This window comes from Streptomyces sp. NPDC050264 (assembly GCF_040655895.1).
Lineage (GTDB): Bacteria > Actinomycetota > Actinomycetes > Streptomycetales > Streptomycetaceae > Streptomyces.
In genome coordinates, this window is record NZ_JBFAKV010000006.1 from 55688 (window position 1) to 107879 (window position 52192).

Annotated in this window: 64 protein-coding genes, 4 pseudogenes and 1 riboswitch (2 of these 69 cut by a window edge); of the genes and pseudogenes, 27 read left to right on the plus strand and 41 right to left on the minus strand. The window is 71.2% G+C overall.

The genetic code is table 11. The features are described from left to right. Together dhaL and dhaK are read right to left on the minus strand one after the other, a co-directional pair. Positions 1–296, minus strand: partial view of a dihydroxyacetone kinase subunit DhaL gene (gene dhaL, locus AB0J02_RS12055; RefSeq protein WP_363193504.1) — the 5' end (the start) only. 313 nt of this gene lie to the left of the window's left edge; 296 of the gene's 609 nt are visible here — the first part of the coding sequence; it begins with the start codon at positions 294–296; the stop codon falls past the left edge of the window. 44 nt (positions 297–340) lie between these two features. Continuing rightward, on the minus strand, positions 341–1333 hold the full coding sequence (dhaK, locus tag AB0J02_RS12060) for a dihydroxyacetone kinase subunit DhaK (RefSeq protein ID WP_363193505.1): 993 nt from the start codon (positions 1331–1333) through the stop codon (positions 341–343). 566 nt (positions 1334–1899) lie between these two features. On the opposite strand from dhaK, the gene AB0J02_RS12065 reads away from it, so the two are divergent. The 4 genes and pseudogenes from AB0J02_RS12065 to AB0J02_RS12080 all read left to right on the plus strand — a co-directional run. Further along, the gene (locus AB0J02_RS12065; protein ID WP_363193506.1) at positions 1900–3099 is read left to right on the plus strand and encodes a hypothetical protein; all 1200 of its coding nucleotides are present in this window, start codon (positions 1900–1902) and stop codon (positions 3097–3099) included. Further along, positions 3096–3740 carry a zf-HC2 domain-containing protein gene (locus AB0J02_RS12070; RefSeq protein ID WP_363193507.1) on the plus strand — a complete coding sequence of 215 codons (645 nt, stop codon included), beginning with the start codon at positions 3096–3098 and terminating at the stop codon, positions 3738–3740. The genes AB0J02_RS12065 and AB0J02_RS12070 overlap by 4 nt, the downstream gene beginning before the upstream one ends. Beyond that, positions 3737–4450, plus strand: a complete 714-nt coding sequence (locus AB0J02_RS12075) for an ATP-binding cassette domain-containing protein (protein ID WP_363193508.1) — start codon at positions 3737–3739, stop codon at positions 4448–4450. Before AB0J02_RS12070 ends, AB0J02_RS12075 begins: the two co-directional genes overlap by 4 nt. 170 nt (positions 4451–4620) lie before the next feature. After that, a pseudogene (locus AB0J02_RS12080) lies at positions 4621–4740 on the plus strand (hypothetical protein); the annotation flags it as partial. Positions 4741–4869: 129 nt separating this feature from the next. On the opposite strand, the pseudogene AB0J02_RS12085 reads toward AB0J02_RS12080, so the two are convergent. The 4 genes and pseudogenes from AB0J02_RS12085 to AB0J02_RS12100 form a co-directional block, all read right to left on the minus strand. Further along, positions 4870–5349, minus strand: a pseudogene (locus AB0J02_RS12085) (serine/threonine-protein kinase); the annotation flags it as partial. Between the two features lie 429 nt (positions 5350–5778). Then, a pseudogene (locus AB0J02_RS12090) lies at positions 5779–5883 on the minus strand (IS481 family transposase); the annotation flags it as partial. Then, positions 5880–6233 (minus strand): DoxX family protein, encoded by a 354-nt coding sequence (locus AB0J02_RS12095; protein ID WP_363193509.1) that lies wholly within the window; start codon positions 6231–6233, stop codon positions 5880–5882. The pseudogene AB0J02_RS12090 and the gene AB0J02_RS12095, both read right to left, overlap by 4 nt. Further along, the gene (locus AB0J02_RS12100) at positions 6230–6526 is read right to left on the minus strand and encodes a hypothetical protein (protein WP_363193510.1); all 297 of its coding nucleotides are present in this window, start codon (positions 6524–6526) and stop codon (positions 6230–6232) included. The genes AB0J02_RS12095 and AB0J02_RS12100 overlap by 4 nt, the downstream gene beginning before the upstream one ends. An 83-nt stretch (positions 6527–6609) precedes the next feature. On the opposite strand from AB0J02_RS12100, the gene AB0J02_RS12105 reads away from it, so the two are divergent. Both AB0J02_RS12105 and AB0J02_RS12110 read left to right on the plus strand, forming a co-directional pair. Continuing rightward, positions 6610–7476, plus strand: coding sequence for a sigma-70 family RNA polymerase sigma factor (locus tag AB0J02_RS12105; RefSeq protein WP_363193511.1), 867 nt, complete (start codon positions 6610–6612; stop codon positions 7474–7476). Between the two features lie 38 nt (positions 7477–7514). Next, a complete protein-coding gene (locus tag AB0J02_RS12110; RefSeq protein WP_363193512.1) occupies positions 7515–7652 on the plus strand; it encodes a hypothetical protein in 138 nt (45 codons plus the stop codon). A gap of 192 nt (positions 7653–7844) precedes the next feature. Here AB0J02_RS12110 and AB0J02_RS12115 read toward each other — a convergent pair whose 3' ends face one another. Next, positions 7845–8627, minus strand: a complete 783-nt coding sequence (locus tag AB0J02_RS12115; RefSeq protein WP_363193513.1) for a class I SAM-dependent methyltransferase — start codon at positions 8625–8627, stop codon at positions 7845–7847. Positions 8628–8853: 226 nt separating this feature from the next. Next, positions 8854–8982, plus strand: a riboswitch (cobalamin riboswitch). A gap of 52 nt (positions 8983–9034) precedes the next feature. Here AB0J02_RS12115 and AB0J02_RS12120 point away from each other — a divergent pair. The 5 genes and pseudogenes from AB0J02_RS12120 to AB0J02_RS12140 form a co-directional block, all read left to right on the plus strand. After that, positions 9035–10597, plus strand: coding sequence for an ABC transporter substrate-binding protein (locus AB0J02_RS12120; protein ID WP_363193514.1), 1563 nt, complete (start codon positions 9035–9037; stop codon positions 10595–10597). A 1-nt stretch (position 10598) separates the two neighbouring features. Then, a complete protein-coding gene (locus AB0J02_RS12125) occupies positions 10599–11546 on the plus strand; it encodes an ABC transporter permease (RefSeq protein ID WP_363193515.1) in 948 nt (315 codons plus the stop codon). After that, on the plus strand, positions 11543–12376 hold the full coding sequence (locus tag AB0J02_RS12130) for an ABC transporter permease (protein WP_363193516.1): 834 nt from the start codon (positions 11543–11545) through the stop codon (positions 12374–12376). Before AB0J02_RS12125 ends, AB0J02_RS12130 begins: the two co-directional genes overlap by 4 nt. After that, on the plus strand, positions 12373–13974 hold the full coding sequence (locus AB0J02_RS12135) for an ATP-binding cassette domain-containing protein (protein ID WP_363193517.1): 1602 nt from the start codon (positions 12373–12375) through the stop codon (positions 13972–13974). Before AB0J02_RS12130 ends, AB0J02_RS12135 begins: the two co-directional genes overlap by 4 nt. A gap of 497 nt (positions 13975–14471) precedes the next feature. Then, positions 14472–14800, plus strand: a pseudogene (locus AB0J02_RS12140) (alpha/beta hydrolase fold domain-containing protein); the annotation flags it as partial. A 180-nt stretch (positions 14801–14980) separates the two neighbouring features. Here AB0J02_RS12140 and AB0J02_RS12145 read toward each other — a convergent pair. Then, positions 14981–16186: a beta-ketoacyl-[acyl-carrier-protein] synthase family protein gene (locus AB0J02_RS12145; RefSeq protein ID WP_363193518.1), complete on the minus strand. Its 1206-nt coding sequence runs from the start codon at positions 16184–16186 to the stop codon at positions 14981–14983. Further along, positions 16183–16431: a phosphopantetheine-binding protein gene (locus AB0J02_RS12150; protein WP_363193519.1), complete on the minus strand. Its 249-nt coding sequence runs from the start codon at positions 16429–16431 to the stop codon at positions 16183–16185. Before AB0J02_RS12150 ends, AB0J02_RS12145 begins: the two co-directional genes overlap by 4 nt. A 109-nt stretch (positions 16432–16540) precedes the next feature. Here AB0J02_RS12150 and AB0J02_RS12155 point away from each other — a divergent pair, with 109 nt between their 5' ends. Next, positions 16541–17281: a 1-acyl-sn-glycerol-3-phosphate acyltransferase gene (locus AB0J02_RS12155; protein WP_363193520.1), complete on the plus strand. Its 741-nt coding sequence runs from the start codon at positions 16541–16543 to the stop codon at positions 17279–17281. 3 nt (positions 17282–17284) lie between these two features. On the opposite strand, the gene AB0J02_RS12160 is transcribed toward AB0J02_RS12155, so the two are convergent. Together AB0J02_RS12160 and AB0J02_RS12165 are read right to left on the minus strand one after the other, a co-directional pair. Continuing rightward, the gene (locus AB0J02_RS12160; RefSeq protein ID WP_363193521.1) at positions 17285–18730 is read right to left on the minus strand and encodes a hypothetical protein; all 1446 of its coding nucleotides are present in this window, start codon (positions 18728–18730) and stop codon (positions 17285–17287) included. Between the two features lie 36 nt (positions 18731–18766). Then, positions 18767–20188: a hypothetical protein gene (locus AB0J02_RS12165; RefSeq protein WP_363193522.1), complete on the minus strand. Its 1422-nt coding sequence runs from the start codon at positions 20186–20188 to the stop codon at positions 18767–18769. A 190-nt stretch (positions 20189–20378) separates the two neighbouring features. Between AB0J02_RS12165 and AB0J02_RS12170 the strand changes: the two genes are divergently transcribed. From AB0J02_RS12170 to AB0J02_RS12180, 3 genes are read left to right on the plus strand one after another with little or no spacing between them, the layout of a single operon-like run. Continuing rightward, a complete protein-coding gene (locus AB0J02_RS12170; protein WP_363193523.1) occupies positions 20379–21722 on the plus strand; it encodes a hypothetical protein in 1344 nt (447 codons plus the stop codon). A 28-nt stretch (positions 21723–21750) separates the two neighbouring features. Then, complete coding sequence (locus tag AB0J02_RS12175; protein ID WP_363193524.1) at positions 21751–22491, plus strand: hypothetical protein; 741 nt, start codon at positions 21751–21753, stop codon at positions 22489–22491. Between the two features lie 45 nt (positions 22492–22536). Next, positions 22537–22791 carry a DUF6332 family protein gene (locus AB0J02_RS12180; RefSeq protein WP_363193525.1) on the plus strand — a complete coding sequence of 85 codons (255 nt, stop codon included), beginning with the start codon at positions 22537–22539 and terminating at the stop codon, positions 22789–22791. 69 nt (positions 22792–22860) lie between these two features. On the opposite strand, the gene AB0J02_RS12185 is transcribed toward AB0J02_RS12180, so the two are convergent. The 4 genes from AB0J02_RS12185 to AB0J02_RS12200 form a co-directional block, all read right to left on the minus strand. Continuing rightward, positions 22861–23034 carry a CsbD family protein gene (locus AB0J02_RS12185; protein ID WP_363193526.1) on the minus strand — a complete coding sequence of 58 codons (174 nt, stop codon included), beginning with the start codon at positions 23032–23034 and terminating at the stop codon, positions 22861–22863. A 366-nt stretch (positions 23035–23400) separates the two neighbouring features. Next, entirely contained in the window at positions 23401–23751 is a 351-nt protein-coding gene (locus AB0J02_RS12190) for an STAS domain-containing protein (RefSeq protein WP_363193527.1), read from the minus strand. Next, a complete protein-coding gene (locus tag AB0J02_RS12195) occupies positions 23748–25028 on the minus strand; it encodes a SpoIIE family protein phosphatase (protein WP_363193528.1) in 1281 nt (426 codons plus the stop codon). The genes AB0J02_RS12190 and AB0J02_RS12195 overlap by 4 nt, the downstream gene beginning before the upstream one ends. Then, positions 25028–25831, minus strand: coding sequence for an alpha/beta hydrolase (locus AB0J02_RS12200; RefSeq protein WP_363193529.1), 804 nt, complete (start codon positions 25829–25831; stop codon positions 25028–25030). Before AB0J02_RS12200 ends, AB0J02_RS12195 begins: the two co-directional genes overlap by 1 nt. A gap of 231 nt (positions 25832–26062) precedes the next feature. On the opposite strand from AB0J02_RS12200, the gene AB0J02_RS12205 reads away from it, so the two are divergent. After that, entirely contained in the window at positions 26063–26860 is a 798-nt protein-coding gene (locus AB0J02_RS12205; RefSeq protein WP_363193530.1) for a SigB/SigF/SigG family RNA polymerase sigma factor, read from the plus strand. A gap of 82 nt (positions 26861–26942) precedes the next feature. On the opposite strand, the gene AB0J02_RS12210 is transcribed toward AB0J02_RS12205, so the two are convergent. The 11 genes from AB0J02_RS12210 to AB0J02_RS12260 form a co-directional block, all read right to left on the minus strand. Next, positions 26943–27437, minus strand: coding sequence for an Asp23/Gls24 family envelope stress response protein (locus AB0J02_RS12210; protein WP_363193531.1), 495 nt, complete (start codon positions 27435–27437; stop codon positions 26943–26945). Positions 27438–27562: 125 nt separating this feature from the next. Then, positions 27563–27841: a gas vesicle protein K gene (locus AB0J02_RS12215; protein ID WP_363193532.1), complete on the minus strand. Its 279-nt coding sequence runs from the start codon at positions 27839–27841 to the stop codon at positions 27563–27565. Beyond that, positions 27838–28065 (minus strand): gas vesicle protein, encoded by a 228-nt coding sequence (locus AB0J02_RS12220; RefSeq protein ID WP_363193533.1) that lies wholly within the window; start codon positions 28063–28065, stop codon positions 27838–27840. The genes AB0J02_RS12215 and AB0J02_RS12220 overlap by 4 nt, the downstream gene beginning before the upstream one ends. 2 nt (positions 28066–28067) lie before the next feature. After that, a complete protein-coding gene (locus AB0J02_RS12225) occupies positions 28068–28910 on the minus strand; it encodes a GvpL/GvpF family gas vesicle protein (protein WP_363193534.1) in 843 nt (280 codons plus the stop codon). Further along, on the minus strand, positions 28907–29338 hold the full coding sequence (locus AB0J02_RS12230; protein ID WP_363193535.1) for a gas vesicle protein: 432 nt from the start codon (positions 29336–29338) through the stop codon (positions 28907–28909). The genes AB0J02_RS12225 and AB0J02_RS12230 overlap by 4 nt, the downstream gene beginning before the upstream one ends. Further along, entirely contained in the window at positions 29335–30387 is a 1053-nt protein-coding gene (locus tag AB0J02_RS12235; protein ID WP_363193536.1) for an SRPBCC family protein, read from the minus strand. The genes AB0J02_RS12230 and AB0J02_RS12235 overlap by 4 nt, the downstream gene beginning before the upstream one ends. Positions 30388–30393: 6 nt before the next feature. Beyond that, the gene (locus tag AB0J02_RS12240) at positions 30394–31242 is read right to left on the minus strand and encodes a histone protein (RefSeq protein ID WP_363193537.1); all 849 of its coding nucleotides are present in this window, start codon (positions 31240–31242) and stop codon (positions 30394–30396) included. A 5-nt stretch (positions 31243–31247) separates the two neighbouring features. Then, on the minus strand, positions 31248–31502 hold the full coding sequence (locus AB0J02_RS12245) for a gas vesicle protein GvpG (RefSeq protein ID WP_363193538.1): 255 nt from the start codon (positions 31500–31502) through the stop codon (positions 31248–31250). 2 nt (positions 31503–31504) lie between these two features. Further along, positions 31505–32260: a GvpL/GvpF family gas vesicle protein gene (locus AB0J02_RS12250; protein WP_363193539.1), complete on the minus strand. Its 756-nt coding sequence runs from the start codon at positions 32258–32260 to the stop codon at positions 31505–31507. Positions 32261–32262: 2 nt separating this feature from the next. Further along, on the minus strand, positions 32263–32766 hold the full coding sequence (gene gvpJ, locus AB0J02_RS12255; RefSeq protein WP_363193540.1) for a gas vesicle protein GvpJ: 504 nt from the start codon (positions 32764–32766) through the stop codon (positions 32263–32265). A gap of 30 nt (positions 32767–32796) precedes the next feature. Further along, positions 32797–33120 (minus strand): gas vesicle protein, encoded by a 324-nt coding sequence (locus AB0J02_RS12260; RefSeq protein WP_363193541.1) that lies wholly within the window; start codon positions 33118–33120, stop codon positions 32797–32799. Positions 33121–33310: 190 nt separating this feature from the next. Here AB0J02_RS12260 and AB0J02_RS12265 point away from each other — a divergent pair, with 190 nt between their 5' ends. Beyond that, a complete protein-coding gene (locus AB0J02_RS12265; protein WP_363193542.1) occupies positions 33311–34477 on the plus strand; it encodes a PP2C family protein-serine/threonine phosphatase in 1167 nt (388 codons plus the stop codon). A gap of 6 nt (positions 34478–34483) precedes the next feature. Here the strand turns inward: AB0J02_RS12265 and AB0J02_RS12270 are convergent, their stop codons facing one another. The 7 genes from AB0J02_RS12270 to AB0J02_RS12300 form a co-directional block, all read right to left on the minus strand. Beyond that, positions 34484–35203 (minus strand): glycosyltransferase, encoded by a 720-nt coding sequence (locus AB0J02_RS12270; RefSeq protein WP_363193543.1) that lies wholly within the window; start codon positions 35201–35203, stop codon positions 34484–34486. Then, positions 35200–35817: an SAM-dependent methyltransferase gene (locus tag AB0J02_RS12275; protein WP_363193544.1), complete on the minus strand. Its 618-nt coding sequence runs from the start codon at positions 35815–35817 to the stop codon at positions 35200–35202. The genes AB0J02_RS12270 and AB0J02_RS12275 overlap by 4 nt, the downstream gene beginning before the upstream one ends. Then, positions 35814–36590 (minus strand): PIG-L family deacetylase, encoded by a 777-nt coding sequence (locus AB0J02_RS12280; protein ID WP_363193545.1) that lies wholly within the window; start codon positions 36588–36590, stop codon positions 35814–35816. The genes AB0J02_RS12275 and AB0J02_RS12280 overlap by 4 nt, the downstream gene beginning before the upstream one ends. Further along, positions 36587–37633, minus strand: coding sequence for an acyl-CoA dehydrogenase (locus tag AB0J02_RS12285; RefSeq protein ID WP_363193546.1), 1047 nt, complete (start codon positions 37631–37633; stop codon positions 36587–36589). Before AB0J02_RS12285 ends, AB0J02_RS12280 begins: the two co-directional genes overlap by 4 nt. Before the next feature lie 52 nt (positions 37634–37685). Continuing rightward, positions 37686–37949 carry a DUF5133 domain-containing protein gene (locus tag AB0J02_RS12290; protein ID WP_363193547.1) on the minus strand — a complete coding sequence of 88 codons (264 nt, stop codon included), beginning with the start codon at positions 37947–37949 and terminating at the stop codon, positions 37686–37688. A 90-nt stretch (positions 37950–38039) separates the two neighbouring features. Continuing rightward, positions 38040–38231 carry a hypothetical protein gene (locus AB0J02_RS12295; RefSeq protein WP_363193548.1) on the minus strand — a complete coding sequence of 64 codons (192 nt, stop codon included), beginning with the start codon at positions 38229–38231 and terminating at the stop codon, positions 38040–38042. A gap of 44 nt (positions 38232–38275) precedes the next feature. Beyond that, positions 38276–39289: an SDR family NAD(P)-dependent oxidoreductase gene (locus AB0J02_RS12300; RefSeq protein WP_363193549.1), complete on the minus strand. Its 1014-nt coding sequence runs from the start codon at positions 39287–39289 to the stop codon at positions 38276–38278. Between the two features lie 281 nt (positions 39290–39570). On the opposite strand from AB0J02_RS12300, the gene AB0J02_RS12305 reads away from it, so the two are divergent. The 8 genes from AB0J02_RS12305 (at position 39571) to AB0J02_RS12340 (ending at position 45086) form a co-directional block, all read left to right on the plus strand. Next, a complete protein-coding gene (locus AB0J02_RS12305; RefSeq protein WP_363193550.1) occupies positions 39571–40731 on the plus strand; it encodes an aromatic acid exporter family protein in 1161 nt (386 codons plus the stop codon). 103 nt (positions 40732–40834) lie between these two features. Further along, positions 40835–40963 carry an LPFR motif small protein gene (locus tag AB0J02_RS12310; RefSeq protein WP_363193551.1) on the plus strand — a complete coding sequence of 43 codons (129 nt, stop codon included), beginning with the start codon at positions 40835–40837 and terminating at the stop codon, positions 40961–40963. Positions 40964–41144: 181 nt separating this feature from the next. Next, positions 41145–41951, plus strand: coding sequence for a SigB/SigF/SigG family RNA polymerase sigma factor (locus tag AB0J02_RS12315; protein WP_363193855.1), 807 nt, complete (start codon positions 41145–41147; stop codon positions 41949–41951). 267 nt (positions 41952–42218) lie between these two features. Then, the gene (locus tag AB0J02_RS12320; RefSeq protein ID WP_363193552.1) at positions 42219–42776 is read left to right on the plus strand and encodes a DNA starvation/stationary phase protection protein; all 558 of its coding nucleotides are present in this window, start codon (positions 42219–42221) and stop codon (positions 42774–42776) included. Between the two features lie 158 nt (positions 42777–42934). Beyond that, positions 42935–43252 (plus strand): integration host factor, actinobacterial type, encoded by a 318-nt coding sequence (mihF, locus tag AB0J02_RS12325; protein ID WP_363193553.1) that lies wholly within the window; start codon positions 42935–42937, stop codon positions 43250–43252. Positions 43253–43290: 38 nt separating this feature from the next. Further along, positions 43291–44256 carry a Rieske (2Fe-2S) protein gene (locus AB0J02_RS12330; protein ID WP_363193554.1) on the plus strand — a complete coding sequence of 322 codons (966 nt, stop codon included), beginning with the start codon at positions 43291–43293 and terminating at the stop codon, positions 44254–44256. A 6-nt stretch (positions 44257–44262) separates the two neighbouring features. Further along, positions 44263–44544, plus strand: a complete 282-nt coding sequence (locus AB0J02_RS12335; protein WP_363193555.1) for a VOC family protein — start codon at positions 44263–44265, stop codon at positions 44542–44544. Between the two features lie 74 nt (positions 44545–44618). Continuing rightward, positions 44619–45086, plus strand: coding sequence for a DUF6210 family protein (locus AB0J02_RS12340; protein WP_363193556.1), 468 nt, complete (start codon positions 44619–44621; stop codon positions 45084–45086). A gap of 3 nt (positions 45087–45089) precedes the next feature. Here the strand turns inward: AB0J02_RS12340 and AB0J02_RS12345 are convergent, their stop codons facing one another. Both AB0J02_RS12345 and AB0J02_RS12350 read right to left on the minus strand, forming a co-directional pair. Next, on the minus strand, positions 45090–47048 hold the full coding sequence (locus AB0J02_RS12345; RefSeq protein ID WP_363193557.1) for an acyl-CoA dehydrogenase: 1959 nt from the start codon (positions 47046–47048) through the stop codon (positions 45090–45092). 72 nt (positions 47049–47120) lie between these two features. Next, positions 47121–47522 carry an STAS domain-containing protein gene (locus tag AB0J02_RS12350; protein ID WP_363193558.1) on the minus strand — a complete coding sequence of 134 codons (402 nt, stop codon included), beginning with the start codon at positions 47520–47522 and terminating at the stop codon, positions 47121–47123. A gap of 229 nt (positions 47523–47751) precedes the next feature. Here AB0J02_RS12350 and AB0J02_RS12355 point away from each other — a divergent pair, with 229 nt between their 5' ends. Next, positions 47752–48165, plus strand: a complete 414-nt coding sequence (locus tag AB0J02_RS12355; protein WP_363193559.1) for an ATP-binding protein — start codon at positions 47752–47754, stop codon at positions 48163–48165. A gap of 32 nt (positions 48166–48197) precedes the next feature. On the opposite strand, the gene AB0J02_RS12360 is transcribed toward AB0J02_RS12355, so the two are convergent. The 3 genes from AB0J02_RS12360 to AB0J02_RS12370 form a co-directional block, all read right to left on the minus strand. Further along, positions 48198–48431 (minus strand): DUF5133 domain-containing protein, encoded by a 234-nt coding sequence (locus AB0J02_RS12360; protein ID WP_363193560.1) that lies wholly within the window; start codon positions 48429–48431, stop codon positions 48198–48200. A 121-nt stretch (positions 48432–48552) separates the two neighbouring features. After that, positions 48553–48729, minus strand: coding sequence for a hypothetical protein (locus tag AB0J02_RS12365; protein ID WP_363193561.1), 177 nt, complete (start codon positions 48727–48729; stop codon positions 48553–48555). 66 nt (positions 48730–48795) lie between these two features. Continuing rightward, positions 48796–48939 (minus strand): hypothetical protein, encoded by a 144-nt coding sequence (locus tag AB0J02_RS12370; protein WP_363193562.1) that lies wholly within the window; start codon positions 48937–48939, stop codon positions 48796–48798. A 158-nt stretch (positions 48940–49097) separates the two neighbouring features. Here AB0J02_RS12370 and AB0J02_RS12375 point away from each other — a divergent pair, with 158 nt between their 5' ends. Beyond that, positions 49098–49277, plus strand: coding sequence for a hypothetical protein (locus tag AB0J02_RS12375; protein WP_363193563.1), 180 nt, complete (start codon positions 49098–49100; stop codon positions 49275–49277). 76 nt (positions 49278–49353) lie between these two features. Here AB0J02_RS12375 and AB0J02_RS12380 read toward each other — a convergent pair whose 3' ends face one another. The 3 genes from AB0J02_RS12380 to AB0J02_RS12390 all read right to left on the minus strand — a co-directional run. Next, a complete protein-coding gene (locus tag AB0J02_RS12380; protein ID WP_363193564.1) occupies positions 49354–50406 on the minus strand; it encodes a YihY/virulence factor BrkB family protein in 1053 nt (350 codons plus the stop codon). Positions 50407–50458: 52 nt separating this feature from the next. After that, a complete protein-coding gene (locus AB0J02_RS12385; RefSeq protein ID WP_363193856.1) occupies positions 50459–51184 on the minus strand; it encodes a restriction endonuclease in 726 nt (241 codons plus the stop codon). A gap of 178 nt (positions 51185–51362) precedes the next feature. Then, positions 51363–52192, minus strand: partial view of a phospholipase D-like domain-containing protein gene (locus tag AB0J02_RS12390; protein WP_363193565.1) — the 3' portion only. It continues 379 nt past the right edge of the window; the window shows 830 of its 1209 coding nt (coding positions 380–1209); its start codon lies off the right edge, out of view; it ends in the stop codon at positions 51363–51365.

Genomic DNA, 52192 nt, shown 5'->3' on the forward strand with positions numbered 1-52192 from the left:
TGCGCGGCATCACCCAGCGCCTTGCCGGTGCGGCGCAGCAGCGTCCCGTACAACGGCCCCGAAGCACCGCCCACCGTCGAGATCAACTGCCGTCCGGCGAGGGTGAGTACGGCCCCCGGCGTCTCGGGCGCGTCCTTGTCGAGGGTGGCCCGCACCGCGGTGAAGCCGCGCTGCAGATTGCTGCCGTGGTCGGCGTCGCCGATCGGCGAGTCGAGTTCGGTGAGCCGGGCGGCCTCGCGGTCCACCGCAGCCGCGGTCGCCGCCATCCAGCGCCGGAAGAAGTCGGCGTCGAGCACATGATCTCCTTGCGTGGTAGATACGTTGACGAGGGCGTCGGCCGTCACATGCCCCAGCGGAGACCGGCCGTACTGACCGGCGCGTCCCACAGGCGCAACAGCTCCTCGTCCACCTGGCACAGGGTGACAGAGGCACCGGCCATGTCGAGGGACGTCACGTAGTTGCCGACGAGGGTGCGGGCGACGGGCACCCCGCGCTCGCCGAGCACCCGCTGCACCTCGGCGTTGAACCCGTACAGCTCCAGCAGCGGGGTCGCCCCCATGCCGTTGACGAGGGCGAGCACGGGGCTCGTCGGGTTCAGGTCCTCCAGGACGGCGTCGACGGCGAAATCGGCGATCTCCCGGGATGTCATCATCGGACGCCGTTCGCGCCCCGGCTCGCCGTGGATACCGATGCCCAACTCCAGTTCACCGGCGGGGAGATCGAACGTCGGCGACCCCTTCGCGGGCGTGCTGCACGCGCTCAGTGCCACCCCGAAACTCCGCGCGCTCCCATTGACCTGCCGGGCGATCGCCTCGACCCGCTCCAGCGGCTGCCCCTCCTCGGCGGCGGCGCCCGCGATCTTCTCCACGAAGAGTGTCGCGCCGGTTCCGCGCCGCCCGGCCGTGTACAGGCTGTCGACCACCGCGACATCGTCGTTCACGAGCACTTTGGCGACCTGGATGCCCTCGTCCTCGGCGAGTTCGGCCGCCATGTCGAAGTTGAGCACGTCACCGGTGTAGTTCTTCACGATGAACAGGACGCCCGCCCCGCTGTCCACCGCGGCGGCTGCCCGCACCATCTGATCGGGCACCGGTGACGTGAACACCTCACCGGGACAGGCCGCGGTCAGCATTCCCGGCCCCACAAAACCCCCGTGCAGCGGCTCGTGCCCCGATCCGCCGCCCGACACCAGCGCCACCTTGCCGGCGACCGGCGCGTCCCGGCGCAGGATCACCCGGTTGTCGACGTCGACGTTCAACTCGGGGTGGGCGGCGGCCATCCCGCGCAGGGCGTCGGCGACGACGGTCTCGGCCACGTTGATCAACATTCTCATTGGTACCTCCGAGTGACGTTAGCGGTTGTTGCTCTGACCTGTGTCTTACCTGTTCAGATTGGGTGTAACCAGTTTTGGATCTTGGCGGTCCCCGGCGGTCGACGGCGGGGCTGGGCGGTACTGATGCTGACCCAAAGCTGACCTAACGCTGAATGTGGTGACGGATCGTCAGGCGTTGGGATCCGTTGTCGGTGGTCCCAGGTCAGTATCGATGGGCGGGTGGTGTCAAGCACTGGGCGCCACGAGGACCGCGGCTTCCGCGCCTACCTGCGCAAACGCGGCTCACAGGCTTCCGAGGCATCGGGACCGGATACGACAAGACCGCCACTTCCTACGAAAAGGCGGTCAGTCTGGTGCCATTCCTGCTCTGGGCAAGGTCCGTTTGAAGGCGGATCCCAGGTGCGACTCGTGCGCCTGACTTCACCCCGTCACGCCCCTCACCACCCGCAACCGCAGGCACGGCGGCAACGGTCCTCCACGTCATGTATGCAGCACGGTGGGAACCCGGTGCACTGGTACTCCGGGCGAATCTCCGGCGCCAGGCGGGCCCGTTGGTGTCGTTGACCGTGGCGGCTCTGATCGTCGGCTTCGCCGTGACCCAGTCCACGCATCGGTGGATCGAGATCGGCGAGAACCTCCACGAGGCGGCCTGCGGCTACGGCGGGGCGGCCGCCGTGCTCCTGGCGAGCTGGCAGGGCGGCGCCGAGGTGCGCAGCGGAGTCGAGTGGATCCATGCGACAGCCGTTCGCGGAGTTCTGCCCCAGCGCTTGGCATGGCTTGCCTCAGGCGTCCTGTGGCCACTGGCCGGATACCTGCTGGCGGTCCTGGCCGTGCTCGTGTGGCCATACGCGGGACAGCCGTCCCACCGCCCGCCGTTCGACGCCATGACCGTCGACGCGGCGTCGATCGTGGCCGTCTCGTGCCTCGCCCACCTGGCCGGCCGCGCCGTCCCGCTCCCGGTGATTCCGTTCGTACTCGTCACGGCCTTGATCCTGTTCGGGCAGAGCTCTTGGTGGCTGGCCATCACCCATCCTGTAGAGATCAACTACACCGGGGACGCGCTTCCGCCCAGCACGTCCGGCTGGGTCCCGGTCCACCCTCAGCTGTGGCTGCCTTGGTGCAGGGTCCTGATATTCGCCGTCGTCGCGGCGGCCGCCGTCAGCTTCTGCGCCCGCTGCTGGAAGACGGCCGTCGTGCTGGTGGCGGTGGCCGGCACGGCGGCACTGGGGTTGAATCTGACGCAGAAGGGCAGTGCCGCCATCTCAGCCGTCAACGCCTCCGAGATGCGATGCACGGGACGAGCGGCCGCTCTTTGCCTGCCGAAGGAGAACGAAGGCGCGCGGCGTCGTCTCCAACCCCAGGTGGACCGGCTGGCCGGAAAGCTACGAGGCGTGCGCAGTGCCCCCTCCTATTACGTGGTGAGCGACCAGAGCTACCGCTACAGAGACTGGGGGGCCGACGACGACCCGGCCGACACAGGCCCACGGGTCATCGGTATCGAGCTCTCCGCCGATGCCAGATCCCTCACCAGGGACATCGCCTGCCCGGATCTTTGTACAGGGCTTCTGGAGGGAGCGGTGTTCGCCTGGTTGACCGGCGCCTCACCGGACAGCGTGCTCTACAGAGAGGAACAACGGCATCTCGTGCAGGTCCTGGACGGTCTTCCTCCGAAGCAGAGCGCGAACTGGCTCGACCGGTACCTCGAGGCCGTGTGGTCCGGGAAATCGCTGCCCGACATGCCCAACACCCCACGGTGGTCGTCATGAACCCACGTCAGCTTCTTCCGGTGTGGCTGCGAGCCGTCCCCGGCCTGCGGTGGCCCTGGCTGCTCGCCGTATCCGGAGTATGCGCGGCCGGCGTCTGGCTGGGGAGGGTCGCCGGCCGGGAGGACACCCTGGTGCTCCTGCTGCTGCTCGCCCCGCTGCTGCCCCTCGTATGGGTCGCCGTCAGCTACGGCGGCAAGGCCGACCCCTTCGCGCCGGTCGTCCGTACGACCCCGGCCGGAGGCTTGCGACTGCTGCTCCTGCGGACCGGAGTCGTCCTGACCATCTCTCTGCCACTGCTCGCCGCCGCCGGCCTGGCCGGGTTGAGCGGCTCGCTCTGGGCGGCGGCCTGGCTGATGCCGTGCCTGACCCTGACCCTCGCCACGCTCGTTCTCAGCTCCTACATCGGCTGCTTGCTCGGCGCCGGCGCGGTGGCCATCACGTGGTTTCTGGGAGTCTCGGCCCTCACCCGGCTGTCCGTACGGCCGGACCGGCAGGCCACTTCCTGGCGCCCTGTCCTTCTCGAAGTCCTCATGGATCTTCTCAACTTCGGTTCCCAGTTCCTCTGGGCGCTGGCCGCGGGCGTACTGACCCTTCTCCTCACCCTCCGCCGTGAGTCCTTCGACGACTTGAGGTCCCGATGATCAGCGCTCGCAGAGTAACCGTCCGCCACCGGCGCACCACCGCGGTCGACAGCCTCTATCTGGAGTTGCCCCACGGCGTCCACGGTCTGCTGGGTCCAAACGGTTCTGGGAAGAGTTCACTGCTTGCCGTGCTGGCGACGGCGACAGGTCCGGCCGAAGGTGAACTCAGGCTTCTGGGCAGGGATCCCGGCCGCGCCGCCGAACGGCGGGAGATCCGCCGCAGGCTCGGCTATCTGCCGCAGAAGTGTGAGATGTTCCGCGGATTCACGGTCCGCGAGTGTGTCGGCTACGCCGCCTGGCTGAAGGACATGCCCACCCGTACAGGGGCATCGGCGGTGGAGTGCGCGGTGGAGAGGGTCGGCCTGAGCGCCCGTATCGACGTGAAGTACCGCTCCCTCTCCGGCGGTATGCAACGCCGCGTCGGGATCGCTCAGGCCTTGGTGAACCGGCCGGAACTCCTGCTCCTCGACGAGCCGACGAACGGCCTCGACCCAGCACAGCGCGATCAACTGCACCTGCTGCTGAAGGAACTGAGCGCCACAACCGCGGTCGTCATGGCCACCCATCTGATGGAGGACGTGGAGGGTTGCTGCAACAGCGTGGTCGTGCTCAAGGACGGGCGCAAACGGTTCGCCGGCTCGCTGGACGAGCTGCGCTCGGCGGGCGGCTACACACGAGTGATCGCGGACGGCCCGGACGGCCGACCGTGACAGCCGCACGGAAGCCCCCGGAAGCAGTGCGGCGGCCCGGAATATGCCGCTGATCACCCGCACACGGACTCGGTGCGTACACCTCGTCCCCCAGGAGCGACCCCCAGTCCGCTGTGCCCGCTGCCGACCGGTGGAGTGACCAGGGTCGGTATTCAAAGATCATCAAGTTGGTGGATCACGGTGAGGTCATACGTCGCCATGAACTGCCCGATCAGGAACGGGAGTTGCCGGCTCCACTCATACCGCGGGCCGCGACAGGCCGTCCGCGCGTGGAGGATCGGCAGGTCATCGACGGGATGGTCTACAAGATCCGCACCGGGATCTCCTGGCGCGACCTGCCGGAACGACTCGTCAACGACCTGGCGCAGCGGCCCTGCCTGGGTACCGATGGCGGGTGGTTCGAAGGCCACGGCGTGCATGGTGGCGGTCGCGTCGGGGCGGGCGAAGGGCGCGCTGCCGGTGGCGAGGCAGCAGAGTGTGGCGCCGAGGGAGAACCGGTCGCTGGCAGGCCCCGCGGGTTGCCCTCGCAGGCGTTCGGGAGCAATGAAGTCCAGCGAGCCGACCGCGCCGTCCGTGGCTGTGTGGCCCGCGTTGTCGGACAGGGCTGCGATGCCGAAATCAGTGAGTACGGCGCTGCCGTCCGCCCGCATCAGCACATTGGCAGGCTTCACATCTCTGTGCAGAGCCCCCACGGAGTGGACTGCCTCCACAGCAGCAAGCACTTCGACACCCACACGTGCGGTCTCAGCGGGCGGTAATGGGCCGCGCACCTTCAGACGATCGCCCTCGCTTCGGACAAGACACGCCGCATCGACGTCTGTTGTTCCTGCCCGTACCCGACGGCGTGCAGGTCCTTGATGGCTACGGCACGCTGCAGAAGATGGTCCCAGGCGCGCCACACAGTGCCCATACCGCCACGGCCCAGGAGCTCAGCGAGTACGTATCCATCGGCGACAACTCGTCCGCCCACACTCTCGATCACGTGGAGACAACCCACACGTTCCGTGGTAACCCTCCAGCCACACGTTTTCGACTCTGGCAGCGGCTGGGCCAGGACCGCCGCCGGCCGTTATCGAGGCGAGACGAGCAAGCCGGCCTGCCTCACCTGCCTGTTCCAGGAGGCCGCCGACCTCGGCCCGGCTCGTTCGACACGGCGACCGCGGCGACCAGCCGCCGGTACGGGCCGGTGATCGGCAAACGCGCATGGCGTCGGTGACGGCCCTCGCCCGCACGCCGTCCGGGTCCACCCGCGCATGCGCATGCAAGTGAGTGGACCACTGGCGAAAGCACGGCGGCCCCGGGCTGCTTGACCGGTCCTCGATGCCGCACGAGATGCCCATCTCGGCGGCGATGTGCGCAATCGGACGCGCTTTGCAGCGATCGATCAACCGGCGGCGACCTTCCACGGAGAGGGGGCCGTTGGCGTGGGTCATAGTTGGCCCACGAAGAAGCTGGTGCTGGCGACTGCGAGGAGCAAGTAGCCGCCCGGGAAAGCGATGTTGTGGAAGACGCGTGCGCGGACGTGCGCCAGGACCGCGCCGATGAAGAACGCGGTCAAGCCGATTCCTGCCGCCAGGCCCAGCCAACGGACCCCGAGAAGCCCCACAAGAAGGCCGGCAGCGCCCGCGAGTTTGAGGGTCGCCAGGTACGGCACCGCAGCCGGCGGGAGTCGAACCTCTGCGGAGTTCGCCAGCACGAACGGTGCCCGCACGTAGTCCGCGACCGCAATGAACGCGTTCGCGACGACGCACCCAACAGTGGCGATGAACAGTACGTGGCTCACGAGTGGTACGACCCCACGACGACAAACGGTTCCGGTCGAACCGGCGCTCCCACGGCGCGGCTGATCAGGTCTCGCAGCTGAGCGGCTTGCGGCAGTCCCACCAACGGATTCTCCGCTGCCTCCTCCAGCTCGAGGGCCAGGATGAAGTCCGGCCCCGACTCACTGGAGTACGCCGTGTGGACCACGCCCCGGGGTGATGCCGCGTGGAGGGCGGCGAACACCCTCGCACGTTGCGACCGGACCTCGGCAGCCGTGCCGCTGTCGGTGCGGAACCGCACCATCTGTAGGCTCATGACGTTGTCATCTCCTCGGGATGCGAACAGGAACGGGTTGAACCGACCGTCCTGACGTCCGCAAGCCCGGAAAGGTGACACCCATGCCGATCACGGTCGAAGAATTCGAGACCGCACGACCGCATCTGCTGTCGGCTGCCCACCGCATGCTCGGCTCGGCCCATGACGCCCAAGACGCCGTCCAGACGGCATGGTTGCGGGTCATGACCGCCCGATCCTCACCATCGATCGAGAACCCGTCGGCCTGGCTCACGACCGTCACCGCCAGGGTCTGCCTGGACGAGCTGCGTGCCCGACGCCGTCGCAACCAAGCGCCGCTGCTCGCGGACGCCATCCCGGCCGCAGAACTGGCCGCGGACGAAGCACTCCTCCGCACAGAGGACGTCTCCCGGGCGCTCATGGTCTTGTTGAACCAGTTGACCCCGTCCCAACGGGTCGCGTACGTCCTGCATGACCTGTTCTCCATGCCGTTCGACCAAGTTGCCCACGTGCTGGGCGGGACAGTGCCCAGTGCCAAGAAACACGCCAGCAGGGCCCGACAACGCCTCGGCGGCGCCCAGCACGCCTCGGAGCGGAACAGCCGACCGGACCAGCAGATCGTCGAAGCCTTCCTGACAGCGGCCCGAACCGGGGATACGCGCAGAATGATCCAACTGCTCGCGCCCGACAGCGTCCGCGACGCCGACGCTGCGCTCCTGCCTCGCGGAGCCCGCACCGCCGTCATCGGTGCTGTCGACATCGCCACCGAGACCGTGCGCTTCCGCGATCGCATTCAGTCGGCTTGCCGACTCACCGTCAACAACAAACCGGTGTACCTCATCGCGCCGGGAGGACATCCCCTCGCCACGATCGAGATCAGCACAGCCGATCAGAAGGTCACGAGAATCGCGCTGCGATCGGCCCGAGCCGACGACCATTTCGCGGCCGCCCCACCGTCAACAACTCCCTGACCCGGGTCATCGCCGCACTGTATGCGTCGGACCAGCTCATGGACCTTTCCGGCAGGGCGCTCATCGGCGCCGAACTGGGCGCACAGCTGGGCGTGACGGACGTCGACGGCAGCGCACCACGCTCTCTGCGGTACACGCACGGCGGCCCTGCGGAGCTGCATGCCAGCCTGCGGTGACATGGTTCCGCCCAGGTTGTCAGGCTGGTTGATTTCTCCGGCAACCGCACGATCCGTGTGGTGCCTGCGCTCACCGGAGCGGGCTGTGATCCCGTCGCTGGACCAGCCGAGGGCGCACCGGATGGCCGGGGCGGCGACGTCGCCCGGATGGTCGCGGACGCCTGGGCCGCCATGGAGCAGGACCGCGGAAGCTCAGCGGAGCGCGGCCACCAGCGCGTCGCTCGCCGAGCACCACACCTGGCGTGCCTCGGTGAACCCCTGGCGCAGCAGCGTCTCGATGTGCCACCGGGTCGAGGTGGGGCGATCGCGCCGCGGCTGGTCGGTCCGAGGCTGTCGAGGATCGCCGAGCAGCGCGAAACGTTCGGCCGCCGCCTCGGCGAGGAGGGGATCGCGGGCCGCCTCACCCCACCAGTCGGCCCAGTCCAGGGCTCCGTGGCGGCGCTGGTGTGTCCGGCGGTCGGTGTGCAGCGTGTGGAGGGCGGCGTTGATGCGGGGAGCGGACTCGTCCTTCATGTGGTCGGCGTTCAGGAACACCCCGCCTTCGCGCAGCAGGCCGGCCAGGGTGCCGTACAGCCGGTCGAGCGGCTCGGTGTCGAGCCAGTGCAGCGCTGTGGCGGTGACCACAGCGTCGTACGACGGATACGGGAGGCGTGCGGTCCACGCGGCGTCGGTCAGGTCGGCCTCGACGAAGGACACGCGCTCGTCCCCGGCGAAGTGGCCGCGGGCGATGGTCAGCAGGAGCGGATCGATGTCCACGCAGGTGACGTCGGCGTCGGGGAGCCGGCGCAGCAGCCGGTCCGAGATGCTGCCGGTGCCACAGGCCAGGTCGAGGACGCGCGGCGTGCGGCCCGCCACGGCCTCGACCGTGTCGACCATGACCCTGAAGCGCTCTTCCCGGTCGGGCATGTACCACTCCTGCTGGCGGTCCCAACTGGTCTGCCAGGCGTGCCAGTTGGAAAGGTGCGTCGCTGTCATGGGGTGGTGCTTCCTCTCGCGGGCCTCCGGGGCGGGCCGGGCCACCGCCGGTCTCTCGTGTCGTACTGCTCGGTCCTGCGTTCCGGACCGTGCTGATCGACATTGTGTGCCGAGTCGCGAGAGGCGCGCACAGGGGGCCCGGTCCCCGTGCCGAACGGTGCCCGGGGCGACCGGGTTCCCGCGCCCTTCACCTCGTACGCCACAATGAGGGCACAAGGCGACGGGGACCAGGAAGCCGGTGCGATTCCGGCGCGGTCCCGCCACTGTGACCGGGGAGCGAATCTCCCGCACGCCACTGCCCGTTGACGCGGGCGGGAAGGCGGAGGCGAGCGACGATCCGGAAGCCAGGAGACTGACCCGTCGCCGGTCTGACGTCAGGGGCGAGGACACCCCGGAGAGGATCGACTGTGACGACGCATGCCCGGACGGGGCCGGGGCACCGGCCGGAACCCGGCAGGCGAGGCGTGCTGGCCGCCGGAGGAGCCCTGGCGCTCGCCGCGTCCGGACTGCTCACCGGCTGCGGCGGCGACGCGAAGGACGGGGGAGGCGGCGACAGGTTCCGTGCCGCGTTCACCTCGGGCGGCTCGCAGGAGACCCTCGACCCGCACGTCGCCCCGAACTTCGTCGACCAGGCCCGCGCCAAGGCCCTCTACGACACGCTCGGCACGTACGCCGACGACATGTCGGTGCGCAAGCGGCTCGCGGAGTCCTGGGAGAGCGACGCGTCCGGTACCCGGTGGCGGGTACGGCTGCGTGCGGCCCGGTTCCACGACGGGAGGCCGGTCACCGCCAAGGACGTTCTCTACAGTTACCGGCGCGCCGCCGGCCCCGAGGTCGGCTCGCCCTCGCAGGTGCTGCTCTCCGCGATCGACTTCACCGCGAGCAAGGCGGACGGCGACCGGTCCGTCGTCTTCGTCCTGAAGGCGCCGAACTTCGAGTTCCCCACCGTGTTCGCCGGCCCCGGCACCGAGATCATCCCCGCCGGGACGACGGACTTCCGCGAGCCGATCGGCTCCGGTCCCTTCACCTACGTGTCGTTCACCCCCGGCGGCACCGCCCGCTACCGGCGCTGGGCGGACCACTGGGACGGCGCTCCGCACATCGCCGAACTGGAGATCGTCCCCGCGAACGAGGAGTCCGCGCGGCTCAACGCCCTGCTGTCCGGGCAGGTGCACTACGCGGCCGACATGGCCGGCGCCTCGGTGGAACGGCTGAAGAAGGACGGCTCGACCCGCCTGCTGACCGCCGAGCGCGCCACCGCCCAGCAACTCCTGTTGCGCACCGGCCGTGAGCCGTTCACCGATCCACGGCTGATACGCGCCGTACAACTGGGCATCGACCGGCCGGCGCTGGTCCGTATCGCGCTGGCCGGGCACGGCGAGGTCGGCAACGACTTGTTCGGCGTGGGCCTGCGCGGCTACCCCGACGGCCTCGCGCCCCGGGAACGGGACGTCGGCACGGCGAGGAAGCTTGTGAAGGAGGCCGGCGCGGACGGGCTGCACCTCACCGTGGAGACCAGCTCGGTCGACGCGGCATGGGAACCCGCGGCCGACCTGATGACACGGAACCTGCGGGAGATCGGGCTGAGGCTGACCGCCAACACCCGCGCGTCCAGCACGTACTTCAGCGAGATCAGGACCAAGGGCGTCGCCGCCTTCAACACCAGCTCCACCCTTCCCGTCTCCGACTTCCTGCAGCAGCGGGTCCGGGGAGGGGCTGCCCGCAACCAGACCCAGTACGCCTCGGAGAAGTTCGACGCGCTGCTCGACCGGGCCCGTACCACCCGGGACGAGCAGGACCGGCTGAGCCTGCTCGCCCGCGCCCAGAAGATCGCCCGCGCCGAGTCCGGGCTCCTGGTGTGGGCGTTCTCCGACGCCAACGACGCCATCAGCCGGTCGGTCAGTGGTCTGCGGGCCGCGCCGCCCAACTCGCACGACTGGGCCCGCTTCGACCGGGTCCGCCTCACCTGACGTGCGCGCCTACGTGCTGCGGCGCTCCCTGCTGGCGCTCCTGCAGTGCCTGGTGGTGCTGGTCGCCGTGTTCGCCGTCGGCGCGCTCCTGCCCGGAGACACGGCCGACGTGCTGCGCGGCGAACTCGGCACACCCGAACAAGTAGCGGCTCTGCGGCAGCAGTTGGGCCTCGACGAACCGGCCTGGACCCGCTTCGGGCACTGGCTCGGCCACCTGTTCACCGGCGACCTGGGGCACTCGCTGACGACCGGGCTGCCGGTCGGCGACGACATCGGCCGCCGTAGCGGAGTGACGCTGCTGCTCGGCGTGCCCGCGCTGATCCTCGTCACCGTGCTGGCACCGCTGCTGGGAACCGTGTCGGGGCTGCGGGAGGGCAGCCGCCTCGACCGGGCCCTGAACACGGTCACGGTTCTGCTGCACGCCGTGCCCGAGTTCGTGCTCGCGCTGCTCCTGGTCGCGTCGGTCTCACTGGCGGCGGGACTGCTGCCCGCCACCGCCGTCGGCATGGACACCGCCGGGCTGCTCGGGGAGCCGTCCGTGCTGGTGCTTCCCGTGGTCGTACTGACCGCACGGCACCTGTGCGATCTGGCCCGGCAGATACGCGCCGGAGTGGCAGGGGAGCGCCACGGTCCCGTGGCCGAACACCTGCGACTGCTCGGCGTACGCGAGCGCACAGTGGTGCTCCGCCACGTGCTGCCCAATGCCCTCGGCCCCGCCGCCCAGCAGTACGCCCGTTGTGTCGAGGGACTGCTGGGCGGCGCCGTCCTCGTAGAGGCCGTCTTCGGATTCCGCGGACTCGGCAACGGCTTCGTCGAGGCGGTGCAGAACCGCGATCTCCCACAAGTGCAGACGTACGCGCTGCTGTTCACCGGCACCGCGGTCGTGGTGAACCTCGCCGGTGACCTGGTCGCCCACCGCCTGGCACCGCGACGGGAGATGGCCCCATGACGCCCCTGCCCGTGACCACCGGCCTGCGCAGGGATCGGGCCCGCCGCCCTTGGACCGCTCTGGTCCTCCTCGCGGTGCCGGTGGCGACGGCTCTGATCGGTCCGTGGGTGGCCGGGGACACGGCTCCGCGGGAGGACGCGCTGCCCTCGCAAGCGCCCGGCGGAGGGCATGCGCTCGGTACCGACGTCCTGGGGCGGGACGTGCTGTCACTCGTTCTGCACGGTGGCGCCTCGGTGCTGGGAAGCGCCTTTGGTGCCCTCCTGATCGGCATGATCGCGGGAGTACCCCTGGGCCTGCTGGCCGCCGGGCCGCGGCGCACCCTCGACGAGACGGTGATGCGCACCCTGGACCTGCTGCTCGCCTTCCCCGGGCTACTGGTGCTGATGACCCTGGCCGCGACGGGCCACCGCGACTGGTACTGGCTGCTGACGGTCGCCGGACTGCTCCAGGTACCGGCCGTGGCCCGCCTGGTCCGCGGAGCCGCACTTGCCCCCGGCGCCCGTACGGTCGTCGAGGCACTGCGGATGCAGGGCCGCGGCTGGGCGTACATCCATCTGCGGCATCTGGCACGGGAGTTGGCCGCACCACTGGCCACGGACGCGGCCGGCCGGTTCTCCGTCGTGTTGTATCTACTGGCCTCCGCGAACTTCCTCGGCCTGGGCCTGCCCGCCTCCTCACCGGACTGGGCCGTTCTCATCGAGCGCAACAGCGATGCCCTGTTCACGCAGCCCGCCGCCGTCCTGGTACCCGCCGGCCTGCTGACGGCGCTGTGTGTCGGCAGCAACCTGCTCGTCGACCGCACCCTGGCCCGCAGGAGGAGAAGCCGGTGACCGAGCCGCTGTTGAAGATCCTGGACGTCTCCGCCTGCGCGGACGCAGCGCCGCACCCTCTGCTGGACCACGTCACGCTGACCGTTCCCGCGGGGACCGTGGTCGCTGTCGTCGGTCCGTCCGGCAGCGGCAAGACCACGCTGGGGCTGGCCGCCCTCGGTGCTTCGCGCGGCGGCATCAGGCTGGCGGGGCGCGTCCTGCTGTCGGGTACGGACCTCATGCCCCTGACGCCCGACCGACGGCGTACCGCTCGGGCAGGGTACGCCGCTCACCTGCCCCAACACCCGGAGAGCGTCCTGGATCCGGTCCGCCGCACCGGAGGCGCCCTCATGGAACTGGCCGCTCTCGCACACGTCGGACGGGACGCGCGCAAAGCGGCCGCGGGCCGGGCGCTGGACCTGGCCGGCCTGCGGTGGGACGCCGTGCGCCGCCGCTTCCCGCACCAGCTCTCCGGCGGCCAGCAACAACGTGTGGCACTCGCATCCGCCCTGGTGACGGGCGCGCGCCTGCTGGTCCTCGATGAACCGACGAGCGGCCTGGACCCGGCACTCGCGCACGCCCTGGCAGACACGGTGCGAGGCCTCGCGGATGACGGGAGGGGGGTGCTGCTGCTCAGCCACGACCTGCCGACGGTGCGTGAGACGGCCGACCGCGTCGTCGTCCTGGAGCACGGCCGAGCCGTGGACGAGGGGCCCACGGCGGACGTACTGGGCGCCACCGTCCGTGCTCCGGGTTCCGGGCCGCCGTCCGACGCGGCTCCCGTCGCTGTCCGCCATCGGTCCACGCGGGAACTCCTGGCGGCGGAGCACCGAACCGGCCTGGGCCGGGTACCAGGTCCGGCTGCGGGGACCCCGACTCCGCAGGGCAGCGCAGGGGTGGTCGCCGAGGGCATCGCCGTGCGCCGCCGATCCTCCGACCTTCTGGCCGGGCCGGTGTCGCTGGCCTTCCCGCCCGGCAGCCGCACCGCGCTGATCGGTGCCTCCGGCTCGGGCAAGACGACCTTCGCCCGGGTACTGGCCGGGCTGACGACACCGACGCTGGGCGAGGTGCGACACGACGGCAGACCGCTCCCCGCCCGGGTCGACCGCCGCTCGGCGGCACAGCGCCGCGTTGTCCAGTACGTGCATCAGAGCAGCGCCGGTTCCTTCGAGACCCACCGCCCGGTCGTGAACCAACTCGCCGACACGTCAAGGCTGTTGCGTGGCCTGGGCGACGGCGAGGCGACGGCCGAGGCGATCGGGACGGCGACGGCCCTGGGGCTCGACGAGGCCCTGCTGCACCGCAACCCCGACCAGCTCTCCGGTGGGCAGCTGCAACGCTGCGCGCTGGTACGGGCACTGACGGCACATCCGGCTCTGCTGGTGTGCGACGAGGTGACCTCGGCCCTGGACACCGTCTCCCGGGAACGGGTCATCGACGCCCTGCCCCGCCTGCTCGCCCCTGCACGGACGGCGCTGCTGTTCATCAGCCACGACCTGCCCGCGGTACGTGCGCTGACCGAAGAGGCCGCACTCTTCGAGGGCGGTCGCTGTGTGCGCAGCGGGCCCGCCGACGAGGTGCTGCCCGCTGCCCCGTCGGGCTCGCCGCCGGTGTACTGACCTTCGTCACCGTGGCCGCCAAGCTCCACCTGCCGCGCCCGGCGGTCTCGTCTTCACCACCGCGGTCATGCTGTTCACCACCTGGGGCGGCACCGAGCACTCCTGGGCCTCGGGCATCATCCTCGGCCTCACCGCCCTGAGCGCGCTGTGCCTGATCGTCCACGTGCTCGTCGAACGCCGGGCGCCCCAGGCGATCACACCGCTGCGGCTGTTCCGCTCCAGCGTCTTCAACCTGGCCTCCCTGCGGTTCTTCCTCGCCACGCTCGTCCTCTTCGTCTTCGTCGGCATGCTCTACGTTCCGATGTTCCTGCAGAGCGTCCAGCACAAGTCCGCCTTCACCGCAGGCCTCTACGTCATCCCGCTGATCGTCGGCCTGGTCACCGCAGCCATGGTCTCGGGGTCCCGTCGCCGAGGAGCAGGCCTAGGACGTCACCGCAAGGGCCCGCCGGCGTGGCTCCGACTGCGGCTGGGGCAGCCGACGCATCGCCGTCGGCGGCCTGAGCGCCGGAGCCAAACTGGCCATCGACGTCTGCCGGCAAGCCCGGGACACCGCCCAGTTCATGCCGATCGTCCTGATCAGCGCCTATGGCGCCACCGACATGACCCTGGCCCCGTCCCGGCGCACCTCACCGAAGAGTCACCCCGCGGTCGCACCCTGGCTGATCAAGCTGATGTACAGCAGCTACTTCGCCGACCCGGACGCACGCGAACTTCCACTGGCTTCACCGGCCATGACTCCGACATGGCACCGTTCCCGCCCACGCTGATCATGACGGGCGGCCTGGACGCCATCGCCGTGGAGAGCGACCGCTTCGCCGCCCGGCTCACCACGGCAGGCGTCGACGTCACCCACCGGTGCTTCACCGACGCCGAGCACGGATTCACCCACAACAAACCCGCCGCCACGGCTCGACAGGCGCTCGAATGTTTCGCCCATCACCTGCGGCGGGCTACGGGGTGGCCTGTGCCGAGCGACTGTCGCGGTGTGAACGCACATGGACACAGTTCAGTCGCGGGCCAGGACCACCACCGCGTTGTGGCCACCGAAGCCGAAGGAGTTGCTGACAGCCACGGTCGAGGCGAGGGGCCGGGCTGTGCCGGCGACCGCGTCGATGTCGAGCGCCGGGTCCGGGTCGGTCAGGCCGGCCGTGGGCGGGACGAGGTCCGCGCGCAGGGCCAGGACCGTCAGGGCGGCCTCGATCGCGCCGGCCGCGCCGAGCGTGTGGCCCAGGGCGCCCTTGGCGGAGGTGACGGGCGGGCGGTGCGGGAAGACGCGGGCCAGGACCGCCGCCTCCACCGCGTCGCCGCGGGGCGTGGACGTGCCGTGCGCGTTGACGTGGTCGACGTCGCCGGGGGAGACCCCCGCTTCGGCGAGCGCGGCGCGCAGGGCACGCTCGGCGTGGCGCCCCTCGGGGTGCGGGGCCACCAGGTGGTGGGCGTCGCTGCTCGCCCCGTAACCGATGAGGCGGGCCGCCCGGGGAGCCGAGCGGGCGGCCGCGTATTCAGGCCGCTCAAGGATCAACGCGCCCGAGCCCTCGGCGATGACGAAGCCGTCGCGGGCCGCGTCGAAGGGGCGGGAGCACTGGTCGGAGAGTGCGCGCAGCTGGGCGAAGCCGGTCACCAGAAGAGGGGTGACGGCCGCTTCGACGCCGCAGACCACGGCGATGTCGCAATGGCCCGAGGCGAGCAGGTCGCGGGCGGTGCCGAGCGCGGTGGCCCCCGAGGCGCACGCGGTCGCGACGTTCAGGGTCGGGCCGGTCACGCCGAGGTGCTGGGCGATGGCGGCGCACACCATGTTGGGCAGGTAGCCGGTCAGGAAGTACGGGGAGACGCTCTCCGGGCCGTCGGTGGCGAACCGCGCCTCGGCGGCCTGTTGGGTGTGCGCCCCTCCTACAGAGCACCCGGTGACGACAGCGACGCGGGCCGGGTCCCACGCGGTGGGGTCGAGTTTGGCCGTGTCCAGGGCCTGGGCGACGGCGGCCAGGCCCATGCGGGCGCCGGGATCGAGGTGCGCGGCACCGGACAGCCGTGGGCGCAGACCGTCCACGGCGGCGACGCGGCAGCTCAGGGAGACCTGCAGGTCCCGCAGTTCGGGGTCCGGCCGGGCCGTGGCGCGGCCGTCGCGGACCGCGGCCCAGGTGCTGTCGGTGTCGGGGCCGGCCGCGGTGACCAGGCCGAGGCCCGTCACCACGACGCTGGTGTCCCGCGTCATCCGGCGCGGCGCGCGTCTACGCGGGCGGAGAACTCGGCGAAGGTGAGCTCCCGCAGCTCGTCCTCGGTGGCGCTGACGCCCAGCTCGTCCTTGAGCGTGATGGCCATCTCGACGACCATCAGCGAGTCGGCGAGCAGGTCGGTCATACGGGTGTCGGGCCGGACGGCGGCCGGATCGACCTCGAACCTGTCGACGAGCAGGCCGGTGATCAGATCCGCGGTCGCTGGGGACGCAGAGGTACTCATGGCGGGCCTTTCCCTGAACGCTCCCGGAGATCGGGCGCTAGTGAGAGAGACCACCTCAATGGCATCTTTAGGCTTGCGGACGCCCATTTTCAGCTGAAAGTGGGATCTCGTGACGCAAGCGAACGCGAGACCGCTGGACGAAGTCGGTACCGACCTGCTGGACGGCGTACTGGGCTGGCTGGCCGACGAGTACTTCCGCGTGGACGTGACGGGCCTGGAGAACGTGCCCCGGTCCGGGGCCGCGCTCCTGGTCGCCAACCACTCCGGCGCCTGGGGCCTCGACGCCTTCGTCCTGCACAAGCTCCTGCACCGGGAGGTGCGGCGGCCGGTGCACCTCTACGCCTCCGCGGTGGCCTTCCGGCTGCCGCCGCTCGCCTCGTACGCCCGTCGGCACGACGCGTTCACCGATGATCCGACCCTGGGCCGGGAGCGGCTGGAGGCGGGGCATCTCGTCGCCGTGTTCCCCGAGGGGCTCGACGGGGTGGGCAAGCCGTTCTCGCAGCGCTACCGGATGCGGCCCTTCAGCCCCGGCTTCGCCGTCACCGCGGTGCGGACCGGTGTGCCGGTGGTGCCCGTGTCGATCGTCGGCGCGGAGGAGACGTATCCGAAGCTCGGTGAGATCCGGGCGCTGGCCCGCCGCTTCGACCTCCCGTACTTCCCCCTCACCACCCCGCTGCCGCTGCCCGCGAAGTGGCGGATCAGCATCGGCGAACCGATCCCCGCCCCGGCCCGGCCCGAGTCCTTCGCCGCCCGCTCGGCCGCGGCGCGGCGGCTGTGCGACGAGGTCTGGATCACCGTCCAGGGCATGGTCGACCGGGACCGGCGCCGCCGCACGACCCCGTTCTGGTAAGGCTCAGTTGGCCAGCCAGTCGGCGGCCCGGCGGGCGTCCGCGGCCGCGCGGGCACAGCGCTGGGCGTGGGCGAGCAGCGTCATCCGGCACTTCTCGCCGAACGCGTCGTGGTTCCAGCCGGACTGCCGTGCGCAGTCGGCGAGTTTGCGGGCGTGCTCCTCCAGGCTGCGGGCCCCGGCCGCGGCGAACGTGGCGTAGTGGGCGGGGCTCTGCCCGACGGCGGGCGGCAGATACCCGTCGGCCACGGGGCGCGCGGCGGTGTCGCGCGGTACGTGGTCGGCGTCCGCGAGGGCGATGCGCAGGGAGGCGACGGGCAGCTCGGCCGGGAGCGCGTCGGCGGTCAACTGCGGGGCGAGGACGACCGGTTCGGCGAGCCGGGTGAGGGCGCGGACGAGCTCGGTGGCGGCGAGAACACCGAGTTCGGCCGCGGCGCACGGGGCGGGCGCCGCGCACAGCGACGCCGAAGGATCTCCGCTGCCGTGGCCCTGTGTCTCGTCCAGGTCGCGCAGCCAGGCGGTCGCGCACAGGATCTCGGTGCCCGCCTCCACGGCCAGGTCGTGCCAGGCGAAGGGGGCGCGGATCTCGTGCACGGTGGCGGCCAGCGGCGGGTAGCGGCGCAATGCCTCGCCCACGGCACGCTCGGTGCGGTCGGTGGCGGGCAGCAGCGGCTGCACCGTCACCAGCGCCAAGGCCTGGGCCGCCGTGTCGGTGAGGGCCCGGGTGACGGTCTCCAGCGCGTGCTCGACGACGGCGTCCCCGGTGTCGTCGGCGAGGCCGGCGGCGACGAGTCCGCCCGGGGCACCGGTATGGACGTACGGGTCGAGACGGCGGCGCAGCGCGGCGGCGCGGGCGGCGTACTCGGTGCTGTCCTCGGCCCGTGCGGCGGCTTCGAGGATGGCGCTGACAAGGCTGTCGTCGGCGGCGGCGTCCCCGAGGACGATCCGTCGCGCGAGGCGCCCGGTGAGGGCGCACCAGTCGGCGCGGTCGAGGCTGCCGTCCGTGCGGCGCGCGGCGTAGATCCGCGCGGCCTCCTCGTCGGCGGCCGCCCGCACCCCGTCGCGCACCGCGCCGAGGGTGACGGGCGGCGCCGCATGAGGTGTCAGCCGCAGCCGGCGGCCCTCGGCGGTGAGGGCGGTGACGGTGCCCCGGGCGCCGGCTTCGTCGGCGACGCCGACCAGGCTCGTCGCGTCGTCCGCGGTCAGCGGCATCAGGAAGGTGCCGAACGCGGTGCGCAGCCGGGTCGGCCGGCCGGAGGCGGTGCGCCGCAGCTGCGACAGGACCTGCCGGGTCAGGCTCTGCCGGGTGAACGGGGTGAGGCCGAAGGCGCGGGCCGGCGCGTCGATCCAGGAGACGCGCTGCGCCGCCAGCGCGGCGCTGATCAGCGCGTTCTCCAGGGGCCAGGCCGTCGCGGGGCGGCGAGGAGCGGTCGTGGTGTCACTGGCGTTCATCGCCGGTCTCCCTCGGGGGGTCGCTGGCTGGCGGCGTCACTTGTCGCGCAGCAGATAGGGCTGGTTGCCGACGATCTCGCCGTCGTAGCGGGTGATGAGCTCGTTGACGCTCGCGCGGTGCGGGACGTCGCCGTTGCGCAGGGTGTCGGCGTAGGCCTGTGGGGCGTGGGAGAGCGGGTAGTCGTACGTCTCGTCCAGCCAGGAGAACTCGACCCAGCTGTCGGGGATGTCGTTCGCGGAAGCAGGCCCGCGCCCGTCGAGACCCGGGATGACGTCGTGCTGGTTGACGAGGCTGACGACCTGGGTCGTGGGGTCCGCGGGGCGCTTGGTGTCGATGGGGGAGCCGACCGTGACCACGTGGGTCAGCCGGTACGTGGACACGAAGTCGAGGTCGCAGGCGAGGTTCATGGCGGTGATGCCGCCGAGGCTGTGACCGACGATCATCAGCTCCGCGCCCTCGGGTACACCCGCGCGCAGGAGCATCTGCTTGGCGGACCGGCTGTACGTGGTGTCGGTGCGCAGCAGCGCGTCGAACGCGCCGACGAGATCCTGCGGGGTGCTGTTGCTCAGCCGCCCGAAGCTGGTGCCCGGCAGCAGCAGGACGTGCCGCGGTGTGCCGTCCGCGCAGGAGATGCTCCGCAGCAGGGCGAGCCCGTGGTTGCCGAGGGCGGAGATGTCGTCGATGTAGCGGACGATGTCGTTGTCGGAGCGGGCCAGGACACGGGTCAGCATCGCGTCGGCCTCGCAGCGCTCGGCGCGCCCCGCGCCCGGGTTGAGGTGCCGGATCAGGCCCGCGGGCAGGCCGAACAGCGGGTCCGTGGTGGGCACGCCGCCGGACAGGGTGACCCAGGCGAAGCTGTCGTTGGTCGGGTTCTCGTCGAGCAGCCCGGCCAGCGCGAGCAGCTCCATGATCACGGGGCTGATCGTGGTCAGGGTGCGGGTGACGCCGAGCAGGTCCACCAACTCCCGGGCGGCGCGCACCACTTCGATCCTGCGGCCGGCGACCACGGCATCCGTGAGCCGCTTGGCGAGCGGGGCCGCCAGGCTGGGATGCTCGCGGGCCGCGGCCTCGATGCGCAGCGCGAAGGCGTCCACGGCCATCGCCACACAGGCGGGCCGCCGCCGCGTCGCGGCGCCCAGGGACCGGACGGTCTCGCCGACCAGACCGCCGTTGGCGGCGATGCCGAGCCCGGCGGGGTTGGTCATCGCGCGGGCCGCCGACAGCGCGGTGCCGAGCGCCCAGCCGGGGCGTCGCAGCGCCTGCACGCCGACCCGCCAGCTGGCGCCGGCCGCGGTCAGTTCCGCGCCCGTGCGCCGTGCCGTGATCGCCGCGTCCGCGAGCAGCACCGAGGCCGCGATCAGCAGCTCGGCATCGGTCCGGACCGGCTGTTGCCTGGTCTGCCGCACCTGCGTCACGGGCGTCCGCTCGCCGATCGCGTCGGCTGTCCGGGCTGTCATCCCCGCCACCTCGTCCCTGGGTGTCCCGGCCGCACCGCGCGGAGACGCACGACGCCGGACCTCTCACTCCCAGCAGTAGAACCGTCGCGGTGCCGGTCGGCAGGGCCGCTGCCGCTGCTCGGGTGAATCACCGAGCGTGTACGCGCGCCGGGCTCGACCGCGGGCGCCTGCCCGTGCGCAACCTTCCGGTGTGATCATCGGACGAGAAGGCGCGAGGGCGACGCGGCCGGCACGATCGGCGCGGTGGCTCCTGGCCGCCCTTCTCCTGAGCACGGGGTGCTGGTCGGCCGCAGGCCCCTGTGCCGCCGACGGCGCCGGACCGCACGGACTCGTCCTGGAGGTCACGGTGAACACCCGGCCGGGCCTGGGCGCCCTGGACCCCGGCATCCGGACCGGTGCCGCCGTCGTCAAGTCCTACCGCCTCGTCAACCACGGCGGCGCCGACCTGCACGACGTGTGGGTAAGGGACCCCGGAATGCCGGGCGCCGCGATCCGCTGCCCCGGTGGACGGGGCCGGGTGCCGATGCTGACCGGGCTGCACTCGCTGCGCTGCACGGCGACCGGGGTCGCGCGCCCCGGTGCCTGGATCGGTGAGGTCAGGGCCGTCGGCCAGCTGCATCTGGTGCGCGCCTCCGTGCAGGCCAGCGCGCGTTCCGGATACGCCGGGGTCGGCGCCGCCCTGGCCCTGACGGAGACGGCACGCGTCACCGGCCCCGACCGGGCACAGATCCGCTACGTCCTGGTCAACAACGGCAACCGGCCCGTCCACGGCGTCCGGGTCACCGACCCCGCGCTGGCCCCGGCCCGGATCGTCTGCGCGGGCGGGCGGCCGGTCGTCGCCCACCTCGCCGCCGGGGCGCGGGCCGCGTGCACCGCCGAAGTGCGGCGCGCCCCTGGCACGTACGTCAGCCGGGGGCGCGCCGACGGCAGCGACCTGCTCCGCACCCTGAACCCCCGCGGGGCGCCGGTGCCACCCCCGCTGCTCACGGCGCGGGCCTCGGCACGCTTCACACTCCGCGCCCCGGCGCCCGTCGTTCCCGTGGCGCGGCGGCCCGTGCGACCGGTGGCTCAGGTACAGCGGCCCCGCGTCGAACGACCGGCAGCCGCGCCTCCCCTCGCGGCACTGCTCTTCCCCCCGACGCCGCCGCCTCCGGGCATCGCGGCACCGGGTATCGCGGCACGGGGCACCGCAGTGCCGGGCATCGGGGTTCCCGGCGTCCTGCCACCCGCTCCCGCCGTGCCCGAGGGGGTGGCTCCCGGCGTCGCGCCGCCCGAGCCCGCCGTACCCCCGGCCCCGGCGAAGGGACGGTCCCCGGCATCGCCTCCTGCGGCGGCGCTGACCCCGGCGGAGGCACCGGAAACGGCGGTGCCCCCCGCGGCGGTCCCGAAGGAGGCCCGGTCACAGCCCACGCTGCTCAGGCGCCTCATCCGGGAGGACCACACCCCCACGAGCCTGGGCATCCTGGCCGCACTGTTCCTCATCCTGCTGCCCGCAGCCATCGCGGCCGCCGTGTTCGGCTCCCGCAGACTCTGACCGCGCCACCACGAAACGGGACCCGCCGATGATCGAAAGCCTCGCCATCGTCCTGGGCGTCGCCCTGCTCGCCGGAGCGGTCGTCCTGGTCAAACACCGTTTCTGGCCCCTGGGCCCGGACGAGGAGCCCCGCGAGGACGTCGCCGAATACATCTCCATGATGGTCGGTGTCCTGTACGCGCTCGTTCTCGGCCTCGCCCTGGTGTCGGTCTGGGACACCCACTCCGGAGCCGAGGACCACGCCGCCACCGAGGCCAGCGCCGCGCACCAGATCCATCTGCTCGCCGCGGGTCTCCCCGCCGGGCAGGCCGACCGGATGCGCGGCGAGATCGAGGCGTACATCCGGCACGTCACGGACACGGAGTGGCCCGCCATGGCCGAGCGCGCCCCGCTGGGCGCGGAAGGCTGGCGCCTGCTGAACGAGGTGCGCGCGACGAGTCAGGTGCCGGCGGACGCCACCCCCGCCCAACTGGCCACGGGACAGGAGACTTTGGCACAGCTGAGCACCTTGGACGAGGCACGCCGCGGCCGGGAGGCCGACTCCACGGAGCGGCTGTCACCGGTGATCTGGTTCGGCCTGATCGTCGGCGGCGTACTCACCATCGCGTTCATGTTCATGTTCGGCGTCCAGCGCAGCTTCACGCACGTCGTGATGGTGATGGGCCTGTCCGCCCTCATCACCTTCACGGTGCTCCTCATCTACCAACTGGACAGCCCCTTCCACGGATTGTTCGCCGTGGACCCGACTCCGTTCACGCTGTACTTCTGACCGCGGCGACCACGCAGACGCCGCTTTCTTGATACGACTTGCCGCATGGACAAGGGGCATGAAGCGCGCGGGGAGAAAGACGCGATGACGGTGGAGATCATGTTCGCTCTGGTGACGGCCGCCCTGTTGGCCGCGCTCGTGTTCGCTGTGCTCCTGGTGCCCGCCCTCCTCGTCGGCGTCAGCGAACCGGTCGGGAAGGGCTTCCTGATGGTGGGAGCCGCGTCGGCGGCGGTCGCCGCGGTGTGGCGCGTCGTGCGCGTGCTGCTCCGATTCGACGCGCGGCGACGGCTGGGGCGATGAACGACGCAGGGGCGGCCCCCTTCATGGGGCCGCCCCTGCATCGTGGCGTGGCGTGGTGTGGTGCGTGGGTCAGTGCTTGCCGATGTCCTTGGTCTTCTCCTTGGCCTGACGTGCGTCGCCCTTCATCTGCTCGGCACGGCCCTCGGCGGTGAGACGCTCATTGCCGACGGTGCGTCCGGCGGCTTCCTTCGCGGCGCCCTTGACCTGCTCGGTCTTCGCCTTGGCCTTCTCGTTGGCGGTCATGGTCCGCTCACGCTCCCTTGGCATCGACATCATGTCCTGGGTATTCGCCTGGCCGCTCGGACGCGGAGCAAACATCGTCATCGCCATCGAATTGCGCGGCCCTCGCCCGGCCCGCACGCGGCGGGCCTCTGCCTTCCCTTCAATCCGTGAAAGTAACGCACCCATTCTGCGTTTGTGGGTTCAGGCCAAGAGCACACGGTGGCAAGGAGGTTGATACCGGTGGCCGCACGCGCCGTCGGTACCGGTGGCGATGCGCGCCATCTGATCTCCTCACCTGAGCGGCGCGGCACCACGGGCGGTGGTGAGCGTGCCAAAGGGGTGGGCCTGCCTGGGACGGCGAGGCCCACCCCTCTTTTCGTGTTCGCGTCAGCCGGCTTCGCGGGGCCGGGTCGCGGTCGCGAGGTCCGGATGGACGGTGAAGACCTGGTCCAGGCCGACGATGCGCAGGATGCGCAGGGTGTTGGCGGGGACGGCGGCGAGGACGATGTCGGCGCCGAGGGCGTGGGCGTGGTTGCGGGCGGCGAGCAGGGCGCTGATGCCGCTGGAGTCGCAGAACGGCATCGCCCCGAGGTCCAGGATCAGGAGCCGGCCCGGTTGCGGAGTGGTCGTGGGCAGCAGGTCACGCAGCTGGGGGGCGGTGTCGTGGTCGAGGTCGCCGATGAGCTTCAGGACCGTACCGGTCGCGCAGTCTTCAGCCGTGATCTTCAGTGGGCTCATGGCGTGCTCTTCGTCGTCGTGTCGGAGGCGGGCACGCCCAGCGCGAGCAGGGCGGTGTCGTCGTCGAGGCCCTCGCCCAGTCCGCTCAGCAGGTCGGCCAGCGCGGCGATGACCGCCATGGCGGACGAGCCGGCGTGCTCGGCGGTGAAGGCGCGCAGTGCCTCGTCGCCGAAGAGGGACGAGCGGTCGGGGCCGGTCCGGGCCTCGATGACGCCGTCGGTGTAGAGGAGGAGGGTGTCGCCGGGATCGAGGATGGTGGTGGCGGTGGTGAAGCGGGGGTCGGGCAGGGCGCCGACGAGGTGACCGCCGGGGGTGTGCAGGAAGCCGGCCGTGCCGCCGGTCCGCAGGACGAGAGCCGGAGGGTGACCGCCGGAGGCGAGCTGGACGGTGACGCGTCCGGTGTCGGCCTCGGGTTCCAGGACGCCGAAGATGGCGGTGCAAAAGCGCGGATCGTCGCCCGAGTAACGGTCGAGCAGCACTTGGTTGAGGGTGGTCAGAGCGGCCACGGGGTCGGGGTCGTGCAGGGCGGCGGCCCGCAGGGTGTACCGCGTCAGCGACGTGACCGCGGCCGCCTCGGGCCCCTTGCCGCAGACGTCGCCGAGGAAGAAGCCGAACCGTTTGCCGTCCAGGGGGAAGACGTCGTAGAAGTCGCCGCCGAGCCGGTCGGGGGAGGCGGCGTGGTAGTAGGTGGCCGTCTCCACGCCGGGGATGGCGGGCAGGGCCGCGGGCAGCAACGACTGCTGCAGCACGGCCAGCGCCTGCTGCAGGCGGGCCCGGTCGGCGCGGGCCTGCCGCGCGGACTCCTCGGCGGCCCGGCGGCTGCGCAGCAGCTCCGTCTCGTAGGAGCGGCGGTCGGCGGCTTCGAAGACGGTGATACGGGTCAGCAGGGGCGCGCCGGTGCTGCCGTGCTTGACCGTGGCGGTGACCAGAACCGGCAGCCGGCCGCCGTCTGCCTGCTTGAGCTCCATGGCCACTCCGCTGATCTCGCCCCGCATGCGCAGCAGCGGCGCGAAGTGCGTCTCGTGGTACAGCCGGCCGCCCACGGGCAGCAGGTCCGTGAACCGCAACCGGCCCACCACGGCCTCCCGTTCGAGCCCAAGCCAGTTCAACAGGGTGTCGTTGAGCTTGACCACCGTGCCGTCCATGAGCGTGGAGACGTACCCGCAGGGCGCGTTGTCGTACAGGTCCTCGGTGCTGTCCTCCAGGAGCGCGGCGAACGTCGCGGCCGAGGCCGTCCCGCCGTCGGCCTCCTCGTGGCCGGACCCGGTGCAGCACATCACCGGAGACCTCTCAGGAACTCGGTGATCGACGCGTTGGTGGCCTCCGGAGCGGAGAGGTGCGGGCAGTGCCCGGTCGCGTCGAGCGTGACCAGCGTCGAGCCGCGAATCGCGTCGTGCACGTAGGCGCCGACCTCACGGGGGGCGATGGCGTCCTGCGTGCACTCCAGGATCAGCGTCGGCACCCGTACGTCCTGCAGGATGTCGCGGGTGTCCGAGAGGAACGTGGTCCGGGCGAAGACGCGCGCCATGTCCGGGTCGGTGGCGCAGAAGCTGTTCTTGAGCTCGTCGCCGAGATCGGGCCGCTCGGGGTTGCCCATGATGACCGGGGCCATCGTCGCCGACCAGCCCAGGTAGTTCGCGTCCAAGGACTCCAGAAGCTCCTCGATGTCCTCCTTGCTGAACCCGCCACGGTAGCCCTCGTCGTCGATGTAGCGCGGGGACGGGGCGATCATCACCAGGGCCCCGATGCGCTCGGGCGCCCGCCGGGCGGCCAGTACACCGATCATCGAGCTGACCGAATGGCCCACGAACACCGCGTCGCGCAGGTCGAGCCGGTCGCACACCTCCACCACGTCCTGGGCGTAGCCGTCCAGTGAGCCGTAGCGCTCCTCCGAGAACGCGGACAGGTCCGAACGGCCGGCGCCGACGTAGTCGAACAGCACGACACGGTAGTCCCGCTCCAGGGCGGGCACCGTCAGCCGCCACATGTTCTGGTCGCAGCCGAAGCCGTGGGCCAGCACCACCGCGGGCCCCTGCGGGTTCCCGGTCACCGTGACGTTGTTCCTGCGGAGGATGTCCATGAACCCCATGATCCCAGCCTTGCCGGAACGGTGCGTAGGCAGGTGCCGCGGCGCGTACCGCACGCCACGACGCATGGCCCGGCACCGCCGTTTGTCACCCGGACCGCGGGGCAGGCGGTGGGTCAGTGCTTGGGACCACAGGCGCATCTGTGAGGAGCACTGCGCCTCGATGCGGGTCCTGTCGCTTCTCACGGTCACTTTTGCCGGAAGCAGCGACAGGAGGACATCCTGATGGCCATTGGCCGAGTGCACGATGACGCGCCCGAGACCACGGAGGCGTTCCACCGCCTCGCCGCCGCTCCCGACGGGCCCGAACGTGAACTCCTGTGCCAGGAGCTGGTGGAGGCATGGCTGCCCATGGCCCACCGACTCGCCACGAAGTTCCGCAACAGGGGCGAGAACCTGGAGGATCTCAAGCAGGTCGCCGCCATGGGGCTGGTCAAGGCCATCGACCGCTACGACCCCGCACGCGGCGCCTTCGAGTCGTACGCGGTCCCGACCGTCACCGGGGAACTGCGCCGCCACTTCCGTGACCACACCTGGGACGTGCGCGTCCCGCGCCGGGTCCAGGATCTGCGGAACAAGGTGCGTGCCGCGCGCCGTGACGTCATGGACCAGCCCGGCCACGACGGTGAGGCGGGCATGGAGGAGATAGCAGCCCGGGCCGGGCTGACCCTCGACGAGGTCCGCGACGGCATGGAGGCGCTGGAGAGCTACAACTCCCTGTCGCTGGACGCCGAGTTCAGCGCCGCGGCGGACGGCCTCAGCCTCGCCGACACCCTCGGGCACATCGAGAGCGGTTACGACGTCATAGCCGACCGCGAAGCCGCCAAGGAAGGGCTCAGGGCGCTCCCGGAACGGGAACGCACCATCCTCTACCTGCGCTACTTCGAGGACATGACCCAGGCCGGGATAGCCGAGAAGGTCGGCATCTCCCAGATGCACGTCTCCCGCCTCATCACCCGTAGCTGCGCACAGGTCCGTGACCACGCCAACCGGGTCCCCGAACATCAGCCGCAGGCCGCCTGACCGACCGACGACCCCGCCCGGCCGCGAGCGCGGTCCGGCAGGGTCGTCGTCATGTCAAAGCAGGCATGCCATCGCAGGCAAGTCACCGCAGGCGGTCGGAGCGCGCGCCTGCTCCGCCGCCGCTCTCGTCGTTGTTGTCGTCGTCATCGTCGTCGTCATCGTCCTCGTCAGGAATATGGACGTCGAAGACGTTGATGTTGATCTCGGTCACGTCGAGCCCGGTCATCGTCTCGACCGCGTCGATCACGTGCGTACGGATCTGATCCGCGAGTTCGTGGATCAGCACGCCGTACTCGACCTCGACGTCGACGCCGATCGTGACCTGCTTGTCGTCCACCTCCACCTTGACCGGACGTCCGGCGGTCGAGGACCCGGGCATCCGGCCGGTGACCGCGCCCAGCGCCTTCTTCGCGCTCTTGCCGACCGAACGGACGCCCTCCGTGTCCCGGATCGCTATTCCGGCGATGGTGGCCACGACACTGTCGGCGATGGTGGTGGTGCCGCGCGTGCCGCGAGTGCCGCTCTGGTCAGCGCTAGGTGTCGTCGTGCTGCCGCTTCCGAGTCCGATGTCGGACATGGCCGCCTCACAGTGGATTGCCGGCACGGACGGGGATGCCCGCCCGTGAGATCCCCTCAATCACTCTGCGCCCCCTGGTCGCGATCTGCCATTCGAGTGACCCGCACCCGCCCGGCACGGGTCCCTCAGTCGCGGGGGAGGAGCGAGCCGAGAGGCCCGAGATCCAGGTTGAGATCCTCAGGGCTCAGTCCGTGCTGATCGCAGAGTTCCTGCATGCGCTGGTCGAGCAGCATGAGGGTGGTGCCGATCTCCTCGACCTGCTCGTCGTCGAGGCCGCCCTGCTCGACCCGGCGGATGGCCTGGCGCTCCATCAACTGCCGCAGCAACTCGACCACGGTCAGGACCAGAGCCACCAGGTCGCGCCCCATCTTCTCGGAGTCGAGATCGACACGGGAGCCCGTCACAGCGGCCCCCCGTCCGCCCACGGTGCCGGCACGCGCTCGTTCACCGAGGACAGGAGCGCGTGCAACGACAGCCGCACCAAGGGCACATCGGCGATGGCGATGACCAGGTCGCCGCTGACCACCACACCGGTCGACAGCACCCGGTCCAGCAGGTCGACGAGGGGCACCCCCAACGGACCGTTCAGGGGTCCGGGACTGTCCCAGGGCACCACTTCTCGCTCCACGACTACACCCCGCCGACGAAGGAGTAGGGCACCCACGGGCCGGACAACTCGATCTGCGCGCCCGTGCGCTCCCTCAACACCCCGACCAGACCCCTGAGTTCGTCCGCCCGGTCCGCGGCCACCAGATAGGTGGCATTGAGTACGTGTACGCGCTGCTCGCCCGTCAGCGCCGCACCGTGCGTACGGAGCCGGCGGGACTCGGCGGCGAGGTTGCAGAGCTCGGCGTCCACGGACTCGGCGACCTTCAGCGCTTCCTCCCGGCTCCGCTCCCGCCGGTCGTGGGCGCCGCGCCTGCGGTTCAGATAGGCGAGGCCGGCGCCCGGCGCCGGCGGGCCCTGACGGGCTGCCGCGGCGGAGGCCGCGCGCTCCGGCACCGGTTGCTCCGGCTGCGTCGCGGGCCGGTACACCTTCACGCCCCACTCCGTGTGGTGCGCGATGCGCTTCAGCGCGCCGTGGAAGCGGGCCGCCTCGTCGCCGAGGACACAGCGGGCCCGCTCGTCGTCGTGGTACAGCGTGGCGAGGGGCAGGGGGACGGCGGGGCCACGAGCGGCCGCCGCGGACACCGCCTCATGATGGGCCCGCGCGTACCGCTCGATCTCCTCGCGGTCCGACAGCCGGAGCTGCCAGACCTCGTCGGTGAAGTCGGCGGCCGGCACGGTCTGCACCACGGCCGTCAGCGTTCCGGACGCGAGCAGCCGGACCTGTCCGCCGCCGGGCATGCCCGGCAGAGCGGTGAGGTCGGCCGTGTTGATCGCGCGGGTACCGCGGCATACGGCGAACACGTATGTGGCGGTCGCGTCGGGTGCCGGTGTCTGTGCCTGCGTACCGGGGACGGAGTGCGTCACGACCGGGCGGCCTCCCTCTTCTTCTTGTCCGCGTTCTTGTCGGCGTTCTCGTCGGCGTCCTTATCGGGAGCCTTGCCGGGGTCCTTCTTGTCGGCGTCCCGGGGCGCGGTCCTGTCGGGCGACGCCTCCAGAGCCTCCAGACGCTCGCGCAGCTCACGGTTCTCGTCCTGCAGCGCGCTGCGCGAGGCCCGCGAACTCAGTGCCGGGTCGGTCTCCCACCAGTCGATGCCCGCCTTCTTCGCGGTGTCGACGGAGGCGACGAAAAGACGGAGCCGGATGGTGAGCAGCTCGATGTCGAGGAGGTCGATCTTGATGTCCCCCGCGATGACGATCCCCTTGTCCAGCACACGTTCGAGGATGTCGGCCAGATTGGTGGACGCGGGACCGGGCACCGGCCGGCCTTCCGCACTGAAGTCGAGGTCGGTCACCGTGACGACCCCGTGCGACGCTTACGGCTCGGACGCCGGGGAGAGGGCTTCTCCTCCTCCTGATCGTCCTCCTCCGCGTCCTCTTCCTCGCCCTCTTCGTCAGGCTCCTCCTCGCCGTCCTCGCCCTCTTCGTCGGAGCCGTCGTACTCCTCGTCCCACTCGTCCTCCGCCGGCTCGCCGTCCTGGTTCTCAGCGTCCTCCGACCCCTCCTGCTCTTCCTGCTCTTCCTGCTCGACGGCGTCCTCATGGGAGAGGACGACCTCGCCGTCCCGGATCTCGCCGCGCCAGCCCTCCGGTTCCTCGTCGGTGAGCGTGACGTACCGCTGGAAGTGCTTGAAATCCAGCCGCATGCGGCGGCCCTGCGCCCGCCACAGGTTGCCCGTCTTCTCGAAGAACCCGGACGGGTAGTACTCCACGACCAGCACGATCCGCGTCAGGTTCGGCGCGAGTTCGTGGAAGCTGACGGCGCCGCGCGTGCTGCCCTTGGCGCCCTCGGAGGTCCACACGATGCGGTCGTCGGGGATCTGCTCCTGCACCGTGGCCTTGAAGCTGCGCGAGGAGGGCCCGACCTTGACCTTCCAGTCGCTCTCCGTCTCGTCGCTCTTCGAGACCGAGCGGACGCCCTTGGCGAAATCGCCGAACTGGTCGTACTGGGTCCAGGCGTCGTAGGCCGTGCGCAGCGGCACACCCACGTCGAGGACCTCGATGATGTTCATGACTTTGCTGTCACCGGCCTTGCGCTTGCCCGTGCCGCCACCACCGAAGGCCTCCTTCGCCTTGTCCACGACCGCGTCCTTGGCTCCCTTGGCCTTGTCCGAGACGAAGGCCTTCACCGGAGACTCCCCCTGGAGCACCCGCGAGCCGATGGAGGCCAGCGAGCCGCTGTCGGCGGCGTCGCTCAACTTGCCCGTCAGATCGGTGAGTTTGTCGCCCGCCTTGTCGGCCAGGTGCTGGACCTGAGCGCCGGCGAACTTCGACAGCTCTTCCTTCAGCCGTCCGACGCCCGACTCCTCGGGGGCCTCGGACTCGGCCCTGTCGTTCCTTGCCATGACTGGCTACCTCCGCCGATCGGCGCGCTTGGGCGCGGTCCGCTTCGCTGACGCCGACTTCTTGGCGGCAGATTTCTTGGCCGTCGACTTCCGTGGGGCCGACTTCTTGGCGGGAGCCGACTTCTTGGCCGGGGCCGTCTTCTTCGCGGTTGCTGTCTTCTTCGCGGGTGCTGTCTTCTGCGCGGGCGTCCTTTTTGCCGGCGCCGACTTCTTCGCGGGGGCCGCCTTCTTGCCCGCGGGTGCTTTTTTGGCGGGGGCTGCCCTCTTGCTCGCGGGAGCCTTCTTGGCCGGAGCCGCCGTCCTCTTCGAGGAGGCGGAGTTCCCGGCCGAGTCGGCCTTCTTGGCGGGCGCGGCGGGGGACCTTCCGCGCCGGGGCCGCGGGGCGGGGCGCTCCTCCTCTTCGGGCTCCTCTTCCGGCTCGTCCTCCTCCTCGTCGGACTCGTCGGTTTCTTCGTCTTCCTCGTCCTCGGGACCGGCGTCCTCGGCGTCCTCATAGTCCTCGTACGCGTCGTCGTACTCGTCGTCGTCTTCCGGCTCCGCTGCCGAGGTGAGCCGGGCCGTGCGGTCGCCGATGGCGTCCGCCAGCGTGCTCATGCCGCGTTGGGCGGCGGCGCTCACGGCCTGGCGGCCCGCGCCGAGCACCTCGCCCCTGAGCTGGTCCTGCAATTGCGCGAACTGGGGCATCTCGCCGAGTTTGCGCATTCCCTGGGCCGCCAACTGGCGCGGTTCGAGCGCGAACCGCCGCCCCGCCAGATACGTCGCGACGCTCAGAGCCAGTCGGCCCTTCTTGGTCCGGCCCAGTACATACCCGCCCACTACGGCTGTGGCGAGCGCGACTTTGCTCTGGTCGTCCATCCCTGTCACCTTCTGTTTGTCGGCGTCGGGCCGGTCTGCGCGGCATACAGCCGGTCGAGCAGCCGCTCCTCGTCCGCTTCGAACTCGGCCTGCGTGATGTGTCCCTCGTCCAGGTCCTGGTTGAGAGCGGCGAGTTGTGCGCGCAGCACGCCCGGGTCGTAGAGCTCGCGCTCGGCGGCCTGCTGGAGCCGTCCGGCGACCCACACCACGCCACGGGCCGGGGCAAGGGGGAGGAGCAGCACCCCGGTGATCAGCCCCATCGTCATCCCCCGCCGACCGCGGCCGGCGGGGCCGGGGCGCGGGTGTCGACGAAGCTGTAGCAGGGGAGCGGTCCGGCGACGCGCAGGTCGACGTGTTGCTGGTGCGCGGCGGCGAAACGCTCGGCGGTGGCGCGGAACCGGCCGGTGTCCGAACGGGCCACGAGGAACGACACGTTGAGCGCGCACCCCTGGACGTCGGGGCCGGTGGCCGTCGCGCGGGCCATCGAGGCGAGGCCGCGCAGGGCCTGCTGACCGGCCTCGGTCGCCCGGCGGGACAGGGCGGCCGCGACGGCCTGTCCCAGCCGCACGTTGGCCTCGTAACCCGGGCGTCGGCGTGCTTCGTCGCGCAGCCGCCGCACGGTCGCGTCACCGGCGACCAGGGCGGCCAGCGCGTCGCGGGCCGGCATGGCCTTGACGTTGATCTCGACCTGCCCGGCGAGCCGCTCCAGCGTCGCGAGGTGGTTCGACTCCGCCGCGGCCAACTGGGCTCGCAGGGTGTCCTCGTCCGGCGCCACCGCACCGAACCGCATCGGCAGAACGGGGCCCGCCTCCGCGAGTCCCGTCAGCAGGTTCTGGTGAGCCATCAGATCGCGGCGCCGGGCGCGCAGCTTCGGGGGAGCGGCGCTCACGACCGCCGTCACCGGGCCGGTGCCGACCGTGCGCAGTTCGGCGGGCGGGCTGCCCACCCCTACGGCCCCCTCGGGCAGCGGAGTCGCCGCCCGGACGACCGCGTAGACGTACAGTGCGTCGACCGTCACGCTCATGCCTCCGCCCTGCGGCGACGGCTCGCGCCGCTGCTGCTGCTGCGGGCGGGCGCGCGGCGCCGCTTGGGAGGCTCGTACTGCTCGTCGTCCCCGTCGTCCGTGTCGTCGCCCTCGTAGGCGTCGTCGTCCCGGTCGTCGGAGTGGCTGTCGCCGCCGACCACCTTGCGCACGGTGTCACCGACGGACTCCGCGGCCGAACGCACCTTGCGCTTGCCGATCTTCTTGGCGGCACCGCCGCTGAGCAGTTCGGGGACGGTGGTGCTGCCCGAATCCCGTTCGAGGTCGAGGCGGTTGCACGCCTCCGCGAAACGGAGGTAGGTGTCCACACTCGCCACGACTATGCGTGCGTCGATCTTGAGGATCTCGATACCGACCAGGGAGACCCGCACGAAGACGTCGATCACCATGCCCCGGTCGAGGATGAGTTCCAGCACGTCGTAGAGCGTGCCGGCGCGCGGAGGGCAGGGAGCGATCTCGTCGGCGTAGGTCGTGGTCGTCATGAGGGTCCTTCCCTAGTCGTACGAACTGGGTCACTCGTCGGCGGCACCCCGCCGATAGCGGCGGAGCCGGCGGTACTCCAGGAGTTCGCCGTCCCGGTCGAGCAGCACCTCGTAGGAGGCGAGCAGGCTCGTGGTGTCCGGGATACGGGCCACTTCGAGGACGTCCACGACGACACACCAGCCGTCGTCATCGACGCGCCGCACCGCCGAAACGCCTTCGGTGCGGTGGCCGATCAGCCCTTCCAGGCTCTGGCAGGCGGCGCGGGCGGCGTGTTCGGGCCCCTTCTTGGGCGCGGATCTCCTCCGTGTCGCTGTCGAGGAGCCGCCGGCCCGAGCTGAACGTTGGTCTGCCATGTCGACAAGTCTTGTCAAGGACGGGCGCGCCGCATCTTGGGAGAGACCGGTGGGGTGGGGAGCGGTGCGCCGGGCGGTCTGCGCAGGCGGGCCGCGCCGCGCGGTGTGAGACTGCCCGAGGCGGCCGCGTCCGCCGGGACGGTACGACGGAGAGGGGCATGGCGTGTTTCCGGAGTCGGCGGACAGTGCTTTGGGAGAGTTCCTTGCCGACCCGGAGAACCTGCCGCTGGACCTGGCGACCTCCGTGGCCCGCAGCTCCAAGGCGCTGGGATTCGCCAACGCGGTGGTCTACCTCGCCGATCTGCAGCAGCGCCGGCTGACCCCGCTGAACTCGGCGGCGCCCGCGCTGCCGGTCGACGGCTCACTGGCGGGCTGGAGCTACCGCACCCAGTCCCTGCGGGTGGAAGAACACCACCACGGCGGAATGACGGCCTGGCTGCCGCTGGTCGACGGGGCGGAACGGCTCGGAGTCCTCGCGGTGGCGGCGCCCGTCCTCGACCCGGTGGCCCTGCGCCGCGGCAGAACACTCGCGGCGCTGTGCGCCATGATGATCACGTCGAAGCGGGCGTACAAGGACTCCTTCGTGCGCCGCTCGCGCACCGACTCCATGACCCTGCCCGCCGAGATGCTGCGCGCCTACCTGCCGCCCCGCACCATCGGCACCACCCACGCCCTGTCCACGGCCGTCCTGGAACCGGCCTACGAGATCGGGGGCGACGCCTTCGACCACGCACTCACCGACACCACCCTGCACGCCGGAGTCCTGGACGCCGTCGGCCACAACCTGGCGTCGGGACTGACCGCGGTGGTGTCCCTGGCCGCCGCCCGGAACACCCGGCGCACCGGCGCCGACCTGCCCGATCTGGTGAAGGCGGTCGATACGGCCCTGTCGCAGTGGCTGCCCGACCAGTTCTGCACCGCGGTCCTCACCCAGCTGGAACTCGCCACCGGCAGGCTGCGCTGGATCAACTGCGGCCACCCGCCCCCGCTGCTCATCCGCAACCGGCAGCTGATCGCCGGCGCCCTGGAGCGGGACCCCGAGCCGCCCATGGGGCTGCCCGCGATCTTCTCCGACATCCCGCGCCATGTGCACGAGACGTCGCTGGAGCCGGGCGACCGGGTCCTGATGTACACCGACGGCGTCACCGAGGCGCGCAGCGCGGACGGTGGTCAGCTCGGCCTCGAACGGTTCGCCGACTACGTCATCCGTGCCGCCGCCGCGGGTGAGCTGGCCGCGGAAACCCTGCGCCGGCTCATCCACTCGCTCCTCGACACCCAGGACCACCGGCTGCGTGACGACGCGACGATCCTCATGTTCGAGTGGCGCCCTCAAACCAACGGAGCCGGACGAGGCTGACGTTCGTCAGCGCCTGGGGCCGTCTTCCATGGCGAGGCGGGCGAGGTGGTCGCCGAATCCGCCGCGGGCCCGCGGGCGCAGGCGGCCCGAAGTGACGACGGGACAGTCGGCCGTGCGCAGGACGCGGTGGCCCGTGGCGGTGAGCGCGGCGACGAGACCGTGGTCCTCGCTCACCGGCAGGTGGGGGAAGCCGCCGGCCGTCCGGTAGGCGTCGGCGGCCACCCCGATGTTCGCGCCGTGCACATGCGGGTGGTGCCACGGTCCGTGTGCCGGGCGGGAGGCGGCATAGTGCGACTGGTGCCGGGCGGCCAGGCCGGGTACGTGCTGTGGCCACTGGGCGACGGAGACGGTGCCGACGACCGCGTCCCACCCCTCGACGGCGCGCGCGTGCTGGAAGGCGAGCCAGTGGGGCGGCACGACGCTGTCGGCGTCGGTCGAGGCGAACCAGACCCCTTCGGGGCCGTCCAGGATCTCCATGGCGCGGTCGGCCGCCGCGGCGCGCGCCAGTCCCACGTTGCGGCACGCGACCCGGACGACCTGGGCGCCCGCGAGCAGTGCGGCCGCGACCGTACCGTCCGAGCAGCTGTCGGCGGCGACCACGGTGATCACCCGGACCCGCCGCAGCGCGGGGTGCTGCGCGGCGGTGCGGATCGCGTCCAACGCGCCGGGGAGCAGCGCCTCCTCGTCGTGGGCCGGTACGAGGACGGCGAGAGCGCGCGGTCTCACACCAGGCCTTCCGCGGCCGCGGGGGAGGGCGGCGCCGTGCCGTCGTCGCCGCGGCGGCCGAACGTCTGCAGGACGAAGTCCGCCTCGCGGTGCTCGGACGCCGGGGCCAGTTCGGGGATCGACCCGAGGATGCCGGCGAGTTCGTCGCCGGTGCGCAGGTGCTCGGCGACCGGGTGGTTCCAGTGGACGGCCACGAGGGTGCCGCCCGCTTCGAGGGCGTCGACCGCGTGCTTGAGCAGGACGGTCAGCTCGGCAGCGTCGAAGTAGTACAGCAGTTCGGACAGGACGACGAGGTCGAAGCTGCCCGCGGGCCACTGGTCGGGGAGGGTGAGGTGGCGGACCTCGACGTGCGGCAGGTCCCGGGTCCTGCGCGCGGCGGTGTCGGCCGCCGACCGGACGCGGTCGCAGGCCAGGAGCGAGTCGCAGCGCTCGGCCAGGCGCACGGTGAGCTCGCCCACCGAGCAGGCCGGTTCGAAGGCGCGGCGGTAACGGGGGCGGGGGAGCGCGGCGAGGGTGAGGCCGTACTTGCGCCGTTCGTACCAGCGCTCGGCCAGATGCCAGGGGTCGGACGCGTCGCGGTACATGTCCTCGAAGTACGAGGGCGGGGTGCTCACTGGAACAGGACCTCCGTGGGGCGCAGATGATGGGCCAGCTCCTCGGGCGGGAGGATCGCCGCCTCGTCGGGGCCGGGCCCCAGCGGATGGATCTGGGTGGTGAACCGGTCGATCGCCGCTCGTTTCAACGCCCGGATGTGTGGGGGCAGTTGAACGCGCTGGGCGGTCTGCCAGGGCACCCGGGGGTCGTCCGGTGCTGCCCAGTGCCACATCCAGACCGGGTACAGGGAGCAGGGGGTGCCCGCGCGGCGCGCGGCCGTGCGGGCCGCGCGTCCGGCCGCCTCGTGATCGCTGTGCACGTCACCGGTCCACGGTGCGACGACCAGGTCCGCGTCGCGCACCAGGGGCGCGAGCACGTCCACGATCTGTTCTTCGTGCTGGGCGACGCCCGTGTCCTGTACTGCCAGGCGGACGATCCGCGCCTGTTCGGCGCCGAGTTCGGCGAGGGCGGTCCGCAGCTCCTCGGCTCGCAGACGCGCCAGGGAGGCGGGCGTCACGACCTGGCTGCCGGGGTGCGAGCCCTCGCCGTCCGTGATCGATACGACGGTCAGCCGTACCCCGCGCTCCGCGAGCACCGCCATCGCGCCGCCGAAGCCGAGCACTTCGTCGTCGGGGTGCGCGGCCACCACCACGACCCGGCCGCTGTCCGGCAGGTGCGCGTCCGGCATCGCGTCCCAGCCGCTCCAGTCGCGCCAGCACGCCTCGTCGGTTCCCGCCGCCTGGATCGGGTTCGCGGCCGCGGTGCGGCCGGCCCGCACCGCGGGGCGTGTCATCGCTCGTCCTGCGGGCGGGCGAGGAGGCCGCCGAGTTCCGCGAGATCGCGCTCGCCGTGGTGCTGGCGCACATAGACGGTCAGGTCGGCCACGTCGCGGGCGTGCCGCAGGTCGTGGCAGAGCGGACCCGCGCCGGTGGCGCGGCCCACCCGGGTCAGCACCTCGGTGCACACCGACTCGACGAAGGCGCGTACGCGCAGGCCGCGTACGCCTGCCTCGCCACTGCTGTCCAAGGGGTCGCCGTCGATCTCCGCGGCCGCACGCCGGAGCACCGTCTCGGCGGCGTGCAACTGAATGTCGACCGCTCCGAGATGGGCGTCCGTGTGCGGGTCGGCCCGTTTGGCGGCGGCGTGACGCAGGGTGCGGGCGACGGCGAGGGCGCCGCCGTACCAGCAGGCGGCGACGCCGATCCCGCCGTGCTGGAAGCCCGGCCTGCGCACATAGGCCTCGACGTCCCCGACGGCGACGGCGGGGACCTGGTCGAAGCGCACGTCGGGCGTATCGCTGCCCGCCATTCCCACCGCCTGCCAGCTGCCGTCCACCGGCCCGCAACGACGCGGGTCGACGCTCGCGGCGAAGAGCCGTCGGCCCTCCGGTGTCCGCGCCGTGACCAGGGCGTCGGTGCAGCTGTGAGCGCCTGAACAGTACGGCTTCAGGCCGTTCAGGACCCAGCCGTCGCCGGAGCGGGTGGCTTCGAGCGTGGCCCCGGGCGGCTCGGCCGCCCAGACGCCCCACCGCTGTCCGGGCCGGGGCGGCGGGCCGTCGAGTTCGGCGAGGATGGCCAGCGCGTCCACGTGCCCCTCGACCAGACGCGCCAGGCACAGATCGTCCTCGGCGACGGACTGCAGAGCGGCCAGCCGCGCCCCGGTGCGTCCGGAACCCGGCAGCGGGAACTCCAGCTTTCCGGCGTCGATGAGGCCGACCACCGAGGCGAATCGCTCGGCACTCTCCCGGCGGGCCTCGTCCGGCGCGATCCCGTCGGGGACCCGGCCGGACCGCCTGCTCCCGGCAGAGGTTCCGGGCGCCACCGTACTGTCCGTCATACGTGATCCTTCGACATGTGCTGAAAGGGGAACGGACAGCTGCGGAGCCGGTTCACGCCACCAGTGACTGGTCGGCCTGTTCCTGGCCCGCCGTGGGCTGCCGGGCTGCGGCGTCCGACGGCGCCGCCGTCAGGAAACGGTCCGCAGCGGCGAGAGCGTCCTTGATCTCGCAGGTACCGGTGGTGACGCACAGCGTGTACGCGGCGTCCTCCAGGAGGCGCCGGTTCGCGACGGTGTCGTCTTCGATGAGCCGGACACGCGCGGTCGCGTAACGGGACATCAGCGTGCGCAGGATCTGCGGGTGGGGAGTGATCATTCCGAGAGGCTCCTTCTACTCAAGCAACTCGCACCCCGAGTGTCCCGGCACGCGCATTTCATGCATGCGTGCGCAGGGGGTCCGCGAGGGTCATTCGTCCCGCGCGTCCTCCTGGGCGGCGGGGTTGGGCGAGATCGCGTCGCCGCTCTCCCCTCGCCGCCGGTCCTTCTTCTCCTCGTGGCGCGGGTCGGTCTCGGCCTCCTCGAACTCGTCGAGGACCTCTTCCGCCGCGGTCCGGGCGGGGCGGGACTCGTCGAGCTGCTGGTCGGGGTCGTTCGGCACGGTGGCTCCTTCAGTCGTTCGGGGGACGGTTCAAGGTGACGGCGTCAGGGCTGCGCCCGTTCCTGAGCGGTGCGGTGACGTTCGTTGTGGGCGCGGGCCGCCCGGTCGTTCAGGGCGCTGCCCAGGGCGCGGACCCGTTCCCCGAGCGTGCGGGGGGCGGCCGGCTCGACGTCGATACCCGGACGCAGCTCGGGTTCGCCCTGTGGGGCGGGCAGCAGAGCGTTCGCGACATGGCTGAGCCGTGCGGTGAGGACCGGAGCGAGCCCGTGCGCCTTGTCGGCGGCCCGCGCCGCGGGGGTGAGCACGAGCCGGACCCGGCGGCGCTGGACGGCGGTGACGATGCGGTCCGCGGCGCGCTGCGCGTCCATCGAGACCAGGGGAGTGCCGGCGAGCGCGGAGAACCAGGCGAACTCGCGTCGCCGGTCACCGCCGAACACGGCGTGCAGATGCGAGCCCGTACGCATGAGACCCGGATGCACGGCCGTCACGGAGACGCCGGCGCGCGCCGCCTCCACGTACAGCCCTTCGGCCAGAGCGCCCACGGCCGCCTTGGCACAGGAGTACGGCAGCAGGTGCGGTACGGCGAGCAGCCCTCCCACGGAGCCGATCAGGGCCAGCCGTCCGCCCGCCCGGCTCTCGCGCAGGTAGGGGAGTGCTTCGAGGCTGGTGTGCAGGGCGCCGGAGAAGATGGTGCTCATCGCGTCGTCGAAGCCGGTCGTGCCGGCGTCCTCGGCCGGCGCCACCTGGATGATCCCGGCGTTGGCGACGACGATGTCCACGCCCCCGCGGGCGGCCGCGGTCTGCCGGAAGAGTTCGGCGACGCTCTTCTTGTCGCGTACATCGGTCACCGTGGTGCGTACGGGGGCCCCGGGATGCCGCTGCCCCAGCAGTTCGGCGGCACGGTCCAGTTCGGCCGCGTCCCGGGCCGCGAGCGTGACGGAACAGCCGCGGCGCACCAGTTCGTCGGAGATCAGCAGCCCCAGGCCGCGTGAGCCGCCGGTGACCACGGAGGACAGGCCGTGCAGCGGTGCGGATGTGCGGGGCGGCGGTGCCGGCATGGAGGTCACTCCCTGTCTCCGAGGGGAAGGGGAAGGTGTCGTCAGCGGCGCGTTCCCCCGGGCCGCGTCACCAATCCGGTGATCGCCGGGGTTGCCCGTGGGGGCCTTGCCGGGGCCCGCGCATCAGCCTAAGTCCGGGGGCCGGTCGGCGCACCGCCGTCCCGTGGCGCTCGATTGGGGCCGGTCAACGTGTTGTCAAGGGGACCGACCTGGTTACTTGTGACAGGTGGTCCCGGTTCGCGGGACCGGCGACGCGGAAAGGCAGGCGGCGGGAACCCGTGGTGAATCGACTTCGGAGCTGTTGGGCGTGGTGCGTGCGGGCGTGGAACGCGCCGGGACACGAGCGGTACACGGCGCTGTTGATCGGCAAGAGCGTGCTGGCGGCGACGTTGTCCTGGTGGGTCGCGCACGATCTGCTGCGGGCCACCTCCCCGGCGTTCGCGCCGTTCTCCGCGGTGCTGATCATGAACGTCACCCTCTCCCGGTCCGTCTGGCAGGCGCTGCGGTACGCCGCCGCGGTCACGGCCGGCGTGGCGGTGCAGGCCGCCATCGGCTTCGTCGCCGGCCCCGACCTGTTCGCCTTCGTCGTGGTCGCGCTCGTCGCGCTGTGCGTCGGCCAGTGGCCGGCGCTCGGTGAACAGCGCTCCCAGGTGGCGACGGCCGCCTTCTTCGCCTTCTCCACCTACGCCGCGGCCACCACCACCGGCGACAAGGCCCTCCAGCTCGGGCAGATCATCCTGCTCGTCCTCATCGGCTGCGGCCTCGGACTGCTGGTGAACCTGTGTATCGCGCCGCCCCTGCGCTACCGCAGCGCCGAGCAGGGGCTGCACTCCCTGGCCGCCGAGATCGAGTACCTGCTGGACGACATGGCCGACGGCCTGCGCAGCGGGAACGTCGACGCCGAGCGCACCGAGCAGTGGCGCAGGACGGGCGAGCGCGTACAGACGGCGGTCGGCCAGGCGCGGGCGGGGCTGAACACGGCGGAGAGCAGTCTGCCCTTCAACCCCCGGCGGCTGCTGCCCGCGCACCGCGGCTATCTGACCTTCGACCGCTACCGCCAGACCGTCAACGCCCTGGAGCGCGCGGTCTACCAGCTGGGCTCGCTCACCCGGAGCCTGAGCCAGTGGCGCGAGACGGAGAACACCTACAGCTACACACCCGTCCTGACGGCGTACGCCGGCTTCGCCGAGAGCCTGCGCGACATCGCCCATGTCGTCGCCGAACTCGACAGCGACACCCTCACCGACCAGGCGCGGACGATGTGCGAGCTCGCGACCACCGCTCAGGAGGCTTTGCAGAAGGTGCTGGGCGCGGCCCAGGACGCGCAGCTGCCGCTGGCCGACGCGTCCCGGCCGTACGGCGTTCTGGTGGTCGAGGCGAGCCGCCTGATGGAGGAGTTCCAGAACACCTGCGACGTATTGATGGACACCGCTGAGGACTGAGTCGGTTTGAGAAGCCGTTCGAAGGACACCCAGCCTGTGGCCGCCCGGCCCCGAGGGAGATCCCCCGGTTGTCCGGGCCTGTTGCTGAGAGAGAGGAACCGTCATGTTCAAGGCCATCGCTGATGTACTGCGCGCGATCGGTGGCGCCATCGCCACCGTCGTCACGCTTCCCTTCCGCGCTGTCGCACGACTCTTCGGCGGAGCCTCCGCCAGCGCGCAGGGCCGCCATTGAGAACCCCGCACCTCAAGGGGGGACCAGCAGCAGGTCAGCCGGTATGTGTATTTGCTTTCAAGAGAGGTGCGCTGGCAGCGTGAGTGTGGCAGGCGAGATCAAAACGAGAAGGGGCGGACACATGACCACCGTGACGGCGCAGAACAGGACGCAGGCAGCCCCGCAGGCGGAGCAGGACCTGATGGACCGGGCTTACGCGGACCCGGCGTCGCTCGCGCCGAAGGACGCGCGAGACGTCGGCCGACGATTCTTCGACCGGCTCGCCGAGCTGGAGGAGGGCACGCGCGAGTACCAGTACGTGCGCAACTGCCTGATCGAGATGAACCTGTCCCTGGTGCGGTACGCGGCGTCGCGGTTCAGGCACCGCGGTCAGCAGGAGATGGAGGACATCATCCAGGTCGGCACGATCGGCCTGATCAAGGCGATCGACCGGTTCGAACTCACCCGCGAGGTCGAGTTCACCTCTTTCGCCGTTCCCTACATCACGGGGGAGATCAAGCGCTTCTTCCGTGACACGTCCTGGGCCGTGCACGTCCCGCGCCGCCTGCAGGAAGCCCGTCTGGAACTGTCCAGGGCCACCGAGGAGCTGCGTACGCGCCTCGGCCGGTCGCCGTCGACGGCCGAGCTCGCCGAGCTGATGCAGCTGGAGCCCTCGGAGGTCGCGCAGGCGCAGATGGCGTCCAACGGCTACAACAGCGTCTCGCTGGACGCCGCCGTGAGCGGCAAGGACGACGAGTCCGACACGATGCTGGCCGATTTCGTCGGCTTCGACGAGGACCGCTTCGAACTCGTCGAGAACTACCACTCGCTGGCCCCGCTGATCGCGGACCTCGACGACCGTGAGCGCAGGATCATCCACCTCCGCTTCGTCGAGGAGCAGACCCAGCAGCAGATCGCCGACGAGCTGGGCTACTCCCAGATGCACGTCTCGCGGCTGATCAGCCGCGTGCTGGGCAAGCTGCGCGCCGGTCTGCTGACGAGCGACTAGTCCCGTCCGCCCTGTCGATCTCGTCTCCGCCCCCGGTCCGCTCTGGACCGGGGGCGGAGTGCGTAGGGCGCCGGGATGCGGGTGGGACACGCCCCAGCTGCGGCTTTCTCGCATGGATGGCGTGGGGCAGGGCACTCGGCACGACGACCACGAACTGCCACAGAGATGTACTGGCGGATCGGATCGGTGCTTCGAACCGGTGGGGATAGCCTCGCCGAAACGGGGTACCGAAACAGGGCAAACCGGTACGAGACAGGAGGCTGTACGTTGACTTCCAAGGCCACCACCCCCCGTTACACCGTCCCCGGTATCACGGTGAAGGACGCCGCCACGGTCATCGAGGTGCTGCAGCAGCGTCTGCACTCCTTCAATGACCTTCACCTGACGCTGAAGCACGTCCACTGGAACGTGGTGGGCCCGCACTTCATCGCGGTGCACGAGATGATCGACCCGCAGGTCGACAGCGTCCGTGACATGGCCGACGACGTCGCCGAGCGCCTGGCCGCGCTGGGCGGGGTCGCCCAGGGAACCCCCGGCGCGCTGGTCGCGGCGCGCTCGTGGGAGGACTACAGCGTGGGCCGGGCCGACGCCATCGCCCACCTCGGTGCCCTCGACCTCGTCTACACGGGTCTGGTCGAGGACCTCCGGGCCGCCGTCAAGACGGTCGGCGAGATCGACCCGGCCACCGAGGACCTGCTGATCGGGCAGCTGCGCGCCCTGGAGCAGTTCCAGTGGTTCGTGCGCGCCCACCTGGAGACGGCGGGCGGCACGCTCAGCACGGCCGACGCCAAGACGGAGACGGAGGCCGCCGAGTCCACGGCATGACGCCGGGCAGGCTCCCGTCGCAGGGGGCGCGACCGATTGTCGGTCGCGCCCCCTTTCGTGTGGCCGGTACCGGTCTGTTCAGTCGCCCTTCCGCTGGGCATTTGTGAACAGAGAAGACGACAGGACAGACCGATCGGTCGGCAGAGGGGATGCGAGCCATGGCGCTGCCTGCCTTGACGGCCCAGCAGAGGGCCGAAGCCTTGAAGAGAGCCATCGCCGTACGGGTCGAAAGAGGCGAGGTGCTCACCGCACTGCAACGCGGAACGCTGTCCTTGCGGGAGATCCTGGAGCGCAGCGGCGACCCCGTGGTGGGCGCGATGCGCGTGCACCGCCTTCTGACGGCGCTGCCCGGGATCGGAGAAGTACGGGCCGGACAGCTGATGCGCGAGCTCGGCATTCCCGCGCGGCGGCGCGTACAGGGCCTCTCCGGAGTACAGCGCGAGCGCTTGCAGGCGATCTTCCCCGACGAGAAGTAGGCCGGGGCTGTGGGCCGTTGCGGGCAACGCGCTCGCCCATGAAGCCGGGATACCGGATTGGTCACGCGCCGACCGGGAGAATCGCCGGCCATGACCTCTGCTCCCAGATCCCGACCGCCCGCGCGAGCGTCCTCGTACCCCGACTGCTGCGCTCCTGCGTCGAGGCGCTCGAACGCGTGGAGAACGCCCAGACCCTCGACCGTGTCGTGGCGCCCGTGCAGAAGGCGGTCCGGGCGCTTCCGCTCGGGCCGCTCCGCGACGTGCTGCACGGCCGCCAGCTCGGCCATCCGCTCCACCCGGTACTGGTGCAGGTGCCGATGGGCGCCTGGATCTCTTCCGCCGTCCTGGACTTCCTGCCCGGCGCACGCCGGCCGGCCCGCGTCCTCGTGGGCCTGGGCACCCTGGCGGCGCTGCCCACCGCGCTGGCCGGGTGGGCGGACTGGGCGGAGCAGCACGAGCAGCAGATGCGCACCGGCCTGGTGCACGCCGCCGCCAACGCCGGCGCCGTCTCGCTGTACGGCGCGTCGTTCGTCGTACGGGGGCGCCGTCCCCTGCTCGGCCGGGCTCTCGGGCTCACCGGTCTGGCGTGTGCGAGCGCGGGCGGCTTCATCGGCGGCCACCTCGCCTACCGGCAGGCTGCGGGCGCCAACAAGACGGAGCCCGTACCCCACTTGGTCGGGCCCGGCTGGCACCGGCTCGGCCCGGTCGGCGAACTGACAGCGGGAAAGCCCGTGCGGTGGATGCTCGGTGAGGTGCCGGTCGTGGTGGTCCGCGCCGAGGACGGCACGGTCGACGCGCTGGCCGACCGGTGCAGCCACCTGGCGGGCCCGCTGTCGGAAGGGCAGGTCGCCGACGGCTGCGTGACGTGCCCGTGGCACGACAGTGTCTTCCGCCTCTCCGACGGCTCCGTGGTGCGCGGCCCCGCCACCGCGCCGCAGCCGTGTTTCGAGACCCGGGTCGATGCCGACGGCACGGTCGCCGTGTGCCTGCCCGGGGCGGGCTGAGCGCGGATGCGGATCAACTGCCTCATCCTCGACGCCGCCGACCCCGAGCGGCTCGCCGCCTTCTGGTCCGAGGTGCTCGGCCGGCCCTCGTGGACCGCACCGGGCCGTACGTCCGGCTCCGGCGCGAGAACGGTCTGGGGAATCGAGGGGCTCGGCGGGCGCAGGCTGCACGAGTGCGCCGACGGGGGCTTCCTGGTGATGGCGGACCCCGAGGGCAACGGGTTCTGCGTCATCCCCGAGGGCCCGGTCGGGCTCGACGACGAGGGGCGGGCGCACTACCTCGGCTGACGTGTGCCCCTCTGCGGCGAGTTGGCGAGATACTCGCGTGCGAGGGACACACCGGCCGTGCGACCCTCCGGCTCATGACTGACGCGAACGGCGTGACCGACGCCCCCGACGGCAGAAGACGCGTCTTCCTCGACATCGACGAGAGCGACTCCGGCTGGATGTTCGTCGTGGTGGCAGCGCCGACAGGCGTCATCTACCAGAACCAGGGCGGAGGCCACGGCTGCATCCAGTACGAGCAGGAGGGCTATCTGCTCCCCTTCTACGGAGGCTCGGACGCGAAGCTGGACGAGGGACTGAACGCGCTGTTCGTCGGCGAGCTCAAAGGCTGGGGGTCGAGACGGCTCGACTGGCCGCCGAACCTGCTCGACCGGCTGCGGCACGAGGTCGCCGAGCTCCACATCTACGGCTCGGCCAACCGTGACGACCTCTTCGCCGCCCCGCTGATCCTCGACGAGTCCCGCCTCGCCGAGACCGACGAGGCCTGGGTCCCCGTACTCAGCCCGGACGGACCCGGGTTCCTCGTCTGGCGGAACTCCGACTAGCGGTCACCCGACCAGGTCCGGCGCGCGCAGCATCTCCGGGGGGACGCCCCAGGCGTCGACGAGGTCGACCGCGAGCGGACGGACCTTGCGGCAGAGGTCGTTCACCTCACGGCTGATCGCCTTGGAACGCTGGACGGTCAGCCGGCCGTGCTCCATGAACCAGGCACGGTCCTTCTCGATCGTCGTGAGAGCGAAGAGGTCGCACAGCAGCCCGAGTGCCACCTTGTTGTCGCCGTCGGGCAGCGAACGCACCTTCTCGACGAACGCTTCGAGCACGAGCCGCTCGACGTGCGCGTCGGCCACCGCGATGACGTGGTCCTGCACCTGGGAGAAGACGACACCGGGATCGGTCTTCTGGTCCATCCCGCGCTTGAGCCGACGGGCCGCCCCGGCCAGCATGTGCTCCTCGCGGAAGCGCACCATCGCGAGGTGGTACTCGGAGTCGAGCAGGCCCGCCTCCTGGTCCCATTCGTCGCCACCGGGCAGCAGGTCGCGTACTCGTTCCAGCAGCTTGTGGGCCGAGGTCTTCTCGATGACCGTCTCGACGGCGAGACCGGTGACGTACCGGACCAGGTCGAGCTGGTCCATGTCCCCGAACTCGCTCGCGTAGCCGGTGAGAAGGCCCTTCGCGACGAGCTGGAGCAGTACGTGGTTGTCGCCCTCGAACGTCGTGAAGATGTCGCTGTCGGCCTTGAGCGCGGCGAACCGGTTGACGGCGAGATAGCCGGCGCCGCCGCACGCCTCGCGGCACTCCTGGATCACTCGGGTGGCGTGCCAGGTGCCGAGGGCCTTGGTGCCCGCGGCCCGTGACTCCAGCTCCCGCCTGCTCTCCTCGTCGTCCCTGATGCCCGAGAAGACCTCGTGCAGCTGTGTGCGTACGACGTCCTGGGCGAAGTGCAGCGCGTAGGTGCGCGCGATGAGCGGCAGCAGGCGGCGCTGGTGCAGGCCGTAGTCGAGGAGTACCTGCTCCTCCGTGTCCGAGGTCGCCTTGAACTGGCGGCGCCGCACGGCGTACTTGGTGGCGACGGCGAGGGCGACCTTGGCGGCGTTGATGGCGCCGCCGCCGACGCTGACGCGTCCCTGGACGAGGGTGCCGAGCATGGTGAAGAAGCGGCGGTTGGGGCTCTCGATCGCGCTCTCGTAGACGCCTTCGGGGGTGACGTCGGCGAACCTGTTGAGCAGTGCCTCGCGCGGCACGCGCACGCCGTCGAACCAGATCCGCCCGTTGTCCACGCCGTTGAGGCCCATCTTGCGGCCGTCGTCCTCGATCCGGACGCCGGGCGCCACCTCGCCGTCGACGCGGACCGGGACGACGAAGGCGTGCACGCCCTCGGACTTCCCGGCCACCTCCAGCTGGGCGAAGACGACCGCCAGCTCGGCGTGGCGGGCGGCGTTGCCGATGTAGTCCTTGCGCGCCCGGTCGTCCGGGGTGGTGATGACGAACTCCCGGCTCTCGGCGTCGTACGTGGCGACGGTGCCGAGCGCCTGGACGTTGGAGCCGTGGCCGGTCTCGGTCATCGCGAAGCAGCCCATCAGCTTCCCGGTGATCACGTCCGGGAGGTAGGCGTCGTGGTGCCGCTCGGTGCCGAGCTGCAGAAGGGCGCCGCCGAAGAGACCGAACTGCACGCCGACCTTCACCAGGACCGACAGGTCGCCGAAGGCCAGGGTCTCGAACGCGGCGATCGAGGCGCCGATGTCGCCCCCGCCGCCGTACTCCTTGGGGAAGCCCATGCCGGTCTGGCCCGTCGCCGCCATCTCGACGACCAGAGCGCGCACGCGCTCGCGGTACTCGTCGATGCCGAGTTCCTCGGCGTCGACGAGCACGGAGGCGTAGGTGGCCAGGTTGGTGCGGACCAGGTCGCGGATCTCGGCGTACTCGCCGTCGAGCACCTCGGTGAGGGCCGCGATGTCGACGGCGGGCTGCACGTAACCGCTCGGGGGCGTGGCGATATCGGTGGACATGCCGCTCTGTTACCCGTCCGTAGGGCGATCAAGCCGTCCGCTGGACCGATCGGCGCACACGCCTCGTCCGTGTCAGGTGCCGGGCTCGGCAGGCGAACCCGTGTCGCTGTCGAGGAGCGCGTGAATGCGCCGCAGCGCCTCTTCCTGGTTGTCGGCCAGGGCCAGGACGTCGGTGACGCCGGTGATGTCGAACAGCCGCCGGACGACACTGCCGGCGGGCACCGCCAGGACGAAGGGCCGCCGCACCTCGTCGTGCTCTGCCCGCGCACGCAGGATCAGATTGAGCAGGGTGCTGTCGGCAAAGGCGAGTTCGCCCAGGTCCAGCAGGGTGGCGACGGTGTCGGTGTCGGTACGCGCGCGCTGGAAGACGTCCGTGACCTCGGCGCCGTCCTCGAGGTCGATGTCATCGCGCAGCGTGACCACCGCCACCCGCTCCCGCTGGGTGAGTTCGATGCTTTCACTGTCACAAGCCATGCCCCGACCCTGTCATATGCCCAGCCCTCTCAGGAACGGGACAGCTGTGTTCTTGGCCTCCTGTATGCCATGGAAAAGGCCAGGTCGAGGCAGGTTTTCACGGGTGTGAACGCAATTTGAGCGAGTGACTTGTCCGTGAGGGTGTGCGGATAGCAGCGCTGGGAATGCGGAAACGAAGCGATGACGAACTGCAGGGTTTGCACGTGTACAGAGAGAGGATCACGTCTTGATGAGTGCTCCCGAGACACCTGCTTCAGAGCACACGACCTGCGCGCAGGCCCGGGCGGAAGTCAGTTGGGTTCTCATGGAAGTGTGCTGCGGCCTTCCGCTGCGTCAGGCGCGACGCCTGCATGACGACGCACTGCTGGTGGCCACCGAGCTGACCGCCAACGCCATCCGTCACGCGGGCGGGACCACCGGATTCGACGCCGGCCTCCAGGGAGACGTCCTCTGGATGAGCGTGAGCGACAACAGCGCGGTGATGCCTCGCCGTGCCTACTCGGCCCCGAGTGTGCCGGGCGGGTTCGGCTGGATGGTGGTGCAGCGGCTCAGCTCTCACGTGGCGGTCGACGTGGGGCCGCACGGGAAGACGATCACCGCCGTACTGCCCCTGCCGCAGCCCTTCGGCGAAGGGCTTCTGTGACGGGGGGACGCGGGGCGGCCCGGGCCGGTTGTTCAGGCAGGCTGTGACTCATCGCCGGAGCGCGCCGCGGCGGCGCGCTCCAGGACGCGATCGGCTGCCATCAGGGCGTCGCGCACGGACTTGGTCCCGGTGCTGACGCACAGCGTGTACGTGACGTCGTCGAGCTGCCACCGGAGTTCCTGGGTCGGCCGCTCCGAGAAACGCAGCTGCACGTCGGCATAGCGGCTCAGAAGAGTCCGGATGAACATCGGCTCGGGATTCAGCACGAGGCGCCCCTGTTCGGTTGTCCTGGTGTCCAGTGGGATCGACGGACACCAACTGCCCAGCTTTTCCCCGTACATGCCTGCCGGGGCCATGCCCATCGGGGACATGCCTGGCGGATCGGGGTCAGGCCGCGCTGCTGCGGCAGGGCTGCGTCACACACGTCGTCTCGTGTTCCGCGCTGCGCGACACGAACCACGCGGCACAGCAGGCGGCCGCGAGGTCGGCGTCGGCGTCGAGCGGGCGGAACAGGCTGCCGTCGTCGGCGGCACGGCCGCGAGCGGGACGGGGGCTGGGGGTCATCTGTGGTCCTCTCGTCATGTGCGGCCGCCGGTCTCGGAGCACGACCGTCCCGGGGCGCGGTGGTGCTCAGCGGCGGCGCAGCCGGCCGAGCCACGCGCGGGCCTGGGCCTGCTTGCGGGGGTCCGAGGCCGTGCGCCGTGCCGTCGCGATGGCACGGCGGCCCTGCGGGGTGCGGCTGTACTGCTTGATCCGGTCGAAGATCCCGGGCATGACGTCTCCATGGTGTCGTGGGACAGGGGCGCTCGCGCCGTCTGCTTCCGTTCCGGCTACCCCTGATGCGGTACGGAACACGAAAGAGGGCACACGGGCGACAACGACTAGCGGCAGACAGGCCGCAGACAAGCCGCAGACACGGAACAGGAGTTCACATGTTCGCCATCGGTGCCGCTGTGCTGTTCTTCCTGGCGTTCTTGATCAATGCCGCCGACATCTCGACGAACGACGTCTTCACCTCGGTGAACGTCATGCTCCTCGGCCTCACCGCGCTGGCCCTGCACCTGGCGGGAGCCGGCGGCTGGGCCCGCACCAGAACGTCACGCCGGCGCTGAACACGCGCCCGCGGACGTCCGAACCGCCCGCACCCACGGTGACTTCCGTGGGTGCGGGCGGTTCGGACGTCCGGCGTCATGGCGCCTGCCGCGCCTGCTGAAGGTCCCGCTCGTCCCAGGCGCTGGTGTCCCGCGGCTCGATGAACAACTCCTCCTGAGCGGGGTGGCCACCGCTGATCGCGCGCTGCCGGGCGATCTCGGCGTCGAACGCGAGACCCAGCAGGATGGCCAGGCTGCTCAGCCACAGCCAGACGAGGAAGACGATGACGCCGGCCATGGTGCCGTACGTCTTGTTGTAGGACGCGAACCCTGCCGCGTACAGCGTGAAGCCGGCCGAGGCCACGAGCCAGACGACCAGGGCGAGAAACCCGCCCGGTGTGACCCAGAGCCAGCCGCGGCCCTTCACATTGGGTGCCGCCCAGTACAGAAGGCCGATCATCAGCACCAACAGGACCGCGAGGAGAGGCCACTTGGCCAGCGACCAGACGGTGAGCGCGGTGTCGCCCACACCGAAGACCGACCCGGCCTGCCGTGCGACCCCGCCGGTGAAGACGACGACGAGCGCGCTGAGGGTGGCGAGCAGCATCAGGGCCAGAGTCAGCCCGAGCCGCAGCGGCAGGACCTTCCACAGAGGCCGTCCTTCGGGTACGTGGTAGATCTGGTTCGCCGTCCTGATGAACGCCCCCACGTAGCCCGACGCCGACCACACGGCCAGCACCAGGCCGGCCACGGCCATGACCGAGCCGGTGCCCGAGTTGCCCTGCAACTGCTTGACGGCATGGGTGAGGATCTCTCGCGCCGCGCCCGGAGCCAGTGACTCCAGGCTGTCGAGGACCTTCTGGGTGGCGGTCTCGCCGGCCACGCCGAGCAGTGCCACCAGGACCAGCAGAGCGGGGAAGAGGGAGAGGACGGAGTAGTACGTCAAAGCGGCGGCACGATCCGCCAGTTCCTCCTTCTGGAACTCGCGGAGACTGCCCCGCAACACCTGACCCCACGCGTGCCCGGAGAGATCCGCCGGGCTGTCCGGCGCGGCCTCCTCCACCTCGGGAGAGGGGCCGAACTCGGCCGCTTCCTCCGCGTCCGACCTCTCGTCCTCGCGCCGCTCAAGATTGCTCCGCTGTTCCGACATGCTTGTCGCATGTCCGCCGCGCGGGGATTCAGACGTGCGGAACCGCAGGTCGTCACGGGCCCCACGGCGTCGGCCCCGAGCCCTCCGCCCAGGCCGAGAGCGCGAAACCGTCGATGCAACGGATGCCGCACGCCTGCGCGTACTCCTCGGCCGGCGCGGTGAACTCACTGGTGCTCACCACGGCCGCGAGCTGCGCTCCGTGCACCGTCCAGCAGGTGCCGCCGAAGCGCTGGAGGTCCTGGGAGCCGACCTTGTTCGTGGGCCCGTACAACTTGCACTGCACGACGACGCGCCGGCCGTCGGGCGCGGTCGCGAGGACATCGGCGCCGAGGTCGCCCGCACCACCCACGACCTCGACGTCCGTGCAGCCGTCCCGCTCGCACAGCGCGGCCACGGCTGCCTCGAAGCCGTCGGGGTCGAGGCCCCTGAAGTCGGGGGCCGGGTCGGGCAGTACGGCGGTCGGCCCGTCCTGGGGCGTGGTGGGGGCCGGCCGGAGGCGGAGGGTGTCGTGGTCCGGGGCGGCAGCGGCCGGCACGGGTGGCTCGGCGACCCGCGCCGACTCGGCGGACTCTCGGTCGGCCTGGGCCATCCCCGCGCGGGCGGCGAGGCGCAGCTCGCGGGCCCGCGGCATGGCGCGGAACAGGACGTAGAGCACGGGTATCGCGAGCAGGGCGAGCAGCACGGCGCCGAGCGGATGCGCGCCGGCCCAGTCGGCGAACCGTATGAAGAGCAGAACCGCGGCGCAGATCAGGGCGCCGAACAGCCCGAGTGCGACGATCGGCCCGGACAGTCGTGCCTCTGCCCGGGGGTGACCCGCGGCACTCTTGGTCTTGGGTAGCAGCACTCGAACTCCTGCGTGTCGTCGCGGATCCGTCTGGTCGACGAGTGCCCCGACCGGCCCGTTCCATGATCGACAAGCAGGGGCGGGAGTGACGGGTACGCCTCCGGGCGCGGGCTCACAAGAAGTGCTGCACGGTGCGCGTCGCGGCCTCGGCGGCACGGAACGCCAGCGGACGGCCGGCCCACCGGGCGGGATCCACCCGGATGCTGTGACCGATGTCGTCGTCGTAGTCCGCGTCGAGCACCTCGGTGAAGGACTCGTCCAGGACGGCGAGCATGACTTCCTCGTCGTGGTCCATGGAGCGGCGGTTGAGGTTCGTGGAGCCGATGAGGGCCGCGTGGCCGTCGATGGTGACGACCTTGCAGTGCAGCATCGTGCGCTGGTACTCGCGGACGATCACACCGCATCCCAGGAGCTTCTCGTAGTGATGGCGGCCGGCGATGCGGCTTATCTGCTTGTCCGTGTGCGGGCCCGGCACCAGCAGCTCGACCCGGACCCCGCGGCGGGCCGCCTCGCACAGCAGCTCGACGAAGTAGTCGTCGGGGGAGAAGTAGGCGGTCGCCAGGCGCAGGCGGTGCTGCGCGGACTCGATCACCACGCGCAGCAGTGTCTGCATGTCCTGCCAGCCGAAGCTGGCCGAGCCGCGGACCACCTGGACGATCGCGTCTCCCTGCGCTTCGTGTTCCACGAAGCGGTCGCACGCGTCGAAGAGTTCGTCGTGGCACTCGGCCCAGTTCTGGGCGAAGGCCGCGCAGATCCCGTCGACGGCGGGCCCGCGCACGTGGACGTGGGTGTCCCGCCACTCCTGCGGATTACGGGCGTTGCCGCACCACTCCTCCGCGATCCCGACGCCGCCGGTGAAGGCGGTCACCTCGTCCACGACGAGGACCTTGCGGTGGCAGCGGTGGTTCTGCTTCAAGGGGGACAGGTGCAGTGGCTTGCGGA

Excerpts from the sequence above, each read along its gene's own strand:
- AB0J02_RS12075 (WP_363193508.1), top strand. The coding sequence starts at position 3,737 with ATGATCAGCGCTCGCAGAGTAACCGTCCGCCACCGGCGCACCACCGCG.
- AB0J02_RS12235 (WP_363193536.1), bottom strand. The coding sequence starts at position 30,387 with ATGGCAAGGAACGACAGGGCCGAGTCCGAGGCCCCCGAGGAGTCGGGC.
- AB0J02_RS12285 (WP_363193546.1), bottom strand. The coding sequence starts at position 37,633 with ATGACGGACAGTACGGTGGCGCCCGGAACCTCTGCCGGGAGCAGGCGG.
- AB0J02_RS12380 (WP_363193564.1), bottom strand. The coding sequence starts at position 50,406 with ATGTCGGAACAGCGGAGCAATCTTGAGCGGCGCGAGGACGAGAGGTCG.
- AB0J02_RS12130 (WP_363193516.1), top strand. The coding sequence starts at position 11,543 with ATGACGCCCCTGCCCGTGACCACCGGCCTGCGCAGGGATCGGGCCCGC.
- AB0J02_RS12280 (WP_363193545.1), bottom strand. The coding sequence starts at position 36,590 with ATGACACGCCCCGCGGTGCGGGCCGGCCGCACCGCGGCCGCGAACCCG.
- AB0J02_RS12375 (WP_363193563.1), top strand. The coding sequence starts at position 49,098 with ATGTTCGCCATCGGTGCCGCTGTGCTGTTCTTCCTGGCGTTCTTGATC.
- AB0J02_RS12115 (WP_363193513.1), bottom strand. The coding sequence starts at position 8,627 with ATGACAGCGACGCACCTTTCCAACTGGCACGCCTGGCAGACCAGTTGG.
- AB0J02_RS12210 (WP_363193531.1), bottom strand. The coding sequence starts at position 27,437 with ATGTCCGACATCGGACTCGGAAGCGGCAGCACGACGACACCTAGCGCT.
- AB0J02_RS12175 (WP_363193524.1), top strand. The coding sequence starts at position 21,751 with ATGATCGAAAGCCTCGCCATCGTCCTGGGCGTCGCCCTGCTCGCCGGA.
- mihF (WP_363193553.1), top strand. The coding sequence starts at position 42,935 with ATGGCGCTGCCTGCCTTGACGGCCCAGCAGAGGGCCGAAGCCTTGAAG.
- AB0J02_RS12150 (WP_363193519.1), bottom strand. The coding sequence starts at position 16,431 with ATGAGTACCTCTGCGTCCCCAGCGACCGCGGATCTGATCACCGGCCTG.
- AB0J02_RS12110 (WP_363193512.1), top strand. The coding sequence starts at position 7,515 with ATGGACCTTTCCGGCAGGGCGCTCATCGGCGCCGAACTGGGCGCACAG.
- AB0J02_RS12240 (WP_363193537.1), bottom strand. The coding sequence starts at position 31,242 with ATGGACGACCAGAGCAAAGTCGCGCTCGCCACAGCCGTAGTGGGCGGG.
- AB0J02_RS12185 (WP_363193526.1), bottom strand. The coding sequence starts at position 23,034 with ATGACCGCCAACGAGAAGGCCAAGGCGAAGACCGAGCAGGTCAAGGGC.
- AB0J02_RS12180 (WP_363193525.1), top strand. The coding sequence starts at position 22,537 with ATGGACAAGGGGCATGAAGCGCGCGGGGAGAAAGACGCGATGACGGTG.
- AB0J02_RS12070 (WP_363193507.1), top strand. The coding sequence starts at position 3,096 with ATGAACCCACGTCAGCTTCTTCCGGTGTGGCTGCGAGCCGTCCCCGGC.
- dhaK (WP_363193505.1), bottom strand. The coding sequence starts at position 1,333 with ATGAGAATGTTGATCAACGTGGCCGAGACCGTCGTCGCCGACGCCCTG.
- AB0J02_RS12370 (WP_363193562.1), bottom strand. The coding sequence starts at position 48,939 with ATGCCCGGGATCTTCGACCGGATCAAGCAGTACAGCCGCACCCCGCAG.
- gvpJ (WP_363193540.1), bottom strand. The coding sequence starts at position 32,766 with ATGACGACCACGACCTACGCCGACGAGATCGCTCCCTGCCCTCCGCGC.
- AB0J02_RS12310 (WP_363193551.1), top strand. The coding sequence starts at position 40,835 with ATGTTCAAGGCCATCGCTGATGTACTGCGCGCGATCGGTGGCGCCATC.
- AB0J02_RS12100 (WP_363193510.1), bottom strand. The coding sequence starts at position 6,526 with ATGAGCCTACAGATGGTGCGGTTCCGCACCGACAGCGGCACGGCTGCC.
- AB0J02_RS12245 (WP_363193538.1), bottom strand. The coding sequence starts at position 31,502 with ATGGGGCTGATCACCGGGGTGCTGCTCCTCCCCCTTGCCCCGGCCCGT.
- AB0J02_RS12195 (WP_363193528.1), bottom strand. The coding sequence starts at position 25,028 with ATGTGCTGCACCGGGTCCGGCCACGAGGAGGCCGACGGCGGGACGGCC.
- AB0J02_RS12190 (WP_363193527.1), bottom strand. The coding sequence starts at position 23,751 with ATGAGCCCACTGAAGATCACGGCTGAAGACTGCGCGACCGGTACGGTC.
- AB0J02_RS12200 (WP_363193529.1), bottom strand. The coding sequence starts at position 25,831 with ATGGACATCCTCCGCAGGAACAACGTCACGGTGACCGGGAACCCGCAG.
- AB0J02_RS12160 (WP_363193521.1), bottom strand. The coding sequence starts at position 18,730 with ATGAACGCCAGTGACACCACGACCGCTCCTCGCCGCCCCGCGACGGCC.
- AB0J02_RS12330 (WP_363193554.1), top strand. The coding sequence starts at position 43,291 with ATGAAGCCGGGATACCGGATTGGTCACGCGCCGACCGGGAGAATCGCC.
- AB0J02_RS12315 (WP_363193855.1), top strand. The coding sequence starts at position 41,145 with ATGGACCGGGCTTACGCGGACCCGGCGTCGCTCGCGCCGAAGGACGCG.
- AB0J02_RS12205 (WP_363193530.1), top strand. The coding sequence starts at position 26,063 with ATGGCCATTGGCCGAGTGCACGATGACGCGCCCGAGACCACGGAGGCG.
- AB0J02_RS12290 (WP_363193547.1), bottom strand. The coding sequence starts at position 37,949 with ATGATCACTCCCCACCCGCAGATCCTGCGCACGCTGATGTCCCGTTAC.
- AB0J02_RS12335 (WP_363193555.1), top strand. The coding sequence starts at position 44,263 with ATGCGGATCAACTGCCTCATCCTCGACGCCGCCGACCCCGAGCGGCTC.
- AB0J02_RS12300 (WP_363193549.1), bottom strand. The coding sequence starts at position 39,289 with ATGCCGGCACCGCCGCCCCGCACATCCGCACCGCTGCACGGCCTGTCC.
- AB0J02_RS12165 (WP_363193522.1), bottom strand. The coding sequence starts at position 20,188 with ATGACAGCCCGGACAGCCGACGCGATCGGCGAGCGGACGCCCGTGACG.
- AB0J02_RS12105 (WP_363193511.1), top strand. The coding sequence starts at position 6,610 with ATGCCGATCACGGTCGAAGAATTCGAGACCGCACGACCGCATCTGCTG.
- AB0J02_RS12350 (WP_363193558.1), bottom strand. The coding sequence starts at position 47,522 with ATGGCTTGTGACAGTGAAAGCATCGAACTCACCCAGCGGGAGCGGGTG.
- AB0J02_RS12345 (WP_363193557.1), bottom strand. The coding sequence starts at position 47,048 with ATGTCCACCGATATCGCCACGCCCCCGAGCGGTTACGTGCAGCCCGCC.
- AB0J02_RS12355 (WP_363193559.1), top strand. The coding sequence starts at position 47,752 with ATGAGTGCTCCCGAGACACCTGCTTCAGAGCACACGACCTGCGCGCAG.
- AB0J02_RS12260 (WP_363193541.1), bottom strand. The coding sequence starts at position 33,120 with ATGGCAGACCAACGTTCAGCTCGGGCCGGCGGCTCCTCGACAGCGACA.
- AB0J02_RS12145 (WP_363193518.1), bottom strand. The coding sequence starts at position 16,186 with ATGACGCGGGACACCAGCGTCGTGGTGACGGGCCTCGGCCTGGTCACC.
- AB0J02_RS12340 (WP_363193556.1), top strand. The coding sequence starts at position 44,619 with ATGACTGACGCGAACGGCGTGACCGACGCCCCCGACGGCAGAAGACGC.
- AB0J02_RS12365 (WP_363193561.1), bottom strand. The coding sequence starts at position 48,729 with ATGACCCCCAGCCCCCGTCCCGCTCGCGGCCGTGCCGCCGACGACGGC.